This window comes from Sporosarcina sp. USHLN248 (assembly GCF_037144575.1).
Classification (GTDB): domain Bacteria; phylum Bacillota; class Bacilli; order Bacillales_A; family Planococcaceae; genus Sporosarcina; species Sporosarcina contaminans.
Map to the genome: position 1 here is coordinate 1 of NZ_JBBCZC010000008.1, position 57,671 is coordinate 57,671.

Genomic DNA, 57,671 nt, shown 5'->3' on the forward strand with positions numbered 1-57,671 from the left:
TACGAAAATTCACGGCCAACAGGAAAGGGGGACTTTAAAAAATGAAAAAAAGTGAAATTGAGCGAGCTCAATTTCACTTTTTTCTTATTTAAAGCTAGTTATGTCCCAGCCCGTTTCGAATCCAATATTAAGTTGTCAGCCTACATACTTCACAAAAAGTTGGCCATTGTGCATAGGACATTCCAAAAGTCCCCTTGCCTCTAAATCCGTTACAACTGCTTCCATATACCACTTGTTATTCCCGTCAAATGGCGTTAATCTTCTTAAAGTCTTTTCCGATAGCTCTTCAAATGAAATCATGCCAGCATCCTTCACTATAAAGAGCATGATTTTTTTGATTTTCTCATATCTGAACTTTACAATGACGGCGCCTTTCTTACCATTCGATTGTAATAGTTGGACGCTCTCGTTGTAATGCACCCGCTTCACTCCTATTTACATTATCTCCTCTGCCTATACCCTTTTCACTTTATTATATGCATTTTTTTATTGTTTATCGGAAAATACTTGTTTATTTAAAACGAATAAAATCCGTCATCAATAAAAGGTATAACAAAAAAGCAGAAGCGCAGTCCAATAATGGCAACGCTTCTGCTTTTTTATCCTTTTACGAAATGACGCCTAATTCTTTTCCTACTTTTTCATAGATACGCAATGCGTCATCTAACATTTCTTTTGTATGTGCTGCTGTCGGCATGTTACGTACACGTCCTGTACCTTTTGGAACGGTTGGGAAGACGATTGATTTTGCGTAGACGCCTTCCTCAATTAGACGCTTGGAGAATTGTTGTGTCAGTTTTTCTTCTCCGATAATGCACGGCGTGATTGGTGTTTCGGAAACGCCGATGTCAAAGCCTAATTTTTTCAATCCGGCTTTTAAGTAATTGCCGTTGTCCCAAAGTTTGTCATGCAGCTCGGTAGAAGCCATAATTTTGTCCAACGCGCCCATAATTGCTGCAACATCGCCTGCTGGTAAAGCAGTGGAGAATAAAAACGGACGGGAGCGGACTTTCAGCCAGTCAATCAATGCTTGTGTTCCCGCAACATAACCGCCTACTACGCCGATCGCTTTTGATAATGTACCGATTTGGAAGTCGATTTCTTTTTCAAGGCCGAAATGCTTTACAGTCCCTTTTCCTTTACCAGTTACACCAGAACCATGTGCGTCATCCACATATGTGATCAAATCAAATTCCTTTGCAATTTCAACAGCTTCAGGTAATTTTGCAATATCTCCATCCATTGAGAATACGCCGTCTGTAATATACATGATTTTGCCGTACTGGCCCGATTCTGTCGCCTCTTTCGCTTTCGCGCGCAAATCGTCCATATCCTGATGTTTCACACGTATAATTTTCGCACCAGAAAGTCTGCACCCGTCAATGATGGAAGCATGGTTCAATTCATCGGAGAGGATGGCATCCTGTTTATTCATAACAGCAGAAATGGCTGCCATATTGCAGTTGAACCCGGACTGATAGGCAATAGCAGCTTCCGTTCCTTTGAACTCCGCCAATTTTTCCTCTAATCGCAAATGAATATCAAGCGTGCCGTTGATTGTCCGCACAGCACCTGCACCAACGCCGTATTTTTCCGTCGCTTCGATTGCCAACTTTTTCAAATCCTCGTCCGTCGCAAGACCTAAATAGTTGTTCGAAGAGAGGTTGATCAAATCTTTTCCGCCAATTTTTATAATGGGGCCATTCGGGCCTTCAACTGGATCAATTTCATTGTAAAGACCCAAGTCCCTTAATTCCTGTAAATTTTCTTGTAGAAATGCATCTAACACTTTTGACACTGCGATCTTCCTTTCAAACGAGTGATGCCCCCATTTTATCATACAGGAAGCAAAAAATCGCATAAGGAAGCTGCGTTATAGTCCGATCATGCTCGTAAGCCTTTTCGCCTTTTCATCCAATTTTTCTCGAACAATCGCCTGATCCATCAATGTCCTAATTCTGCTTTCAGCCTGCGCAAATGCGTGCATATAGCCGGATGCGTCCAATATCTTCTCTCTATATCTAGCCGAAATTTCTTCAATTTTCTGGTCGGCATCTTTATCTTCTTCACATAAAGGAACAAGATCCAATAATTCATCTGCAGAGCCATCTGGATCATATTCATGGGGCTTTGTTGCATCAAAGAGGCAAACAGACAACTCAGGAAATAATATGAGATCGACACTATTTGGATCTAAGCCGCACCAGCCGTATAACACATCGACTCCCCGTTCTTCCGCTTCCTTCCCTAACGCTTTCAGCAAAGTCGATTTCCCAGAACCGGACAACCCTTTCATCAGTATACGCCGCTTCATCCGATTCGTAATCGAAGGGATAAAATCATGGGACCCGCCCGACGATAAAGAGCCGATAAGCCGATGCGAAACTGCCGATTCCTTATGCAGTTTCATCGTCCCAAATAATTCCTTTTTCAAGGAATCAATCAAATCTGCGTGACGATCCCACATCATACGGTTAATATTCACTTGTTCCCATTCATCATGGATTGTGATTGCCTCTGACAATGAGCGCAACGTTTTTTTCACAGATACCTCCGCTTGATAGAAACTATCGGCAATTTCTCTGTTTCGATCTTTCAATCTTTCCTCATCGTAAATATCGTAAAAACTGATGACCGAATGTCGGCCCCCTAACTCAAGCGGCTCCGCAGACACCGGGTACGATGCTTGCAAAATGAATAAACCGATGTCCTTAACATAAATTGCATCCGTCCTTTCCGGATTAGCTGGATTCATGAACCGGTCAACATCATGCCCCCTTTTCAAAAAATGCGCTGCCGCGTCATTAAGCATAATGGAAATCGCATGAGTCGGCGGGCATTTTAGAAAGATTGTCCTATCCGCAGATGCAATCAATGTGTCATACTTATGCGCAATTCCGTGACCAGTATAGGCAGTCCCCATATATTCCGTAATCGTTCCGTATATAATGATCATCCTTTCCGTTTTTCAAGTCTGCCTGCTACGACTACCATATGCCTAACCAATAAAAAAAAGCACGGCTTGTCTGCACATGCTTCGGAAAAATTTTGCTATAAAGCGCGTAAATTCCTACGCATCACGCTTAATTGATTTTACGTAACTTATAAAATCCGTGCTAACACACATAAGTCAGTTAATAAACGCACAAATGCTAACCCACTCCGCATAAATTCCTGACAACACGCAAAACGCTAATCCAACCCGCATAAACGCCCCGCAATACGCATAACCCCATACTAAAACGCATAACGCTCCCGCAATACGCATAAGCCTATCCAAAAGCGCATAACGCTCCCGCAATACGCATAACCCCTGTAAACCAACACATAAACAAGCTACAAATACCAGTCGCGACTCTTTGAATGCCCAACTTACAACTATAAGTAAAGTTTTTCGCCAATACTCCCCAACTTTTCACAAAGTCCGATTCAACAGAGTGGAATGCATTCTAACATTGTTCTTCGTTACGTTTTCACCGCTCCACTTGAACACCAGTAGGCAATAAGTACACACTTATTCATTTTCTCAGCAATACGTCCTCATCTTCTTCACCAACAATTTTCAACAACAGTCTGCGACATTGCGGCAAAGCATAATGAACAATTTGACCAATTAGCAAAGCGATTACAACCGTTCCAATGCCGACTGGACCTCCTAATAGCCAGCCCAAAACAGCAACGATCACTTCAATGCCCGTTCGGACGATTTTAACGCTAATGCCTAATTTCTCTACTAAAATAAGCATCAAACTATCGCGCGGTCCTGCCCCAACATTCGGGGAAACATAGATGCCAACACCGTAGGCCATTACGAGGACTCCAAAAACAAATATAATCGTTTGACCTACCAATGTGTGAATATCCGGCAATAGCCAATTGAATACATCTATAAAAATTCCAATGAGCAGCATGTTTAGCCAAGTTCCTAACTGCGGCCATTGTTTTAGAACTGCAGCTGTTGTCACGATAATAATAAAACCAGTAATAATCCCCCATGTCCCAATCGAGAGACCAAAGTTTTCATACAAGCCGACATGCAGCACATCCCACGGGCCAATTCCGAGACGCTGCCCTTTTATGGTCATCGTTATGCCCAACGACAAAACCATCATGCCGACAAGGAAAAACACCCATCTCCAAATAAATATCTTTCTCATTTGCATTGTACATTCTTCTTTCCATCTACTTGCCATTCAAAAGAATGGCTCATTTTCTTCTTGTCTATTGTAGCAGATGTCGAATCTGCATGACATCTACTATTCTTCTTTTACAAGATCATGGAAAGAAGCTTCTGCCGCTGTCAATAAATCATTTGGTTTCAATTTCATCTGTAAACCGACTTTGCCTGCGCTAACGATAATATAAGGCAGTTCCGCTGCAGATTCGTCAATAAAGGTAGGAAATTTCTTCTTCATACCAATGGCAGAACAGCCACCTTTCACGTACCCTGTCTCCTTCGTCAAATCCTTCAACGGCAGCATTTCCAACTTTTTCACACCCGCCGCTTTCGCCGCCTTTTTCAAATTCAGTTCCTCCGCTACCGGGATTATAAAAACGAAAAACTCCCGTTCCGCCATTGTCACAAGCGTCTTAAACACTGTCGAAGCTTCCTGACCGGTCTTTTCCGCAACCGAAACACCATCCAACAAGCCATCCTCTACATCATATTCCATCAATTCATAAGGGATATTTTCCTTCTCCAACATCCTAACCGCATTTGTTTTAGCCGCTTTCTTCTGCTTTCCCAAAACCTATCACCAACCTTTTTTTGTCAATGAACTTCATATTTCTACATAATTGTAATAACTCACCTATGATTGTATTACAAAGTTACCAATAGTATATCAACCATCGCAGCTTCATCACAGTAAATGCACAGTTGCTAAAAATCGCTACTTACCCACCACCTTTGCACGGTTTCCACTGTTCGACAAAAGTCCACCACCTCACCGATCCCTTGGCATTTACCATCGCTATCTGACATTAATCATCGGATATCTACATTTCAAACTATTTTAAGGAACTTCCCTCACTTTCGCTTCACTTAAAAGTAAAGGAGATTCCTAAAATCGATAGCCTATTGGCTGCAAACCTTCACCTTCCACACTTACAACGCCGATTCAATATTAAAAAGCCTTCAGAGAATCCTAACAGGTTGATGGGCGAATAGTAGAATTAACAACGTAAATATCAGGTTATTCAGCAAATAAAAACGCTCAAATCTGAGCGTTTCAGCTTGTTGACAAACGCTCGCATACTGCGTTGCTCGTCTCGCTCGTCCCCTCATGAACCTTAAGTTCTATTCGGGTCTTCGCTCGACTTCGCGCCTTGTCTGGCAGGCGTTTTCAAGCCAAGCTGGGCAAACACTTATCCCATAACTAAAAACCTTTAAAAGACTGTAGACAAAGTGAAAAAATACTTTGTCTACAGTCTGAAACGCTCAAATCTGAGCGTTTTTTTGGCGAACTATTTATTATCTTTGTTTAGCGATTTATTTCTCATGAACTTTTACATAAACACTTCCAAAAATGTCGTCCCCAATATATGCATCTAACTTCCACATTCCACTTTTAGGGAGCGTCATATTTGTTGGCATATGCTGATCTGCACCATTAATTGGGCTAAGATTGGTATTCCCTGACTTTGGAAAAACCGTTATTTCTTCGTCACTGTTTTCGTGGGTGCCTAAAACAATAAAATCACCAATTAACTCATCTTCATTTCCCCAAAAATGCCACATATACTTTTGTGTTTTATCTGGATAAAATCGAACTACTTCGCTATCATCGTAAATAAAACCCAAACGCCCCTCTTCCCCGATCATTGTATAACTTCCTGATTTAAAAAGAGGACTTTCATTCCAATTGTGTTGAATCACTTCTGCTTTTGTTGGCTCTTCATCATTACACCCCACAATAAATAGCGTTAAAAATAATGCGCAAATTAAAATTAATTTTTTGTTGAACATATACATCTCCCTCCATTTTCTTACAATCAAACTGCCCCTATAGTTGAATAAAAAAAGTCCATTTGTATAATTTGTTAATGTGTTTTTCGTGTCATGATAAGAAGTTTCGGCTTTGACAGCAAAAAATCCTTCTCCACTTAAAAAAATTTTGTACTAACCTACTTAGGTATAAAAGGTGCCGCCCCCAAATTTGAAGTAAAGCACACGTTCACTAACAAAACTTCCAATTTGAATCAATAATCAATTGAATTGGCTATATCTAACAAGGCTTCAGGAGTAACTTTATCTGATACCCGTTTATCAATACTTATCATGTATTGCCAATCGTCTATCTCGAAAACAAGCACATTAAATCCTAAAATCGTCATATAGTTGGCTACAACCCCATTTTTTAATTCATAGGTTTTTACCACGTACTTCTCTCTTATAGGAATATGATTCTTTATCGGTCGAACATAATTTTTTAATGATTTTCAGATAGTTGATCATTTATAAATTTCACTTCAAATGCGTCATTCATGTCGCCATCTAAATCACTAAAGCTACCAAAATGATGGGTAAAGCTTATTGGTGGTACTCTAAGCGGGAGCTTAAGTTTTTGTTTGAAATGTTGTTCAAAATCGTCCAATGCAGCTTCCACAGTTTTGTAACCTATTTCGGGATAAATCTCTTCATAAGGACTGGGTTTATCGTTTGCAGTTGCATCTATGGTCAAGAAAAACAACAAACAAAATGATATTAACAATAGCGAAATGAATTTGGTCATTTTTAATCACCTCAAATACTCTTTAGGTGTAGTTTTCCCAGCTTCATTAAAATTATCAAATTGATATTGCTTTGTTAAAATCGCCACAGTTAGTTTAAGTAGTATAAGCTACAAAACAAGCAATTTTCCTACATACTATTCCTCATCCGTCTTGCTAACGGAATGTACATTCAAAGTCTCACTTACTTGTGTTGCAAAATCGCTTCCCAAGGCCTGAACAGTAATATGGTCGTGGAATATCCTTTCACCAAATTCCCATTCAATGGACCAGCCATCATTCCCATCTATGTCGTAACCAATAAGCCTTCTTTCCCCCCATGTCCCTGTTCCTGTTGGGGTTATCCAAAATAATATTGTTTCAACATTCTCTACTTCTGCGGAGATCGTCATTGCATTCACACCTTCTGGTACAATATGCCAGCCATCCTTTACTTTTAGGTCTGAATCTATCTTTAGAATTTGAGCTTGATCTTCTTTATCGTTAGAATGATCAGTTATACCATCTAAACCTTCTACTGATTGATTTTCAGCGACATTATTACATGCCGATAAAATTAGTATCATCAATAAAAAAAATAAAACCTTTGCATTCTTTCCCATACATACCCTCCATTATTAGTTGCAACATGAAAAGAGCTCTAAAGTAATCTACACATTCCTACTCAGGCATTTATAGATACAAGAAAATTCAAACCTATATTTTCCATTCACCGTTTTCCATTATTAGAATTTCTTCCTTTTCTAATAATCCGTAGACACTCATGGAGCGATCACCAAACATAAGATCTTCATGAACAGCTGATCGATTCATACCTAACTCTGTTAGTTCTTCTTCATTCTTTAAAGGTCCATCCAAAATATTATCAATGTACGCTTGACCTAATGCAATATGACAAGCTGCATTTTCATCAAGTAGTGTACTTTTGACTTTATTAAATCACCCTTTTCAACTGCCACCCCAATATTCACTATTATTTTGGAATAGTTATTTAAATACATAAAATGCTCACCACTCCTTTAATTTAAAAGCAAAGACTCACCCCTAAAGATATTCCATTATATTCTGTGTATTTCAACGCGAATTGTGATTCCAATTCATCAATAGAAAGCATCTACATGTTGTTGGAAGAAAAACAGGGACATCAATTCTTATGTGAACTGATGTCCCTGCACTCTATGTTTTAATATTTTCTCCCCATTAACCGAGCTCACTATGAGAAGCCTACAGCTTTTTTACGCTGTTCTTGAGAAAATAGGCCATTCGATTGCATAGCCTTTCTTTTTCGCCTCTACTTGGATCGTGTAGGCGGAGATTGCTTTTGTAAATTGCTTTTTCTCTAAGGTTTCGATGCTTCCCACTTTAAAAGGAATATTGACTGATGCCATTTTGAATGGCAACCGCTGTTCAGCAGTAGCCGCATTCAGTTCCGCCTCCGCTTTCCTTTGGATGGAAAGCTGTGCTTCGGTTTCACGGATTTTTGCGGAAGCAGTCGCTGCCAACTGTTGGTCAGCAGTCGTTGGTGCAGGGACGGAAATGGCTTCCCTGCGAACGTCGCGCCAAAGATCAATTGTTTCTTCGAGCGACTTGCCAATCGGCATCGATATTTGTTTCATTTGCCCCGCATCTAATTTTTGAAACTCTTTCGTTTCAACAGGAGCTTCAGGTTCTTGATCTCCACGCAACAACGCCTCTAATTCAGAAAGTGTCTTTTGATTGCGACCATTATACGCCGCTTGGCGATCATATGCAGCTTCGGCATTTCTTCTTCGGATCGAATTATATCTTTGCAGCTGGTCTGCTGCGGATGCGAATGTCATCACGGCATTCATGTCCTGTACCTCCGATCAAATGGGTATCTTTTTTAAAGGTAGATGTATCAAAATTATACCCATTTTTTCCAAAGGCTTATATCGGACAAAAGACTCTAAAAACTTATTTTTCAAATAGTTGCTTTAGCGCATCCGCCAGCGCTGTATTTACTGGTTCTTCCTGTTTTTTTAAGTATTTTTGTACATCTCGCTTATCCGCTTTCTTGCCGCCTGAATTTGCACGCCGTTTTTCGAATGCGGACAATTTCTCCCGGTAGCCGCATTTGCAAACGAAAATACGTCCATCTCCCTCTCCACGTAGCTCCAACTTTTTCTTGCAGTTCGGACAGCGTGCATTCGTCAATGTCGATACATTGCGTCGGTGCCCACATTCCCGATCTTGGCAGACGAGCATTTTGCCACGTTTACCGTTTACTTCCAACAACGGTTTGCCACAATCAGGGCACATTTTTCCTGTAACGTTATCATGGCGGAACTTTTTGTCATCCGTCTTAATTTCCTTTACCGTTTTCTTCGAGAAATCAATCATTTCTTTCATGAACGATTCTTTTTTCATTTTTCCATTCGCGATTTTCGTTAAGCTTTGCTCCCATTCAGCCGTCAAAGCAGGAGACTTCAAATCATCCGGCACTAATTCAAGGAGCTGCCTTCCTTTCGAAGTCGTATAAATGTCATTCCCTTTCTTTTCAATGACGAAGGAGCTGAACAGTTTTTCAATAATATCCGCTCGGGTAGCGACTGTTCCTAATCCGCCCGTCTCGCCAAGTGTCTTGATCAGATCTTTCGATTCGCCAGCCATGAATTGTGCTGGATTTTCCATCGCCGCAAGCAAAGTCCCTTCATTAAACCGTGCAGGGGGCTTTGTCTGTCCTTCTGTCCTAATGATGGCGCGAATTTTTAAGCTCTCCCCTTTTTGGAATGCCGGAAGCCGATCCGTATCTTCTTCTATATCATCGGTGGAATAAACAGCCTTCCACCCTTCATCCGTTACCGTCCGGCCTTTTGCTGTGAACTTCTCGCCACCTGCTTCCAACTCAACCGTCACTTGGTCATAGCGGAACGGACCGAAAAACACAGCTAAGAACCGTTTCACAATAAGGTCGTACAATCGCTGTTCTTTATCGGAAAGACTTTGCATAATCGGCGTCTCTTCTGTCGGTATGATCGCATGGTGATCGGATACGCGCTTATCGTCAATGACGCCCTTTTGCGGTTTAAACGCATTTTTGCGCAACAACACTGAAGTCAATTTGCGGTATGGTCCAATATCAACAGCTTTAATGCGCTCCTTCATCGTTCCCGCCATGTCTGACGTCAAATGCTTGGAGTCTGTCCTTGGATAGGTAACTGCCTTATGCCGTTCATACAAATTTTGGAGTGTCGACAACGTCTCTTTCGCCGACCACGACCACCGTTTATGCGCTTCTTTTTGCAGTTCAGTCAAGTCGAATAAAGAAGGAGCCGGTTGGGATTTCGGCGTCGTTTTCACATCTTTTACCGTTCCGGAATGAATCCCGTCCAAAGCAGCCAATTTCCGATCAATTAATTCTTTGTCGAAAGATTGTGTTTGCCCATCTCCATTTTGCCAAGTGAATTTTACACTTTCCGTCAATGCTTGCATGCCGTAATACGTTTTCGGCTTAAACTCGCGAATTTGTCTTTCACGCTCTGCAATCATCGACAATGTCGGCGTCTGTACGCGTCCTGTCGATAATTGTGCGTTATATTTTACCGTTAAAGCTCTCGTCGCGTTTATGCCGACGACCCAATCAGCTTCCGCACGCGCAACAGCCGCTTCGTATAAATTTTCGTAGGCTCGACCGTCTTTTAAATGATTAAAGCCATCCTTGATTGCCTTATCCGTAACAGATGAAATCCAAAGCCGTTTTACCGGCTTGCGGTTTTTTGCCATTTCTAAAATCCAACGCGCGACCAATTCCCCTTCACGGCCTGCATCTGTCGCGATGATCACTTCATTGACGTCATTACGCCTTAATTGCGCCTTCACCGCGTTGTATTGCTTTGTCGTCTGGCGAATAGGCGTCAATTTGAAAGGGGCTGGAAGTATCGGCAAATGCTCTAACTTCCATTCCTTGTATTCATTGCTATATCCTTCAGGATCCGCATGCGTAACAAGATGCCCCAACGCCCATGTCACAATATATTTTGGTCCTTCTAAAAAGCCATTACCTTTTTTATTACAGCCTAACACCCTCGCAATATCCCGCCCTACCGAGGGCTTCTCGGCTAATACTACTGATTTGGACATAACAAAATCCCCTTTCTACATACACCAATTATACGGAAGAACCGTTCCGATGCCAATCGAATCACAAACGCTCCACATTGTTCACGTAATGGCTGTAACTTAAACGCACCAGTATTTCTCCACAACAAAAACTGGTGAAGAAACAATTTTCGTTTCAACACCAGCTTCAGCCTTACGATTTATTTGAAAGTTATTCGTACATTAATTTTCATCGATTGCGTCTCTTGACAAATCTTTGCTCATTTCTGCATATTTCACAAAGACACTTGCCATTTCTTTTAGACGTTTATGAATTTCATCGTCTGTAATCCGATTGTTTTCATCAAAATGACCTGAATGGGTATAGACATAGTTTGGCGTTACCAGGCATCGGAAATAGTCTAATATTGGCTTTAATTGATTTTCAACAACTAAGTGGTGCTGATATGTACCGCCATTTGCTACAATCGATACCGGTTTATAGCGCATCGTATGCGGATGAAGCATGTCAAACGCATTTTTGAGTACGCCTGGAATCGAACCTTGGAAAATCGGAGTGGCGATAATATAGCCGTCCGCCTCCTCAAACTTCCGAGATAGTTTTTGCATATCTTCATTATACTGCTCAATCGGACGTCCATCGACAAATTGATGGGTATAATCCGATAGACTTACAAGTTCCAACTCATAGCCGCACCCCGTATCTTTTATATACGTGCGGACTTGTTCAAGCACTGCGCCTGTTTTGCTGCCGATAATGGTCCCGTCCACAAACAAAACTTTCACTGAACATCCTCCTCAAAGCTGTTTTCCATTATCCATCGTACCAAAGAAATAGGCCGGTGACCTTAATTAAGCTCTACCGGCCTTACTTCACTTTTTAGATTGAGGAGCATCTCCGGGAATCGTTGGCCTATTGCCATTCGTATCCTCAGTGAATAGTTCTTCAATTTTTTCATAAGGCAAGCCGCTTCCACCATTTTCTACATCCAATCTTTCTTTTACCCGCTCAATCGTTTTTGCAGGAGAAGTCAACGCAATAATTGCATCGCCTGCAACTGCTTGCAATTCTCTTTTCGGAGTGAAAAATTCGATAGAACCATCTTCACGGAGAATGTAAAGCAAGATGGATTTATCGTCCCGCTCCCGCAAGTATTGAGTGTAACTATATTGCTTTGTTATGAGCGTCTTTCGAATGACATGACCAGCATGCATCCTCTCTTCTAAGCTATAAATGGAAATGGATGGCTGGAACAGCGTTTGCCCTCCCGAAATTGTAAAAGTCTCAATATCTTTTCCGACATGGAAAGCAGTTTGGAACAGATGATCTCTTCCAAGGTCCGGCACAAAGTCGGCACAGACATGCGCGTTATAAATATCGGATTTTGTCATTGACAGCATATAACGGTATGGCGTCAAATCGATGTGGTACTCAATCTGTTCCGACAAAATATCCCCAACATAACTGTTCAATCCTAACTTTCTCGCCTCCGAAAGAGCTGCCCATGATTCATCGATCAAAAGCACTTCATTTCCAGTCTCTTTAATGGATTGCGCTAAAGCTGCAGAGAAACGCGAACCTCCAATAATGGAGACTCCGGATTCGTCTGTCGTCGTTAAATTCAACTTCTTGGCAATAAACCCGATCGAGAAACCGTGAAGAACGACTGTTGATAGCACTAAGGCAAATGTAAGCGCCGTTAGCAACTCCGCGTCTTCATACCCGTTTTCCAAAAGGATCGTTGCAAAATAGCCAGAAACAGTAAGTGCAACAATGCCTCGTGGAGCAATCCAACCAATGAGCAGTTTTTCCCTGACGTTCAACTCCGTACCGATCGTCGATATCCAAACCGACAATGGACGGACGATGAAAAGCATTGCCAACACATATAGAATGATTGACGGATTCGTAATTTCCAATAAAATCTCCGGGTCCAAAGACGCGGTCAGCATGACAAAAATGCCAGAAATCAACAGGACTGATATGTTTTCTTTGAAATGTCGGACATCATTCAATGTCGTCAAACGCATATTGGCCATTTTCATCCCCATTGCGGTTACCGCTAACAGCCCCGTCTCATGCATAATTTCATCTGACAAGACGAAGATGAACAACACAATGACGAATAATATAGGTGCCTTTAAAAACTCGGGAATAGCTCCGCGCTCAAACGAGTTACCGATCAATAGCGCTGCAATCCATCCTAAAAAGACGGCAAAAGCCGAAGCCGCAAAGAATAATAGCAGCGATTTCAACGTCACTTCACTATTGATAAACTTTATGAATTCAAAAGCGAAGACGGCCAACAATGCGCCAAACGGGTCAACGACAATTCCTTCCCATTTAAGTATTGCTGCAGGTCTCGGCTTCAGCTTCGCTTGTCGTAGCAGAGGCAAAATGACGGTCGGTCCCGTCACGATGAAAAGTCCCCCGATAATAAACGCCACTTCCCATGAAAGCCCGGCCAAAAAGTGAGCTGCAAGTGAACCCGCAATCCAAGCGATGAATGCTCCGAACGTAACAATCCTTCCAACTGGTTTACTGAATCCTTTAATTTCCCTTACATCTAAATTCAAACTGCCTTCAAACAAAATAATTGCTACAGCGAAGGTGATAATCGGACTAAAGAGATCACCCATACTTTCTTTCGGATTGATCAAATCAAAAATGGGTCCAACCAATAGTCCCACAATCGACATGACGACGATCGCAGGCATGCGATATTTCCACGCGATCCATTGCGACAGCATCCCGATCAGGATGACAAGCATCAAGTCGAACAGCAAAGAATCAAACACAAAATCCCCCATCTCTCTTGAGAATAAAAGCTATTTTAACATATTTTCAATGACAAACCACCTATTTGTACATATCTCAATTTTACTGAACATAGGGTGAAAGGAGAGTGTTTCTTACAGGATGAGAAAGGGTGATTCCAATCGAAGTTTTAAAGAAGAAAACTGTAGCGTTTTACATTTCCCGAGCAGATGGCAAAGGCGATTATCCGGCAAGGCGAGCTGCCTATTTGGCAAAAGAAATAGCCGAAGAAGCAAATTGCTTGTTCATAGTCGGCGAACAGTCCCCTCCTGCCCCCGATGGCTTTAAATCGATAGAAATCGGAAAAAATTCTTCACTGCTGCAGGCACTTGCCGTACTGCGGCCAGATCTGTTAGTGCGAGATTCCGGTTCAACATTTTCTGAAGAAGTGGAAAAAATTATAGAAATCGTTCCATCTGTCCTTCATTTTGATGATTTTGGCGAAGGTGGACAACATGCAGACCTCGTCCTTCAAACATTGTATAGTGAAACAGCAGAAGAAGTAGCGGACCATTACGTTATTGACCGGAATTTATTTATTGCGGACGAGTCCTATCTTCCATTTGCAAAAATCGGATTGAAAAAGAAAGCGCCCGGACCTTTGCCACATTTGGTCATTTCGTTTGGCGAAGAAGATGAAGGAAATTTGTCTTATCGGGCATTGCGGCACGTATCTCAACTTCAAATTCCTCTGAAGGTGACCATTTTAATCGGAGAACGCTATCCGCATGACGTAAGTACACTTCGGATGATGGCATTAGGAAGAAGAAACACAGTCATTATGCAACCACCTTATCATGTACCGGAAGTATATGCTGACGCTGATGTCATACTTTGCAGTTCAGGATATATGCCATACGAAATCGCTCTATTAGGCATCCCGACGATCGTCCTGTCACAAAATGAATTTGAAGTTGGACTATCGTTTCCAAAAGAGCAACACGGCTTCATCCACTTAGGGTTAGGCAGAAAAGTAAAACAATCGAATTTATTGAATGCCATTATGGAGCCTCTCCTCCATGAATCCCTTCGCCAAAGAGCTGTAGATCGGCAACTCGCACTGAATTTAGGGAACGGCAAGGAATCAGTGTTGGAAGCGATCCGCTATTATTTAGAATATCCGAAACGTGGGACGAGCGGAAAGGAAATGTCCGATATGCTACAATAGGGGAAAAGCGACTGACTGGGGGCCTCTATTATGAATAAAAGACAGATTGAAAATGAAATCGCTGAATTGAAAATGGACTATATATCCTTACAAGGTGATATTGAAAAATTGGAATCGACAGGACATGAAGACTCCGTCCGTAAAGCAGAGGAACGTTTAGCTAAAATGGAAAGTAGGCTTGCAGAGCTGAATGAGCAATTGGCGACTTTATCAAATTAAAAGAGCGGGTGATGAAACAGTAAATGTTTCTCACCCGCTCAGTTTGTTTAACAAAGGCTATCTAAAGCTGCTCAAGAAGTTCGGTATACCTATCTAACAAAAAGCTCGATTTAAGCTCTTTACAGAAGTGAAGTCGTTTGTTTCGGAAGGCAGTAATCCTACATTCAAACACTCTCTTTGAGCTATATTGATGAATGTTTTCAGCAACGCTGAAGTAGCCATTTCGTTTCACCTCTCCCAATATTGAGCTATTGTACATCAGCAAGTATCTTGAATGCCTTTTCCATAGCAATTAATACGTCGTCAGTTTCAACAATTCTTGCAGTTTATAAATACCTCTTTGAAAAAACGTAAATGTGTTTTGATATTCCTCGAAATCTACAGTATACAAAGCATCCTCATTATTCCATAGCCGATCGAAATAGCTTCTGATTTGCCGAACAAGTTTGCTATCATTATCAGCGACGATCCGCAAATTCGCTTCCAAATTGTAGTTGTCTAATGTTCGGCCCGTCAAATTGGCGGAGCCGTTCGTTATATATGTTTTATCTTCTGTTTGAATCGCAACCAATTTCGTATGGTATTGGCCGATCACAGTATTATACCAGCGTATCTCAATCTTCCCGTTTGAATCCTTCATCATTTGTTGGACGACTGGCCGATTCGGCAACCCTGATTTTTCATTGCCGAAGGAGTTTTCGTTCGGGTCTAAAATCATTTCCACCTCTACACCCCGATTGGCCGCATCCGTAATCGCCTTCACAACTTCAGGCATCGCAATGAAAAACATGCCCATTTGAATTTTATCCCCTTCGACAGTTTTTTCGATATCAGCCATGAGCGTATCCAAAATTTTCTTTTCCGTAACATATTGCACTTCATATTCTCCCTGTTCACCATTAGTTGTCTCAATGCGAGGCAACGTTCCGCCGTTTGTATAATGAAGAACTGCCTCTTCTGCTTCCAAAATATCGTTCAGCACACTCCCTTTTACTTTCATGGCGACATTGCCGTGAAAACCGCTCGCATTATGCGGATTGCCTGATGTGACAATTGCCGCTTGATCGGTCACAATTGTCTTTCTATGATTTGCTTTCACATTAAGCAAAACCAAATAGGCGGACAATGTCATTTTCGGCGCTTCGCTTGCCATTGCGTTCGGAATCCACCCCTTCTTCCCTTCATTCGTCCCCCACTGAAAGATCGTTCTATACAAGCCAGAATAGAGCGGGGTAGAATCACGCAACTTTTCCAAATCGGTATAGACAACTTCAATTCCCGCTTCCTCCAACTGATCGAACCAAATAGAATTGTAGGAACCATATCCAATATTAAGTGGATCAGTAATGTAAACGATGCGCATTTTAGGTGAGTTCTGTTTCTTTTCAATTAACTTCGATGTCAACGTCTGAGCAATCTCCGGGAAATCGACTTGTTCATCTGAATAATGATCCATTAAGAAGAAATCCAACACGATAAAAGACTCGGCTTCGTCAATCATCTTATACACTTCGTCAAATATGGTTAGTTCGTGCTCCATCCCATCCCCTTCCTCATTTTGCGCGTACGTCAAATCAACAAGCATTTCTATACTATCTGTCTTATGTAATTCGTCTGCGTAATTGATGCCTGCAGGTAATGGTTTATTCGTATGCCAAACAATAACCCCAATATATAAGAAGAGAAATAAAAGAATGCTTACAACCAATAACTGTTTTACATGCATTCTTTCTTTAAATTTCCTCATACCCTCAACCCCATCCAACGAAACTATCTATGAATTTTCCCTTTCTGAACCGATCACAAACAAAAGAAAAATGGAAGTTAGGAAACTTCGTTCAATGAACAGCGTCCTAAAAAAGAGACTACCCAAAACGGGCAGCCTCAAAGTATAGGGGAAATAGTAATAAACTGTTGCACGCAGTTTCTTATACCAGCACATATTCCTGAACAGCAGTGTCGTCCATCATTAATTCTTTCAAATACTTTTTCGCACGGAATAAACGTGATTTCACTGTACCGATTGACACTTTCATTAGTTCTGCGATTTCAATTAAAGAGTATTGGTGAACATAAAAGTATTCAATCGTTTTACGGTAAATGCCGTCTAATTCATTGATTTTCTGCTGAACCATCGTTTGAACATCATTTTGTTCAATCATTTCAACAGGTGTCATTTGATCGCTCGGAATTAAGTCCAAAATAGGCACGTCCAATGTTTCCGGCTGGTGCATAACATGCTTGCTCCGTCTAACATCCTTGCGGTAGCGATCCCGGAACGTATTCATGCAAATCGTCGTTAACCAAGCTTTCATGCGGTCAACATTATCCATTTTGCCGCTATAGCGGACAACTTTCACCCAAACATCTTGCATGAGGTCTTCTGCCTCTTCCTTATTACGAGTCAATTTCAAACATAAATGATATATGTATCTGCCATACTCTTCATATAGCTCCGTTAAATCCATTTTCATCCGATAACGCCTCCGATTTGTAACTGTTGAATTCATTATCGGCTTTTTCCATATTACAAACTATCGCTTTCCCTTTCACTTTACTTACAAACTTGTAAGTCAACGTGAACATTATGTGAACAACGATAGAATCGAGTGAATCGTATCATCATTATGCGGTTGTTTTAGTCATAGATTTTGATTTTATTGGCGCAAATTCTCGTTTTACTGGCGGTTCTCTTCGGTTTTCTGGCGCATCTTTCTATACTATTGGCGCACGCTGCCGTTTTACGGACCGTGAAATGCAATCTTACTGGCAAGGTCTTGTGTTCACTTGCGCCTACACCATTTTACAAGCCCCGAAAAAAAGACCCGGATTATTCTTCCGGATCTTCATAACGTTTTGTAATTTTCATTTTCACGATTCTGCTGCGATCCATTTCCTGAATTTCGAAGAAAAGATTTTCATATGTAAACCGCTCCTTAGGTTCAGGCACATGGCCCAACTCTTGCATAACGAAGCCGCCGATCGTCTCATGGTCCATTGGTAACGGCACATTTAGCAGTTCAACCGCATCGACAATTTCAAGTCTGCCATGGCAAATTAAGCAATGGTCGTCATGTTCATAAATGAGCACTTCTTCATCGAAATCGGTTTCATCTTCAATATCCTGCCCGATCATCTCTTCGATAATATCTTCATGTGTTACGATGCCTAACGTTCCACCGTATTCATCCAACACGACAGCCATATGCTTTTTCTTTGCTAACATCAACTTGAATACTTTCTCAACACTTGATGTTTGAACGACAAACAACGGATCCTCGTCCATTAAATCGGATAATTTCTTTTCGGGATGCATCGACCATTCGATAAACATTTTTGAGTAAAAAACTCCTACAATTCTATCGATGCTCTCTTCGTAAACCGGGTACCTCGTGTAAAAATACTCTAAAATCGTATCCCGTACTTCCTCGTATGTAGAGTCAATCGGCAGTCCAACAACATCTGTACGGTGTGTTGCCATTACATCAGATACATCCTTCTCAGGAAAATCAAGTACACCTTTCAAACGAAGCGACTCTTCTTGCTCGAAAGTTCCTTCAGTTGAAGCGATGTCGACCATGGAACGAAGCTCTTCCTTCGTCAATGTTGCTTCCGTAACGGCTCCTTTAGAAATGATACGGATGAATATATTTGTGAAAAGAGAAAGAAGTGATGTTAAAGGCGTCATAGCCTTTACCAGTAACGAAATTGTTGGTGCTACGATATATGCGATACGATCGGCAAAAGTCGCAGCAAGTGTTTTTGGCAACACCTCTCCAAATACGATAATGACGACAGTCAGAATACCTGTCATTAGACCGACCTGCCATCCTTTATCAATGGCAATCATTGTAACAATCGTCGGCATCATAATATTGGCTACGTTATTGCCAATTAAAATGGCGGTAATCATTCGGTCGGGCTTGGAGATTAGCTTGTTCAACTTGATTGACTTTTGATCTCCTTGATCCGCCCGCAACTGAACTTTCATTCGATTAACCGCCGTCAATGCCGTTTCGCTCCCTGAAAGGAAGAACGACATGAATAAAAAGAACCCTAGTGCAATAAACAAAAGCGATTCCTCCCGGAGTTTCTGTTCTTCAACAGCAAATACGAGCCTCTTTCACTAACAGCTTCCCTGCAACTTTGAAATTTGTAAACGTTTTCGGAAGTTGTTAGTCTACAAGCTCATAACTTTTAGATATCATACCACATTCCTCCTCCATGCGTCTGTTATGATACTCGATTTATTTGACGGTCTGTTATACTATTTCTATAAGCGAAATTACTTCGAAATGAGGGAAGAACATGGACCATTTACAAGCATTGGATAAATACTTTACAGAAAACAGGGAAACACATTTGGAACAGCTGAAAGATTTTTTACGCATCCCAAGCATCAGTGCCTTATCCGACCATCAAGGAGATATGCAAAAAGCGGCGGAATGGCTGTTGGAGTCATTCAAGCAAGCAGGACTTGAAAATTTATCGATCGATAAAACTGACGGTCATCCGGTTGTATACGGCGATTGGCTTCACGCAGAAGGCAAACCGACAATCTTAGTTTACGGCCATTACGATGTACAGCCTGTCGATCCTTTGAATCTTTGGGAAAGCGGTCCATTTGAGCCCGAAGTGCGCGACGGAAAATTGTATGCACGGGGCGCAAGCGACGACAAAGGCCAAGTGTTCATGCACGTAAAAGCTGTTGAAGCTTTAATGAAAGAGAACGGCAGCTTGCCTGTAAATGTAAAATTCATCATTGAAGGCGAAGAAGAAGTCGGCAGCCCTAATCTTGAAAAGTATATTGAGGAGAATAAAGAAAAATTATCCGCAGACATTATCGTCATTTCTGATACGGGTATGTATGGCCCCGGAAAACCTGCTATATGCTATGGATTGCGCGGCTTAGCGGGTGTACAAATCGATGTACGCGGCGCAAAAGGAGATCTTCATTCCGGCATCTACGGAGGCGGCGTCCAAAACCCAATTCATGCAATTGCTGATATCCTCTCCTCCTTCCACGACAAGGAAGGGACGATCGCGGTAGAAGGCTTTTATGATGACGTTCGTCCACTTGCCGATGAAGAGCGTGAAGCTTATCGCGCACTGAATTTCGATGAGGAAGCTTTAAAAGAAGAGATCGGTGTCAATGAACTATTCGGAGAAAAAGGCTACTCTTATTTGGAACAAACTTGGACACGCCCTACTTTAGAAGTGAATGGGGTCTTCGGCGGATTTTCGGGAGAAGGCATTAAAACTGTCCTGCCAGCTGAAGCCGGAGCGAAAATTACTTGCCGACTCGTTCCAGACCAAGATCCGGAAGATATTGTCCGTAAACTGCGTGCACATATCGAAAAGCATAAGCCTACAGGCGTTACAGTGACAGTCAGCGAATTCGACAAAGGAAAACCGTTCATTACGCCATTCGACCACCCAGCTATCCAAGCAGCAGGCAAATCGTATGAAAAAGTGTACAATGTACCGACTGCTTTCACACGTATGGGCGGCTCCATTCCAATCGTTGCCGCATTCGATGAAATTCTAAACTTGCCAGTCGTACTAATGGGCTTTGGCCTTTCAAGCGAAAATTTCCACGCTCCAAACGAACATTTCCATTTGGAGAACTTCGACAAAGGCCTACGCGTCATCGGCGATTATTACTACGAGCTATCCGAATTCACGAAAGATGATTTAAATATATAATAAATGTCCGGGAAGTCAACCGACTTTCCGGACATTTTATCTCTTATCTACTCAAAACAAATATACTGATATAAGCGTATAAGTATATGCATCAATCAATCTTTAAACGCATTCTCTGCCCTCAAAGCGCATAAAATTGCCTTAACTTTAGTAAAGCCGATCAAAGCTGCTTATCTATTTTTCTCCGCTCATAATCCTCTACACTTCATTTCTCATACTACTTATACTCCAGATTCATCGACCTCACGTACTTGTCAAACGATGATCCAAACTATTCGTTTTATTAATGCGTTAATCTTCTGTTACTTTCTAACTGCCCACTTTGTGTTGCAATCACTCTATATTGCTTCGGCTAACTCCCTTACTTTGTACTATTCTTGGTTGTGTTCCAAATCCTGTATTGCTACCAATTTGAATTAGGTTGCAATTGTGTATCGCCTCAGCGTACGACCTTTCCCATAATACTTATTTCTCGTCTGGATTCTTAAGTTCTCCGTAATACGTTACGATTTCTTCGATCGGTGTTCGTGTCCGCCCTTTTGGAATGTCATCGAAATAGCCGAATTGCAGCATACTTATAATCCGTTCACCATTTTTCACGCCCAATTCATCCCTAAATTTAGGGTTGTCCAAGAACGGGGGAGTCTTCCAGCATGTCCCGATCCCTTTGTCCCAAGCTAACAGCATTGCATTTTGGATTAGCATACTTGCCCCTGCATAATCTTCCAGCCTTTCTTTCTGCCGTGGATCCTCCGGAACAATGACGAAAACGACTGCGCCCGGTGTCCTAAATTTTTTCATCTGCTTTTCCAGTTCCTCATCGGATAGTTCTTTCCATTTCGGAACGCCGTATTCTTTCAATACATCTTGAAATTCGACATACTCTTGATTTGCAGCGACAACGAAACGCCATGGATTTCTTACACCGTGGTTCGGAGCCCAAGTTGCATCTTTCAGGATTTCCATAATGTTTTCAACGTCAACCGGCTGTCCATTAAAATTTTTGATAGATCGCCTTCCTATAATTGCGTCCCGAACCGATAATGCTTGCTCATTCATTTCAATGATTCCCCTTTTTCTTTACTACCAACTATTATACAACAATTTTACACTTTGAGAGCTGTTGCACATACGCCTAAAATGATTCCAACGGTCATCGTAAAATATTCATATGAAGAAATTACTTTCCATAGTATAATATTATTAACGAAATAACATAAGCAGTTAGGAGATCATTTGCATGGATAAAAAGCCGATTGCCTGGATAGTGGATAGCACCGCATACATATCTGAAACATTGCAGCAACATCCCGATTTATTTTCCATTCCTTTAAATATACATTTCGGTGAAAAGCAATTTATTGATGGGATTGACTTAACACCGAACGAATTATATACCTACATTAAACAATCTCCCACCCTGCCGAAAACATCCCAGCCATCCCCTGGAGAGTTTGCAGAACAATTTAAAAAGATTGCAGAAAAATACGAAACAGGGATTGCAGTGCACGTATCAGGTAAATTGAGCGGCACGCTGTCATCTTCCATTGAAGGTGCTAAAATCGCAGGCTTCCCTATTACATTTATCGATTCGCACTCATTGTCCTACGGCATCACAGGTTTGGTTGAAAAAGGAATGGCCTTGCAAAATGCAGGCGCTTCTGTGAATGAAATTAAAAATCAGTTGGAATGTATGGCAGGAACGCTTCAAAATTACATCCTTATTGGCCAGTTGGAGCAATTGTACAAAGGCGGCAGAATGAGTGGCGTGCAGTTTTTCTTAGGTAGCTTGCTGAAAATGAAGCCGATCATTCAAATTACAAAGGATGGCACGTTACAGGCGATTGACAAAGTCCGATCAGAAAAGAAAGCGCTTCAATATTTGATCAATAAAGTTGTTGAGGGACATCAAGATGGAAATAAAAAAATTTACATTATGCATGGAAATGCACAAGATCAAGCAGAACATTTAAAAAAATGTCTAATCGAACAGCTTCCTAATTTAGAAGTGGAAATTGGTAATATTAGTTCTACGCTCGCCGTTCACGCAGGCGAGGATACGCTTGCTGTTCTATGGTTTTGACCAAGCAAAAAGACGGTTCTAAGTGACCGTCTCAGCTTGTTGACAAACGCTCGCATACTGCGTTTCTCGCCTCGCTCGTCCCCTCATGAACCTATAGTTCTATTCGGGTCTACGCTCGACTTCGCGCGGGCCTGCACGATGCAGGTCATGCAGTCAATCGAACGGCGAAGGGTTCGATTTGCCGTATTTACGCGCCCTTTGCGGAAATTAAGGCACTGCGGACGTCGCGCACTTAGACTGCCTTCCACGTGACAAGCGTTTTCAAGCCAAGCTGGGCAAACACCTTTTTCATGACTACAAACCTTTAAATGACTGTAGACAAAGTGAAAAGATACTTTGTCTACAGTCTGAGACGGTTCTAAGTGACCGTCTTTTTTCATCAAGTAAATTGGTCGTTAATTTTAAAGAAAATGTATTTCGCGTTTGGCGAGTAAGCATAGGAGTCTTTGTAATCCCAAGTGCGATGATAGGCATCGTACGTATGTGCATTGACCAGTGGCGTATCACCGACTTTATCGGTGACAATTGTAGTATGATCGAATCTCCCATCACCTTGAAAGTCATAACAGATAACATCGCCTAAGTCGAGTTCAGCAGCCGTTTTCACTTGCCTTGCAGTCAATCCTTTCTTTGAGCCCGATAAAAACCAGCGCATCGAATGGGCTACTGACCAGCTAAAGCTCCATGTCCCCCCTTGTAGCCACCAGCCCCTCTCCCGATTCGGATAGCCGTACATCGGAGCCCCACCTGCCAATAAGCATTGTGAAATGAAATTCGTGCAATCGACATCGAATGAAGGAAATTCCGGGTTCCTTCCATTCCACCACTCATCCGCATACCGGACAGCGGCTTCCCGGTTATACATCAAGACAACGCCCCCTTGCGCCATCTTATGAAAGATAAAAGATTGTCATGCGTCAAAATGCGATTTTCACTTCGAATCAAAACGTCCGTTCAAATCTTCGTACAATCGCATTAAAACTGTAGCAAATTGTTGACGGGTCAAAGTTTCTCTAGGAAATTCCCCATTCAAAAAGCCTTTCTCTTTCGCCCATTCCCATGCAGCCTTATGCGTATCGCTCGGAATATGCTCATTTGGTGTGGCCACACTATCTTCCCCCTTTTCAATGCCTTTTATTTCAAGCAGCCGTTTTGAAATCCGGTTCTTCACTTCTGTCGCACGACCTTCATCGAATATTCGGTACGGACAATTTTTTCCGGACCAATCCCGATGCCATTTTACCCGCTCAACTCCCCAGCCGTACTGGTTTAGTACGTGAGCAATATATTCAATGGCATTGGCCTCCGCCTCAGCATATTTTTTCCCACCAGATTTTGAGTAGCATATCTCGATTCCGATCGACTTCCGGTTTCCCGGGCCTTGTCCATCTCCGGCATGCCAACCATTCCGGGTGAATGGAATTGCTTGCACTGCATATTGATCGTCGATCGCTACATGAAAGGAAGTTGGCGCTGTATTGCGCTGCATATAAGAAATTTCGTTTTTAGCAGAGGCGTCATTCGCAGTATTATGGATCGTTACATATTCAGGCACCATTGGGTACGGTGACTTCAAGCGATATAATGATTCAGGGATTAATTGATTGACGATTGTATAGGGCATCGTTTCACCTTTTTCAATTAAGATTGATTCCATCCCCGTTGTTATTCCTTATTTTATTCATCAAAGTCCCCTTCAAAACGGCGCATGTCCATTATGCTTTTGAATTAACTCCGAAGAACCGCTTAGCTAGAGAGCATCTCCCGTTTCACCCGTATTCAGCTTGGAAGGCCGACATATACACGCATAAAGTGTTACTACAAGCATATTTACACCTGCCGCATGCATGAATTTGTCAAATACGCTCAACTCATTTCAAACGCATAAAGCCCCGCAAATGTGCATTTTCTTCTGTTGTATTCACCAATCATAAGCCATTAGCAAAACACAGAAAACGAGGAAATCTACGTCCAATTTATATTACTTTCATTAATATGGCGCCTATCGTTTCGGGTACTCTAAAGTTCAGTCATTATTTTGTTCAACAAACTTTTCATCCTCAGTCGATGTTTGAATCTCCATCAGCTCGGAAATGGTAACAAACCTATATCCTTCCTGCTGTAGCTTAGGCAAAATCGTTTCCAGCGATTTAACTGTTTGCTGGCGGTTTCCTCCTCCGTCATGGAACAGGATTACATTCCCTTCCTTTGCTCCATCCAATACAAAATTTACGATTTTTTTAACACCTATGTTTTTCCAATCCAATGTATCCAAATGCCATGACCACATGACAATTTTATACCCTTCCTTCGCAACCGCGTCTACCAATTCATCCGTATAGACTCCTTCAACAGGTCGAAATAAAGTCGTGTGATACCCAGTAATGGAAAATATCGTTTCATGAGTCCTTTTAATTTCATCCACTAAGTTAGGCACTTTCATACGACTTGAGTGGGTATACGTATGATTCGCTAATTCATGTCCTTCTTCAAACATGCGCAAAACAATGTCAGGATTCTTCTCTGCATTCGTGCCAACGATGAAAAATGTTGCCTTTGCATCATGCTCTTTCAGAAGATCCAATATTGCTGGCGTATATTTCCGATGAGGCCCATCATCAAACGTTAGGGCAATCACTTTTTCCTCGGTTTTGATTTCCCATATGATTTGTCCAGCCTCTTCATAATATTGCCTCCCTCTGTCGGCGAAAGCCTGATCATATCCGCAATACAGAAGCAATAGCAATACGAGAGGTAAAATGATTTTTTTCAAGTCGCCACTCCCAAGCAATAAATGTTTTGCTCTTAGTATTCAATTTTGATGTGAATACATGCATGGAACTTTGAAATATAGGATGTATAAAACTAAATTGTCCTCTGTGAACAACAATGTTGTTATCTCAGCAATTTATGCGTTTTTTGAATGAGTTATGCATCGCTGACGGTCGCTATGCGCTGAATTGATATGAAAATGCGTTACTGTATGATTTTATGCCCTTTAAAAGTAAGTTTTCATGCGTGGGTGGGTGCGAAAGATCATAAATGTTTTATTTTAAAGTTCTTTATGGTATACCCTAATCCTATAACCAACTATCATGATTCTGCTTCGGTTATAATGATTGATGAATGGCTTATCTATAGCCGAGATGAGAGGAGGAGTTTATATGAGTAATGTTTTTGTGAAGAGTGAATTTGCACCTTTGAAAAGAGTGGTTTTAGCTCAATCTGAATTTGCATTTCCATCCAAGGAAGGTGTAAGTGATGAAGAATTCTTAACAGATGAAAGTAAAGATCTATATAGAGGTAAGGATGTATCAGGCAAAAACTATAAAGAAGTTTTTCCAGAAAGACAGAAAGAATGGGAAGATGAAAGAGAAAATTAAAAAAAAGTATTAACAAAATATAATGTAGAAGTAATCACGCCTCGGCTGCTAACGGATTATGAAAAGGAGATAGGAAAAGAAGATGGCTATAGTAATTTCTTTGTAAGAGATCCCTTTTTCACAATTGGACATTTTTTAATAGAAGGTACTCTTATATTTCCACACAGAAGAAATGAAATTCTACCCGTTCGAAATATATTGACAACGGCATCAAACGAAGATAGCTGCTTATACTTATCTATCCCTAAACCAGATATATCGGAAGGACAAGACTCCGAAGAAGGTCCATTTTTAGAGGGCGGAGATGTCTTAGTCTTGGACAAAACGATCTTTGTAGGCAGATCTGGTCTTGCTTCCAATAAAAACGGGATTATTTGGTTGAAAAATTTAGTAAGTAATTTTGGATATGAAGTAGTCGAAGTACCCCTTCATGAAACGATCCTTCATCTTGACTGTGCAATAAGCTTAGTGAGAGATGGGCTAATGATCGTTTGTGAAGAAGCATTATTAAATGGCATTCCTGAACAGCTTAAGGATTGGGATAAAATAAATGTCACATTGGAAGATGCCTCAAAACTTGCAACAAATGGTTTGCCAATAAATGAAAATGTCTACATTACTGACCCTGAATTTAAATGTATCGGAGATGAATTGGAAAAAAGGGGAATGAAAATTGAGTATATAAGTTTTAAAATATCAAGAAGTTTCGGTGGGTCTTTTAGATGTAGCACTCAACCTCTTTTGAGAAATGATGGCTAAATAAGAAGAGCTGGCCCCGTTCATCGACCATGGAGGCAAAATGTGTGCGCTTGGCGATGTCCATTCCTATTACCAGCTTTTTACACGATGGTTATAGGCGATACTTTGGAAAGAAGCCCGCAATTGGTTACGACGATTCAAGAAAGCCGAAGTACCTTAAAAACAAACTCCCAACCGTCTCCCTTGCCGACTTGTAAGTCATTTGTCTTTATTGTGGGGAACGCGGGTAAATAATTATACCTATGATACTATGTCAAGAAATTGGACACATTAAATTGAGAGTCATAGCTATTTGTATAATCAAGCTAACGCGCTTTGCTTGTTGGCCATGTCATAAGCGAACAGAGTTTCACTCTATTCACTTACGACATGGTCAAGGGGCTTCCCCTCTACATCTACTGATAGACATTGATAATAGGCCTTTTCTTTATCAATTGGTGACAAATAGTCATTTGTTGAATGAATCCGATTTTTATTATAAAAACATTCAATGTACTCAACGATGCTATCTTTCGCCTGTTGTCTAGTCTTGTAGGTCTCGAGATAGATCAATTCACGTTTAATGATGCTATGGAACGATTCGATGCAGGCATTGTCATAACAGTTGCCTTTCCGACTCATGCTCGTAGTTATACGATATCCTCGTAGGATATTTTGATAATCATGGGATGCATATTGGCTTCCTCGATCCGAGTGGTGAATAAGGTCTTCAGATGGTGCTTGCCGACCGATTGCCCGTTTAAGGGCAGTGATGACGAGTTCTTTTGTCATTCGATCACTCATGTACCAACCTATAACCCGTCGAGAGTACAGATCCATGATGGTCGCCAAGTAAAGCCAGCCCTCTTTTGTCCAAATATACGTGATATCACCTACCCAGACCTTACCTGGTTCGTCCACCTTAAATTGCTGATTCAAAAGGTTTGGATAGACAGGTAATGAATGTTTTGAGTTTGTCGTTGCTTTATATTTTTTTACTGTTTTGGAGCGAATTCCTTCCTCTTTCATGATGCGGCTGACTGTTTTTTGGGAAACCTTACCGCCTTCTTGATTCAGCTTTTTTGTAATTTTAGGGCTGCCATAGATCTTCCTCGATTCAAGATGTGCCCGCTTCACATGCCGTACAAGGCCTTCATAACGATCTTTCTGTTGGCTTTTCTCACGATTGCGCCAGTTATAGTAACCGCTTTTAGATACACCAAGGACTTTACACATCTTCGCAACACGAAATTCGTGCCGGTGCTTTTCTATGAAGTCATAAATTACTTCTGGTTTTTGGCGAAGATGCCCATAGCCTTTTTTAAGATGGCGTTCTCTTCCTCTAAATCACGCAGTTTTTTCTGAAGGTCCAGCATAGCCGCCTTCTCAGGTGTACTATGTCCACTGCCGATAAAACTACCGCCATCATTGTCTTCCTTATATTTCTTGATCCAGTTGTGTAGCGTCTGTTCTGCGATTCCCAAGTCCCTTGCCACTTGGGCCGCCGTTTTTCCTGTTTCCACAACTAACTTAGCTGCATCCATTTTAAATTCTTTATCATATTGTCTTTTCATCTTTTTCACTCCGCTCAATTGGATAAGTTTATTATAACTCTCCCAATTCAATGAGTCCTAAATTTAGACTATCATCATATCTCATTTCCGCCGTACCTAATAACCGAGTAGTATGCAGTATCCTGAATATGACCACTCAAAATTTTAAATGGTTCCGTTATTAATACTCTATGCTTATCAAGCCTTCCAATTTTATCGGCTTTGTCAAAATTAAATATAGTTTTAGAAGCAGACAAGAAAGTTTTATTCGATTCAAATTTCCTGTCGTTTTCTTTTTCAATCTGGCTCGATAAGGTCCACTTAACACCAATCAAGGTTAGGGCGCCCCCTATCACGGCTCCAATAAAACCAATAACTCCAGCAATAATTGTGTTGCTTCCACCGAAAAGCAGTTTTATTACTCCTGATGCAAGCAAAACATTCATTAGCAATAATGATAATAATATTATATATGGTGTGGCTTGATGTAAATTTCTTTGAAACTTCATCAACACCGCCCCTTTCCCTCTATTTTTATGGAATTAATTTAATTGCGGTAGAAATATCCTTACTGAATTTGTAATTTCTCCATAGCTCTCAAATTCGGCGAATAGGCGACAAGATGATTTTTTTTACAAAATAGTTTATAGGTGAGTGGGCATATGCAATGTTCGAAGTAATTTAGCTGTGGGCAAACCCAGGAATGAAAATGAAGGATAGATATGTCTTAAGGGGCCATAGCAGCTGTTACGAAAGCTGACCCACAAAGCGCGGTCAAATGATTAGTAATATCGATTAAGCTTTCTAACAAGAAATTATTTGTCATATCAACCACCACCCTGTTTTTAGCTTTTAATAATATCTGAAACATCAGAAGCAATACAAGTAACACTGCTAATGGTCTTTGACCGTATGGTCCCTTAAAACATATCTAAAAATATCTTACCACTAATCTGGTTTAGAGGACCAGGTTCTCATTGATTCATAAAAGCTTCGAAGATTCCTTTCCTTTGAGCCTTCGGCCGGCCTAGCAGTATTCTGAATCGTGTCGGGGTGCCTGGCACTTTTCCACTAAAATAACCACCCATTCGACGAAATAATCGTTGGCATGGGTGGTTGGTTGTTTTTCATTCTCACTTGACTACTTTAAACATTTCAAACTGGAGAAGGAGCTGTCTGAGTATGTATTTTGATACTGCTACTTGGCGGGCTATTTTTAATTATTAATCATGCTAAACCAATCAAAATTCAATCCCATATATCTTTCGATTTCATCAATCGGAATTGTTTTCAACACTTTTTTTAGTTCTTCAAATTCACTATTAATCTCATTGATGAACTTGTTGAACTCCTTATTCTTCATGAATAATGAAATGATGAAAATTAATGTGTAAATCCCTTGCCTAGCATTCATTCTTTTGTTTTTCTGTGCATGATTCAATCTTCTGCGGTTAGCGGGATCAACCGTATGTGGTAACTTTTTTCCGAAATCCATATAAACATCATCAATTGGGACCTTAATTCTTGTTGAATAAAATCGCTCATTATGGGCACATATATTTCTGTATATACTTAGTGTTTGTAATATCCTCGAAGTGTTAATTATTGACAAATCATCAGAAATAGAAGGTTTAGAATTCAAGTTTAAGGTGTTGATTAATTCTAATTGTACAGACTTTTTTTGAAGCGTAAAAAGATGACTGACATTGCCAAAGGTTAGTACATTCATTAGAATCCACATCGGCATGTATCCATGTTGTTCTAGGTAGGATTTTACTGAGTCATTCTTATTTTTTCTCTGTTGTCCTAGTGTCCTATAGACAGTAGTTATATAATTATCGTAAACAGATTGTCTATCAAGCGTAGTGCATCTCTGACTTGGACGAATAGATGAAGTAGTAGTATTTACAATCCCGAACTCATTGTTAGTATGTACAGAGTATATGGGTGAGAGTTCATAATATTTCCTTCTTAAGTATTCGCTGTCCCTATGCAGATTAGATCTTTCGGTCTCAGAAGCGTCGTCATTTTTGTATAAATGATAAGAATAAAATGACTGGACGATTTGGTTCTTTATTACCTCTTCTATTTTCAGGATTTCCCTTAAAAATAATAGTCGTAAATTCGTATCAAAGCTTAATAACGCTTCCAATTCGCTTAGCTGCGTTCCAGTCTTATAGCGCTCCACAGTGCTCGTGCCAGCGAATAAAAAAGGATCTTTATAGGCATTGATTAGATTATAGTAGTTGTGTTTTGTCAGTATGTTTTTTTGGTCACTTGCATTAGGTATATCCATGTTTCGGCTCCGAAGAATGTTAATTCGCTCACTATGTACAGAAAAAAACTTTTCCACTCATACTCCCCCAAATATGCAGAAAGGCCGAGGGTATACTCACCCGCGGCCTTTAATCGATCTTTTATGATACAACTATATCACAGAGTAATGATCGATACAAGATAAGTCTATGATATAAAATGAAAAATATACCTTTAGCCCATATTAGTCCTTTTTGTACTGAAAGGACTGACACATCCTTGAAATCCTTTATTTTCCACAACTTGATGTACCTCAGTACCTTTTTACGTGAGTTGCATTTGATCTCGGCAATGCCTCTAAGGCTGATTCCCTCATCTTTCAATTCCAGTACTATTTGTGTTAATAAATTAGAAAGAAATCTACGGATAAAAATTGGAGTCCTTGCAGATGTCGGATCAAGCCTTATCGGTGCAACACCGGGTACTTATACCCTTTTTCAAGATTTATCAAACTTTTTATTGTGGAGCTCCTTGAGCATTCAAATTATTCAGGTCTAACAAAACAAAAAACCTCACCTAACCGGTAAGGGATTGTTGTATAGGTAGTATATAATGGTAAAATAAAACTATGTCGATTAAAAATAAAACAAAGGAGTGGAAAAATGAACAAGATTAAGACAGCAGTAATATTGGTTTTATTCTTTACTATTTTGGGGAGTCCTCTGTCGGCTTTTGCTGATCGCTTATTTATTGATGTAGATGAAAACAATCCTTATTATCCAGAAATTAAATATCTCTACGACTTAGGGATAGTAGATACGCAGTTCTCTGGATATTACGGGATTAACAATGAAGCTGAACGAAAAGACGTAATTGTGATGCTCGGTAAAGCGTTGGGTTTGGATGGCACCCAGCGGAACACATCCTTTAAGGACGTTCCTTCGAGTTATTATGCAAGTGGATATATTCAATCGGCTGTAGATGCAGGTATTGTCAGTGGATACTCTGATGGTACCTTTAGGCCCACTGCAAAGTTAAATAGAGGGCACCTATCAGCTTTCATCGAAAGGGCTTTCCATGCATCTCTACCAGATGGTAGTCATATAGAATTTAAAGACGTCGGACCAACTCATACTGCTTATAAGGCCGTTGGAAAAATGGCTGCAGCGAATATTACGGTTGGCTATCCTGACGGTACTTTCAAGCCAGAAATCAACTTGTCAAAAAAACATTTGACCACTTTCATGTATCGCACAATGCAGTATATAGAGAGTGGAAAAACAGGCAACGAGAGCCCAGGCAAAACAGAAGCAAACAAAGTTTATTCCAAAGCTGAATTGGCGAGATATTTGAATGAAAAGTATTCAATTGTACAAACAAAATTAATGGACGTTAAATTTAATATCACGATAACCGAAAACGACAGTAAACTATCCCCTTACGATTACTACGTTGAGCTAGGATTTAATAGTGTTGAGTTTGAAAATAGGATGAACGCACATTTAAGTTCAATTAAAAACGCAGGAACTGCCGAAGAAGATGTTGCACTCTCGAGGAAGCAATTAAAAGACTTCTTAGAGAAAATGGCATTAGATATCATAGAAAAAGCACCACAGAAAAAGATTTTAGGACAAAATTATAACAGTGGCTATCGATATGATGCCTTGAAGCTTGGTAGAAATTATCAAGCAAACTACAGCTGGACAAATTATGAAGCTATACAAATGAAAACCCAATGGCCAGGTGACCAACCAGAAGACTATTGGCTAGTAATGTCTGCATTAAGAGACCCGTCAGACCCAAAAGTTATACAATACGACAACGATGAAAGGTCAAGAAGATCTTATATTGCAGAGTACGCTACTTTAAAGCACGAAGACTTTCAAATCACAGGATTTGGTTGGCGTTCATATCTAGATAAAGCTTACTACGATCCAAAATACTATTATTAAAAATGATTTGCTTATGTAAAAAGAGGGATTCACCCTCTTTTTACATTATGAGGAAAATCATCTCTCACCGAAAGATCTCAAGTTAAGAGCTTCAATTTAATACTTAAATATTAGAAGCGAATTCTTCAAAATCTTTCGGGGTGGTATTTTGTCCGTAAATCGAATGAAACTTTTTATGCAATTTATGGGATATAGGAGCACCCAGTCCATTTTCACTATGTAATAAATCAAAACTTTCCACAAGGGCTTCTAACTCTGCGTCAGAATACTCTCCAACGGATGAAAGTTCTTTTAGATCACATGAAGAAAGCGCTTCGTAAAAAATTTCAATGAATGATTTATTCAAATGATGAACTTCTAGACTCTTCCTTGTTCCCGATAACGCACATCTGTAATTATATTTGGCTAGGGATTGTTTTTTCCAAGGAACAAGTCGGTTGCGCAAGTACAATTTGACCTCTGTGCCACCAGTCCATTTATGATGCTCACTTCCCGATGGCCTTTGACAACCACATGATCGAGTATGTCCGCTGGATAGGTCACCATAGGATACCAGAACTTTTTTAGAGCATATACAAATGCATTCCCACATAACGTGGCCATTTTGACGTATATAGGAGTCTTTTTGTGCAGTTAAAAATCCAAACTTTTTCCCTTCAATATTGAACTTCCTTGGAAAATTACATCCACAATGAGTTTTCCTACCTCTTCTCAAATCCGTGCCTATAATTGTTAATTCTACTTCAGGATTACAAGCGCAATAACAGCGCCAATAATATTCTCCATTATCTGTAACGTCGAGAGGATTAATTGCTGTAATTAGTCCGAAACTCTGGTTACTTATATCTTGAAACTTACCTGTATGCCACTCCTTTATAGTGTAATCGTGTTTCCTTAAAATTCTAGAAACACTGTTATGTGAAACACTGTACAACTTAGCTATCCCTCTTAAACTTAGCCCTTCCTGGTTCAATTTAGACCATTCTTCAGCGTACTTATCATAAGTATTCATAAATACATCTTTTACAATTCAACATAAAAAAATACGATGCTTGAGATATTACTTTGTAACCAAGCGGATCTCCGGTGCAAATCAGAAAAAACTATGGGATTTGGAGTAAAAGTAAATGTTTAATAGAAAATGTTGACTCATATTGAAAATGGTGCTAAGATGTGATTATATTTAATACTCAATTAAAGGGAATACCCCTCTGAGACCATGACTTGCCACACTTGTGCAATTGTCGTGTTTTCAGAGGGGTATTTTTTATTTCCCAAATCTTATTAGGAGGTGACAATATGGAAAAGAATATTCTCACTGTAAAAGAACTAAGATCTGATTTTTTCCGAAACGAAGTATCTCTAGGCACCATATATTCGATGGTGCGTGAGGAACAAATCCCTAGTGTACATGTACGTGGGAAAGTATTGTTTCATCGTGAAACTATTGAGAGATGGTTTATTAATGGGGGTACTAAATCACTCAACAAATAAAAAATACCCTCATTTCTTGAAGCAACAAGAAATGAGGGATGTCAGAAATGAGGTTTTTAAATGATTAATAATTCTAATGTACCTGACCTATCAAGGGAAGTCAATGTCACAAAGAGGACAGATAATATGCTGAAAGCTGCAATTGGATACGCAGAACATATGAATTGGTCTGTATTTCCGGTGCATTGGCTAAAAAACGGAAGATGCTCTTGCAACGATCCAAAATGTCCACATGTAGCAAAACACCCAATAACATGGAATGGGTTGAAAGATGCCACTAGAGATATTGCAGTTATTAATGAGTGGTGGCAGTTGTATCCCGATGCAAATATTGGAGTCTTAACGGGAAAAGAATCGGGAATATTTGTTTTGGACGTAGATACCGACAAAAAAGAGAAGATTGACGGATATGTCACACTTGAGGAATTAACAAAGATTCACGGGCCCTTACCAAACACTCCGATGGCAATCACCGGGTCTTTAGGCACTCACTATGTATTTCAGTATCATGAAGGCATTAGGAACAGAATTGATTTTTTACCTTCACTAGATATTCGTGGACAAGGAGGATACTTCATTGCCCCGCCTTCCTTGCATTATAGTGGACGAAGATACACTTGGGAATTATCAGGACATCCTTTGCAAGTTAACATCTCAGCGGCACCCCAGTGGCTTATTCAATTGATCACTACAAGTGTCGGAGAAATCATAAAGCAACCAACAGGACACTGGCAAAGGTTGGTCAAGGGCCTAAAAGAGGGTGAAGGCCGGAATTGTGAATATCGGTGTTAAAATCCTCAATAATAACGGTTTAAAATTCCCCAGTTTTTACGGATAATCTATTTTGAGAGAGATAGATTGGAAGTGTGGGAATGACGTTATTGTTGGAGGACTTTTTTATGATAAGAGAATTGAAACAGAAAGGCTGGACAATCAGTGCGATTGCAAGGGAAACAGGATTTGATCGAAAAACCATCAGGAAACATTTAAAGGCAGAAGCTACACCGCATTCAGAAAAACGAGCTAAAAGAGGAAGTAAGTTGGATCCATTCAAGCCGTATCTGCTGGAACGAATAAAAGAAGGTACGACAAATTGTGCAGTTCTAATAGAAGAAATCCGAGCGAAAGGCTACGAAGGAAAAAGCACCATTCTTCGAGAATTTGTCCAACCCTATCGGGAGACGCCGAAGAAACAAGCAACTGTCCGATTTGAAACGATTCCCGGACGACAGGCGCAAGTAGATTGGGCAGAGAATGTCGGTGAGTTTTTTGTAGATGGATTGAAGCGTCCGTTGTACGCCTTTATTATGATCCTAAGTTATTCCCGTAAACGATACATTGAGTTTACAACGGATATGACGCAGGAAACTCTAATGAAATGTCATATGAATGCCTTTAGCTATTTCAATGGCATTCCCCAGCAACTTCTTTACGACAATATGCGAACTGTCGTCACGAAACACAGTGTCAGCCAGATTCGTTTTAACAAAAAGTTCGAGGATTTTCTATCCTATTATGGAGTTATTCCGAAAGCCTGCAAGCCTTATCGGGCGCAGACAAAAGGAAAAGTAGAGAGGGCTGTAGCTTATTTAAAATCAAATTTCCTTAAGCATCGCCTACCTGAAAACCTGGAAGATTTGAATTCAGAAGTGCGTAAATGGTTGGATGAGGTGGTTCACAAAAAACGCAATCAAACGACGCAACAACGCCCATGTGATCGGTTCGAGGAAGAGCGTGCGCTTTTGATTCCATGGAATACAAAACCGCTGTATCAAGTAAGACAATGGGAACTCCGGGAAGTGAGTAAGGATTGTTTTATTTCTTATCAGCAGAATAAGTATTCAGTGCCGTATCGATATGCGGGACAGCAAGTGAAGGTACATGAAACGAATGAAGGAATGCTTGAACTATACGATGAGTATGAACGGATAGCCGTACATCCGCTACTAGATGGCAGACATCAAATGACTATGAATTCCGAGCATTATCAAGGGTTACCGGGAACAAAAAAAGAGCAGGATAAGAATCTACATGGTTTGGCGACCCCAGATTCTCCTACTCCAATACCGACCGTTGAAAGTCGATCGTTAGCTATATACGCTGCGCTCGAGGAAGGAGAATAAGATTATGCATTCATCAATACTCGAAGAACGCTTAAAAGCGCTCGGATGGCAGCAGACAGCCCAGCAACTAGATGAACTAGTCGAGAGTGCCTCTGCCAATACATTATCATATTTTGACTTTCTTGACACCCTAGTAAAACAGGAATGGGAACATCGAGAATCAGAGGCTTTGGCAAAACGAATTCGCAAGGCGAAATTTCCATATACAAAAACGATCCATGAATTCGACTTTAGCTTTCAGCCTAGTATTAGTGAGCAACGCGTCAAAGAGACTTGTACTTGCCGTTTTATCGCCAATGGAGAAAATCGCATCATCCTCGGCCCACCGGGGGTGGGCAAGACGCATCTCGCCATCGGGTTTGGATTAGAAGCGTTAGCCAAAGGCTACAACGTCATGTTTATTACAGCTGATGAGTTAGGAGAGCAATGTCAAAAAGCATCACAAAAAGGCACTCTATCTTATTTAATGAAGCGCTTATGTAAGCCTGATCTCATTATTTTGGATGAAATTGGATATTTCGACTTTGACAAAGTCACAGCCAATCTGTTTTTTCAAATCGTTTCAAAGCGGTATGAAAAAGGGGCTATGATCATTACTTCAAATAAATCCTATTTAGAATGGGGAAAAACATTTGGAGATGATGTATTAGCAACAGCGATTTTAGATCGTCTCCTTCATCACTCCGTGACCTTTAGCATTAAAGGCGATTCATATCGTATGGAAGAGAAAAGGAAGGCTGGGGTGTTCCCTCTGCCTTCAGCTGCTGAATCGTTAAAGTGAGGAATTTTAGTCCGGTGTTTTTGGGGAATTTTAACCCGGTATTGACAGGAATCCAGCAGCAGCTTCGCTTGCTGACCATTTACTTAGAAAATATGTAGATCCTGGTTTAGTCCATGAACTATTAAAATTATGGAATTTGCAAAATTCACCTCCGCTGAGTGATTATGAGTTAAATAAAATTGTGCATAGCATTACTAAAAAAGAATTTTCCAGGAGAAATCAGGTAATTACTTCCCAGGGAGGCGCTGGGATTGAAAGATAAGGATTTCCTAAAGGAAGTTGGTAGATTTAAGATACCAAACCCCTTTTTTATAAAAGAAAATATGTTGTACAAATGGATTAAAGATAATGCTGAGGAAAAAGGGGACAACTACCAATTCGTTAGTAGACATATCCCCTACTTAACTAGGCGTTTTGAAGATGTTGAAAAGAATAATATTCACTATGAGATGAAGTGGATTAATGAAGGCAAAGTTTATGTGGACATTATTCTAGCTATTGCGTTAGCAACAAGAAGAGAAGTAATTTCATTAGCAAATAAGGGATTGAGCAGTAATGACCTTAATGCTCGATTCCTTATTGAGTATTTTGATTTATATCTTAGAACGAACAAATTGGAACAATTAAGTGTAGCCAGTCACTTAGGTTACATCCAAAATAGTTTCATCCATCCTTTAATAGATACGGAATATCATATTGTCCCAAAAGATGAGGGTGAAAGGAAAAAGTTACAAGCAATACAGTGTCAAGGAACTGTTGAAGATTGGATTAAAAACTTACTAGAGCCTTTATACGATAATCCAAAAGCAATGTTCCCTGTTATTTCATCATTCGCTTCTATACTTTTAATGAGATATAATTTACCGTCAATAGTCGTTGATATATCCGGCATTTCTACTAGCGGAAAATCAACTGTATTAAGGATTTGCGCGAGTGTTTGGGGATATTTCGATGACTATATTAATTCAATGTTAACGACGAATATAGCCGTTGAACGAATGGCTGGATTCTTAAACGCATTTCCTTTTATACTTGATGACTCTAACACCGCTCAAGATCCTAAAGGGCTTGAAAATATTATATATTTATTTGGTAATGGAACAGGGAAAATGCGTGGAAGTAAGGTGGGAAGTCAGGAAACTAGTTCTTGGAGAGCGACAATGATAACTACTGGCGAAAATAATATATTGGAATATACCAAGAACCAAGGAAGTGTGGCTCGCGTTATCCCAATTACTAACCTAAAATTCGAGAATAAAAATACCGAATATTTCACTAAATTAAACGATAACGTGAAATTATACTATGGGAGTATTGGAGTCGAATTTATTAAGCGCTGGAGAAAATCATTTGATCGTTTCAACGGACGTTTCGAAAAGTTGGCGAGAAAATATCAAGCAGCACCGAAAATAAACAATATAATGATTCGAATTGCATTGCATTTCGCCTTTGTTGTGTTCGTTGCTGAAGTTTTGAACGAACTATTTAAAGAAGAAGATATGAATATTCCTGTTGATAGTTTCGAAAAATTATTTTTAGACATTTGCGCGGATAACCACCATGTAGATAGAGCAAAAAACATGCTAATTGAAATACTAGAAGAATTGCAAGCAAATCTAAATCATGTCTTCAAAGATTTCCAACCAAACTACGGGATTCATGCGATTGTTAACGCGAATGGTTTATTTCTAACTGTCAATTATTTGAAAAGGAAACTCCAAGAGAATGAAAGACAGATAAGAAATGCATGGAAAGCCCAAAATTATACAGTGCAACAAAACAACAATGGAAAGTCTGTCGATTATTTAGCGATAACTCATAAGGGACAATCATTTCGAGTTGTTCAGGTTAACCATACTTTTTTAACTGATCAGGGATTTAACTTTATTAAATGATGATTACATTCAATGGATTTTACCACTTCTATTATCTTTCTTAGCACCCGATTACATCCAAAATAACCAGGCAAACGCAACGACATGAGCATTCCATTCTACAAGGACTAGGAGGGCTGATGACTATTCACTTTACACTTTACACTGGGAATCGGGCATGATAGATTAGGCTGACTAAACTAACACGAGTTGTTAGTTTTCCTGGTTTGGTAGTATTCCCACAAAGGCTAAGTGTCAAGTTGCTGCGCTATCCAAGATGCTAAAAACTTCTCCCCTCGTTTGCAGGGTTGCGGTGCGGCAAAAGCAATTTTATTGGGGGTAAGGCAGATATAGCGAGTAGTAAAAATGTTGAAAATCAAGAAGTGAAGATAAATATAAACTTCTGCATCACCTTTTGTACTTATGTAATTATGTCATTTATACTCGAAAAACCTATTAAATTAAGGGTTTGATAATGACAACAAAATCACATATAAACTAAGGGCTTACAATTGAAATGACAATTTGTAAGCCCTCCTTTTCGCTATATAATAGGATTACTTGCTTAGAATTACAAAATTACAAAATTACAATTAAACAAAAACATCGGAGCCAGTAAGAGCACTAAGGGAAAAATTCCAACCTATTCCTATCACGATAGACAACGGAACCATAAATAAATAAATATTTAAAGTATTTCGTTCAGTGCTGTTTATTAAGAAACGGACTTATTTAAAGCTAATGACTTCTCTAAAGCAGTCTCTATACTTTGCTTTGATTTTAACAAGTCTAAGTATTTATCTTCGATAGAATCAAACTTTGCCACTACAGATCTCATTTCATTATTGAACTTGAATTTTGGTATTTTTAAACTCCGCATGAGATTTGTTAATGGAAATACTGATAAGTTAGATTGTGTAGATGCATGAATAAAGATTGGTTGTAAATACAATTTTAAAAACTTAAGATAAATACATTCTTCTTCGTATGTGAAGATATTTAATTCTTCCAATTTATCTCTTTTTAAATAAAAGAGAAATGCATTTGTGTTAGTAGCATATCTACCAGCGGGAATGAATGTTAATGTTCCCGCACGGCCTCTACTGATAACATGAAGCGCAGGAATATCTTCTAACACATGAAGATTTTTTGTATTACTTGATACTTTGCCATAATACACATTATTAATCGAGCCACTTAACACGGTAATAACATCATCATTCTTTGGGTATGCATTGTAAATCCCTTCTTCACTTAAAGAGTCGTTTCTACTTTTATAAGTAAGTATCGTATTAATTTGTCTATCTTCGTCAGTATCACAGAAATCCACTAAGGAAATTTCTTTATTTAGTAACTTCTCAATCTCCGCAATCGCCATTTCTAATTTTTCAATATAAGCAATTGCTCTTCCGTAAATACTGGAAACTCTATTTATATCTTCTATGGAAGGTATCTCCATCTCAAAATTGTTAAAGAAAGCAGTCTTACTCCAGGTAGAGTTGTCACTACTAGAGGCATAGTCATAAACGTCATGCTGATGGGCGAAAATAAAATACTTTAAAAAACTGATTTGCAATTCTACAGTAGACAAATTCATTTTTCTAATAAAACTGTCTTTTAAATATAATATATATGCATCATCGTTTATAGTGTAATTGTCAGGCAAAAGAAGGTTTAACTTTCCAGCTTTACCTTTCCTGATTACAAGAATACCCGGTCTATTGCGAAAAGTTGTTATCAACTTTCCATTATCCCTTTTGTAAACAACTGTTTCACCTAAAGTTGATAATTTATTCGTTGCACCTGATAACACCTTATATTTCATACCCGAATTTTGTATTAAACTATATATTTTTTCCTCTGTCAAACCAGAGTTTCCACTAACAGATTCAAAGATTAACTTAGCTTGCATAAACATCACCCTATTAATTTTCATTCTCTTATTTAGTTAAGGTATTGAGTGATCCAATATTTTTTTCAAAGGCATTTAATTTGTCGACAAAATCATCTAAAGTTATATAGTCTGGTTCCGCTTTTCTCAAGTGAAATTCAGGTAGTAAGTTAAAGTAGTTTTCAGAATTAATATCAGACATTTGAATATAACCTGCTTTTCTTTTTTTAACTTTTTCCCCTCGCTCGTTTATCCATTCCGTTCCATCACTTGTTTTATCATCATATACTTTCCACCTGGTTTCTACTAAGCCTAATTTTTCTTCTCCAGTTTTAGTATTAACCCAAGAACTAATTTCATCATGCATCCAGCTTCCGTCTTCATTTTTTAACTTAGTAGGAAACCTTTTATCAGAGTTAGCGAAACCGTCGTTGTCGATTATATACATATAAATGGGGCTAGTTTGGATTGTAGTTTGTTGATCCGCTTTACGCTTAAAAAATATTGCACATGTCTTTTGTTTTGTATAAGGGGCAAATGCAAATTTAGGTAGTGAAATTATACCTTCAATGGTAGACTTCTCTAATATTTCTTTTCTAAATTCTACGAGTGACGGATTCTCGAAAATTCCATCGGGTACAACAACACAAGCTTTGCCATTAGTTTTTAACATTTTAAAAATCCGAGCTAAAAATGCAACTTCATACCGGCTGCTATTTATAACTGTTGTTTCAGCTTTTGTTATACCATTACCATATGGAGGATTAGTAATAATATATTTCATCTTTGGCCATTTTTTTCTTTCAAGTATATCCTCTACACGCTCGTCCAACTTTTTAATATCTAAAGTATTTTCATGTATTAGATTAGTATGGCCATCTCCTACTAAAAACATATTTAATTTTGCTCTGGCTACATTTTCTTCTCTCACGTCTACTCCATAAATACATCTAGTTCTCAAAAAGTCCCAAGCTGATAAACTTAATGTATTGGATTTTCTATAATTATTTTTAAGAACTTTAAAAGTTTCAGTTAAAAATCCTCCCGTTCCACAGGCTGGATCGAAAAGGGCAAATTCTTCGTCTTTGGAATAGCTAGTTTCCTCAGTTAATAATAATTTGGAAAACAAATTTGTGTAATGTCTACGTGTGAAGTATTCACCGAAATCCGATTTTTCTTTATTCGAAGCAAACATTTCGTAAACAGCTCCAAACAAATCAAAACCGCCCCCATGGAGTCTCCCCATACTTTCTATTACATCAAAGATTTTTTTAGTTACTTCAACATCGAACGTGGTGATTTTTTTCTCTACTACCTCCATCAGATCTTTAAATTCAGTACTATTTTTTATATGGTCGATATAACTAATTAACGACTGTTTGAAAATGTTTAATTTTTGAATCGAAACTATGTCTGACCAATATGTAATTGAATTATTACGCTTTTTATCTTGTTCAACTTTCTCCTCGTAGTATTTGGCTGCAATAAATCCAATAGTAAAATCCATTTTTTCTGTAATGTTCTTGAAGTTAACTTGTCTATAGATATTAGCTAATATCCATAGTCTTGAATTAAATACAGTTTCTGAAATTGCAGATTGAGTATCAAGATCCGTGGAAATATTCGAAAGGGAGTTATCTTTCTGTAGTCTCCTTAAAATCATGAATGAAATATCCAGGTTTTGGAAAGTTCTAATTGGATTTCCATTTAATTTGAGTTCTTCACCGGTAAAAGCATTATAGTAATAAGATACCTGTAAATTGGTTACAACAAAGTATGGCATATTTAGTTTTTTCGACTTTTCCATTCCTTGATTATAAGCATCTATCCAATCAGAACTATTAACAATACAATTATCTTTCGCTTCGGCATACACAATTAAATTTTCTATATACTCTTTTTCATTATGATTAACCATGTCATAAGGAACACTCGATATTAAGATATCAGGTCTTTTTAAATCGGTATAATCAGTAAAAGTCTTATCGTTAACAATTTGATGAAGTGGTATTTTCAACTGACCTACCAACATTTCGTTAATAAATCTACCCACAGTAAGTGCCTCTTGCTTTTTCATTCATTATCCCTCTTTCCGTTTTATGATAATCAATTTTTATAACGCATGAATTTATCTACTGTGGTATCCGCCACAGTAAGATAATGTTTGTCCAATGTTTCAAGCGATTGATGTCCGGTCTGCTTAGCAATCGTAGATAAATCAGCCCCAGACGAGTGCATGAATGCGACTAATGTTTTCCGGAAATTATAAGGTGCGTATCCCGTCCATTTTTTCAACTGTTTCCTATAGGCTGTTTCCGATATTTTCACACCATCAAACTGACCATTCTTCCTCCGGCTACCTACAAAGTAATCATGGGACTGCAAACCGTATTCGTTGATGTATGCCTGGATTCCCTCAACTGTATTTGGTTGTAAACGCTTGTTGTGCCACTTATCTTGTTTCCTCAGATAAACACTTACGTATCGGCCATCCAAATTAAAATCCTGGACTTGCAGATTCACCATTTCATTTGGTCGGTTCGCCGTATCAAGATTCACCAAGCAGATCGCCTTTGCCCTTGTATCAAGCCGCTCTACGACTTGAAGCAATTCTTCTATATCGACAGGCGTCTTCCCTGACTCTCGCACTAGACGTTCTCGCCCTTCCTCCCGATATAGTTTCCTGGTGTTGGCGATTCGGGATTGGACGGCTTCATCGAACTGGACGTCATGATCAATATTGAAGTATTTACGCAAGGCGACAACCCGCTTTTCCCAAGTATTCTTCTTCACACCTTCCTCGGTGACAGAAACAAACAAGTAGTCAAGAAAGGATTTCACGGTTTCTTCCTGCTCCGTCGCTTCGCAATATTTCTGGTACATACGAATGTCGCTTTGGTATCCTTCAGGAATGTAGTTTTCAATTTCTGTAATTTTTAATTCCTGCTCGGCATGGCGCCTTCGATTTTGAAAATCCTTTGCATAAACAACATTATCATTATGCTTCATTGAACCCCCCCTTTTGCAATATTTGTTGTCTCTCTTACTCTCTATATTCTATCATATTGGTTACGATAAGGGAGTAATATCGTAACCTATTTTTCGATAGAAATATAGGTTAATGCTTCATATAAAAGTGGTCATGGCCTCTTACTTTTTCGCAATAAACGAGAGATTACTTTCCCCTGGTAACGGATTAACTTTTTGCTGTGATTATCATTACGATGCTGAATCATATCAAAAAAGGATATGTAGATTCCCTTCGCTTAATCATTGATGAGGCATTTCGAAGGGGTATTGTCGGGGTGATCAGTAAGAAGATAATTTTCATCAAAAGACCAAGCTTTCCGCCACATTCCAACGTGTAATATACGTAGAAATTCCAGTTACTGAGTAACTAAGAGTATAACCAGAGTTTCCCTAGGGGTAACTTTATACCGACATTGAGGAAAGGACAAATCTTTAGGAAAACTACAATGTTTGTAAATTAAAATATAAACACGGGTATATAGCATGCCTAAGTTAAAAGAGGGTTAACGTTAGTTGATCAGTTGTCCATATTACATTGTTGCAATAATAGATACGGAACAAACTTAGGAGCTTCCTGATTAGCCAGTGAGTATTGCATGTAATTGTAATACAAAATGAATTTCATGTTACTGATTCACTTTGATTCATCAATAAACCTAAATCCGGTAGTAGAAAGCTTTCATTAAACATGTTACGGCAAATTCAATCGACTTAAGCCAAGGTTATACACGCTATATAAATAAGCAGCATGCTGCTCTACATAGGGATCCTTTCGTAAAATTACCTTCTCGTTCCATTCGCGACCTTTCAACTATTTGATATTTCTAATAACTATCGTTCAAGGAATTCTACTTAGATCAGATTGGTACACTGGAATTTCTAATCCCGATACTTGTGTAATTGTTTTTTTAACTAATTCTAAAAACCAACCGGGAGATTTTGGGGATACATAGACAGATTCAATAAGTTGGGAAATATCAAAATCTACATTAGATCCACTTCCGAATGGTCCATTTTCTATCCCTTTCATATGTTCCTCTTTTGGAATACTTTCTGGTATTAGGAATAAACGAAATTCATTTTCATGGGAAAAAGATAATCTTTTTAGGATAAAATATTCGGTTAAGTTGTCCCCCCAGTATTCATGAGTTTCAAAATCAACATATTCTACAAGCCCTCCAGTAACACCTCTTTTATCAATAATCGAATCCTTTAACCTTTTAAAATTCGTTTGGATTGCAATTCCTTCATTACTTTGAAGATATAACTTCCACATTGCAGCCGATTCATAATCATTTTGATGCCAACAATTTATATAATATAACTTTCTTAACCCCTGAAGATATTCAACACTGTCGTAATAACCCACAGATGCATATGGATTTCCAACTGTCTCTGCAAACTTTAAAGTACCCTTTGTAGGATGGCCCTCAAAAGCGTCTTCAAATTTATCTATTCTGCAAAAAAACATTGAATTACTTATTAGTAGATCTACGAATTTAGTAAAATCCATATACCTCCATAATTTTTCATTATCTTGTGGCACTTTCCATTTTGTATGTGGTTTGTACATTTCCCTATCTCCTACTCTCCAAAATATAAAACTAACCTTTATTTTAAGAATGATACCTGACACCAGATCCACTCTTATTCTTTCCAAGTAAACTATCTCCAATCGATAGAAACCATCCCCGTCAACCCTTCATTAATTTAGTATTTGCTTCGCTTTTGCCAAATTAATTGAATACTGTTTACTTCGGCTAATCTTATCTGCCATTAACTCTTCATCAAGACCTACTTCTAAAAACAATAGAAGGGTAGCAATGGCTCGGAGTCTTTGGATAGCATAGTATTTTTGCATCGGTTCATGTAGAATGTGTTTCTTCTTATCGGAATCATAATGTGTTAGATAATTACGAGTATCAACTAACTGACGAATAAAAGTATTATTTTCTTCCTCTGTCCCAATGAGTAGACTCCTAGACGTTTCTTGGAAGTTAGAAATTATCTCTTTAACCCTCATCGCAAGCGAAAATTCGTTACCGTAATTAACCTTATCCCCAATTAACTTGGCAAATGATTCAGGAAACCTTTCTCCTAAGATTACCTTCAGCTCTCTTGTAAGCTCTCGATACTCAGTCTTATCATAAACTTTCCCGTCATATAATTTTCTGTGGTATATTTCCAACACCTGTATGGTGTTTAAAAATGTTGTTTCAATATAAAGATCTTTATAAAATTCACCAAAATGTAGATCGTAAACCACCCCAAGAACCTCTTGCTTTTCAAACCAAGAATTAAATATTAAATTTAAATCTTTACTGATATCGTTGAAGTTTACTACTACATCATGCCAATGGAAATTCCCTTTCAACTTTGACGTTTTTTGTCTGAAAAAGTACATATATTTTTTTCTTGGCTTTATATCAATATGCTCCACGGTTTCTTCTTCGCCATAGAAGATAATGCTTTCGAAGTATGTTGCGTGCCCTATAAATAAGCTTAAAAGATCTTTTAACAAATACATGTTTGTTTGGAACCATGATAAATCCTTATTTTCATTAGGAACTATTTTAAGCCCACTTTTCTTGGTCCATAGAACCTGTTCAGAGGGATTAGTTTTAAAGTTCATGAAATATGTTTCTTCGATTTTTGCATTAATTATATCGATATAATAAGAAAAAGTATCCACATGATTAAATGTAACTTGTTTGCTTCTTAATGTGGAGGTTTCCTTATCAAAAGTACTTGTATCCAAAAATACATGTCTTCCTAGCCACTCTGTAAGATATGTGGGCTGGAAAGACAAAGAATGAAATTGTATCTCATCAAGACTATTAAAAAGCCCTCCTACAATAAATGACTGAATTGAAAATGTTTGCGTTTGAAACCCCGGTGCATTAGTTCTGGAGTCTTTTACAAAAACGTTCAATAAAGTGAATTGTTCCCCTTTATCAGAGAAGCCATGTACAATATCATACTCATTCTTTCCTTCTGCGAAAAAGTCGTCACTTAATGAACCTATTAACTCTAAATGTATCTCCCTTTCAGAAAAAAATAGGATCCCTGCTTGTTTATTATCTGACTTTCCAGGAATCCACCAAAAACCTTTGACTTTAAATTCATCAAACATTGTATGTTTCATTGCACTTACTCCCGCCATTTTCTACCTCTCCCCTTTCATTTAGTCGTTTTTACCATTTAGTTTAAAAAGGTTTTATAAAATAGGGGGCCAGTTGTTATTCTAAAATTGCCCCCTCTTTATAACATAACCTATCATCCCAAAAAGATTTAGCATTCAATATCAGCTTTTACTTTACTGTCCAGCGTGGAAGTTGAAAGAGAGTTTACCGTACTATGTTTTGAAGCATAACGTGCTTTCGCCGCTGCTAATATTTCTAGTGCTCGCCGTCTGTTTCTTCGAATCTCGAAAGGTGTTCTAGCATTGATGATATTCGTTTCGCATTCCTCAATTTCCATCAATTCTTCATCTGTTAGAATATCAATTACGCGAACTTTTCCAACCACCAACTTGTCTACCTCCCTGTAATCTCGACCTTTTTCCATTAGAAATAAGAAAAATACTCTTGGATCCAAGTTGCAAGTTTTATTAACGTAGCCCTTGTTTATGCTCACGAATAACGCGTTCAATGAATCGGTCTATTCGCCATTTGTGAAAGAATACCCCTATTAGTGTTGACGATTTCAGCATCCTCCCCCTCCAGTTTTCCAGAAGAATTTTATCAGACTCGTTTAACAAATCTTTAACCTTCATCCTTGGTACACCTTCCATCCTATATAAAATGAGAATGCCATTATGGACAATGAACTTTAACATTATGTGTTCATCAGCCCTAAATATCCAACATGACCAAATTAACATCCAGCTTTTTAGCTTTGCACCGTAGATTCGATAAAGGGATGGGATGTCATGGGAATGGATTCGAATTCAATACTACGCAGTTTGACATTTTCCTACACTAATGAAACGAATGGTAGGGATATTGTTAGGGTTATTAGAAAGATTGTGCGAGAGGTTAAATACCAAGCAACCCGGGGCTTGCCAATGTGTCATCTGTGTGGAAAACCCAGTTACCTAGTTATCAATATAGTAACCAGCATTTCCACACAGATGACTGTAATTGTGTAGGCTAGCCCAAATTAAAAATACTCACTCCACATTCTTAATTCACTCAATGTAACGCTTCGGAAAAGGGACTGACCTTTGACGTAAACCGAATATCTTTTCATGCCTCCCTAAATGCCTACATTCGACAAAAAGTAATAAAGCCCTTCCTTTTTTTTAAATATTTCCAACAAAAAGACCGATTTGATGAGTGGTCAGTCGATGCAGTGAACCGATATTATATGTTCGATTAAGAGTCTGAGATCCCCATAAGGGTCCGCCAGCAGTACGGCATTGTTATGTAGGTCAATTGTTTCGATAATGCCTTGGTTTTCAACTATGCGGTTATCTCGCCAAGTCTTTATTAATGTTTCGCATTTTCGTTTATATGCTATTTCGATTTCTTCTTGAATTACCGCCAAGTCCCACTCCGTCAGTTCCGAACGTTCTGTATATTCATCCTCGGCGTACCAGTCCCTTAATTCGGCCAAATGCTCCGGTAACATCATTGCTGTCCATTTGATTCGGCCACGGTCTTTAATATCCCCATCTACCTGCATTAAACCATCATCCTCCCTATAATGATCTCTGGAATAAGTACCAAAACGTTGTCGGTGATGAAAGTTCGTTTGTGAATTTCATGTAGCAGTAAGCTTGAAATCACACCTCACCTACCGCATCGTCTTCGGTCGTCGCTTAGTGATTCAACTCCCGACATACATCATTTCCAAGAAACCATCAAACCTCACCGACTCCTCCAACGCAATTCGAACACCCATTCCCCTCCCTTTATTATGTAGAACCAGCGTTCGTAAGTAAAGACAAAAAGCACTTTCTACGGGTTAATGTGCTTGTCTCTTATCTTTTGTAAATCTTGCTGCATTGACTCAACGATGCGAAGGCTTTCAAGATCGGTAAGCGAACTTTTAAATCGATCTAGAATTATTTCCATCATTGCGCAATCCATCTCAAAATACTTTTCATTCATGAACACAACCCTCCCCTATCCCTTATTCAATAAAAAGAACGCCCGGTATGGACGTTCTTAAATAGGTTTTTCCCATTATCAGCACTTTTAGTAACCCATTTTGATTCTCCAATAAATCATTGTACATCGAAAGGCCATTATGTCTGGTCTCTAATAGATGGCTTTAGTAAGTGACCCGTAAATTTAATAAAGGATTAAACGAATGAAAATCTAAGTTTTTAAAAAGTAATGACAATGAACTATCGAGTTGCGCATTCACTTTGTATGCGGCGAATGAATCTATGATGACCGGCTTTGATTGCGGATAGAACAACACGCACCTATGGTCGGCATACTGCATGTCTTGCCATTTTGGATGTGGGCTTCGTAATCTATAAGTTGGCAGTTGGTTCTTTTGGAACTGTATATACTTACTGTAGATAGAACTTTCAAACTCCTGCGCAACATCACAAAATAAGATCCGGTATTTGGACGGTGAATATTGAATGCAAACAACTATTGGATCCTTTTGTTCTTCAGAACCCAAAAAATAGGCCTCCTGATTCCCTGTTAAATAGCTACTTAGGTGTTTCGTCATCTGATGTTTATAGGACGAACGTTGCAATTCCAATTGAAGAGTTGATGATACCTGATCCATTGTTGTCATAATCAGATTCACTTGTTCACTGTAAGGAGATAAAACCTTGTAAAAGGCGCTAAGGATATTATGCCAGCGTCTACGTATACCCTGTCCCCTTCTACGGGATTCTACGACGAATAGAATGCCTACAAGTGATTCTTTATTCGGATTGTTAGCATGCACATCTAAATAACGCTTGTATGTTAGAAACTTCTGCAAAAGCTGTTCATGAGATTCTGTGGCACGATCATTTTCCACAGTGAAAAGCTTCCCACCTATACTAATTTCAGCGTCTGGCCGATATTGCTGAATTCCTTCAGCAGTGCTGTATTTTTTTGCTGCATATAAATTATGACGATGAGGTATTACTTCAAATAAATCATCACTAGCACCATACAATTCAATAAAGAAGTCAATTAGCATTAAATGATGTGCAACCTGTTTCAAAGGTGGCAGATAGAGATCATAGGACAAATCAGCGAAATCGTACTCCCCATAATCCGCCGGCATCCAACCATGACCGGATTGTCCTTGTTGAATGTTAAGCAAGTCCTTTGCGCAGTCGTAACCAGACGGGGTTAGATAATACAACGATCCTTTTGAAACATTTTGCTGCAGGCGCAGGGATTTGACCAATCCCTGCTTCTTCAATTTGGCCAAATCGTTATAGATAGATTTCTCTTGTGAAAGATTAATCTGATGAGTCCCAAAGTATATATAAGCCATTTGACGGGCGGTCATCCCCCGATATGATATTAAAAGTTTCAATATGCGTTCTGTTTTAGGTGAAAGTGAGTATCCAAATACATATGCCATAGCTTGGCACCTCCTGAATTTTATAGAGAAATGAAAAATAAAAAAAGCTTGGCGAATGGAACGCTAAGCTTGGTAACTCTATCAATTATTCATTTGGACGCACTAGTAGCGGGGTGGTCTTTATCCTCCGACAAGAGGCCCGAATACCGGATTAATTGTTTAAAACACTCACAAGTTTGATTGATTAAGTGGTTACTCTACTACTTACCATGTTAACAGATTTATAATAGTTAATCAATTTTCAAGCGATAGTAACAATGATAAATCATTATTAGCTATCGTTGCTATATCGTCTCGTCAATATGGATTTTTCATCCATTCTATTACACTTACAGGATATTGTTTGGTTTGCCATATTCTAACTGGTTAAGTACGATTGTGACAATAACTAACTCAGGAACCTATCCAATTAATAAAATAGCATGAGTAGTATTGAAAAAAACATTAGATATTTTGAAGTGGAGTGATTCAGTTGGCCAACATTCAACAACGTGGCGACAATTCCTATTTCTTCACAGTTAGTCTTGGGCGAGGAGCAGATGGAAAATACAAACGCCGGACAAAAACCATTACCGTAACTGACAAGATGACACCGAAACAATTGAAAGAATACCTTGACCATGAATATTTGAAGTTCAAACATGAAGCACTATCTGGCGCGTATATTGTACCAAATAAGATAAGCGTATCCGTATTATCCGAAGAGTGGAAAGAAAAATACGCCTTTAATGAATTGTCTAAAACGACTATTACGAACCATCTTTCCATACTGGATACTCACGTACTACCCGTTATTGGTCATCGGTCAATACAAGACGTAAACCCTTCACTATTGGAAGACCTTCTCCATAACCTGAAAAGAAAAGATGGATCTAAAAAACCTCTCGCCGTAACTTCCCGGCAGAGCGTATACAACACTTTGAAAAGCATCTTTAAATATGCAAAGACGAAACGACTGATAAAAGAAGATCCGATGGAAGGCGTCAGCAAGCCCAAGATTAAATACGAGGAAGCCAAGCAAATGAACGTTTATGACTTTGAGGAAGTCTCCTTATTGCTCAAACTGCTAGAAGAGGAACGAAGTCATTGGAGAATGTTCATGACGTTACTAATCGTCGCTGGATTGCGTAGGGGCGAAGGCTTAGGTTTAGAGTGGAAACATATCGATCTAGAGAATGGAATCATAGATATATCACAAACAATCGTTAACACTCAGGATGGTCCACTTATCAAAGGGCCTAAATCCAAGTCATCAATTAGACTTGTCACACTTGCACCGTCCGTTGTGGAGGATTTGAGAAGCTTTAAAGTTGAATGGGATAAGAATAAATTGTTGATGGGCGATAAATGGACGGAACAGGAACGGTCATGGGTTTTCTGCAATGAAAATGGTAAGCACTTCTTCCCTACCACTCCATCAACCTGGTGGAAACGTTTCACGGAAAGAACTGGTTTTAGATATATCCGGCTTCATGATCTCCGACACACGTCCGCTAGCTTATTGATTGCCCAAAACGTACACGCGAAAGTTATTTCGGAACGTTTCGGTCACAGCTCAATCAGAATTACCATGGATACTTACGGGCACGTATTACGAACAGCTGATAAAATGGCCGGAGATACTTTTGAGATTTTGTTTACAGATAAAAAAATACAAAATAAAACGATGAAGCGGTAAATGTGTATCCATCCGCTTCATCGTTTTGCACTATATCTTTTCTTAACTGATCATATCTTTCACGCCTTGATTTCATTTATCTTAAACAGTTACACCAGTTTTACAATAACGCTCGTTTTACACCAATAATCGGAAAGCGGAAAAGCCACTTCTTTCAGAGAAATGATTTCCAGCGCTTTATGTCGATTGACAAAAATATGAGCATCTTTCGGATTATTGCAGTATGTGAAATGGTTGTCAGCCGTTTTCCCGCTATTAGCCTTGTAATGGAACATGAGAGCTTTTGCTGGCGACAGTTTATAACCAGATCGTAGTGTCGGAAAAAAGCACATTTTCCAATGTAGGCAATATAAAAAAGCACTGTCGAAAAGACTAGTGCTCCGTCAAAATTTAGGATTTGGTCCATGATATTCGCAATAGCGATTACAATCAGTACGAGCAACTTTCTAGCGTAGCCAAATACACTCTTACAGTCTCACACGTTTTGATTCTTTGTCGCTTTGAACAGTCCCGTGATGGTGTCCAGTAATATAAGTAACAATAACAGATGCAAAAACTTTACTCCCTTGAATAAACACATGTGTACTATCTCTAAACCTTAAGAATTAACGCTTCCCATATTGTTCACTCCTTACTTTTGGTAAATAAAAAGAATGACTGAGTGGACGTCTTATAATTAGTCTTCCTTTTTCATTTGATCTATTATTTGTTGTAACCCCCTTAAATGACCTTTGCCTAAAGTAGAGTAATAATCTACATGCTTTTGAGCAGCATTTATCGCATTTTTATAGTATTCTTCACCATAATCTCGTCTAATACTTTCAATCAGGAATCTGTTTGTAGCATTATTAAATGCCCTCTTATACTCTTCTCCATCCATCATGGCAAGAAATATTGTAATAAAACACTGTGCAGATCCTTCTGACATACCTGTAATCCTGTTAATCTCAAGCTTCCCTTCACTTCTGCTCATTCGACCTGAATATACTCTTTTTGCTACCTGATAAGCCTCTTTACTCATTTCAATTGTTATCGTCATCCTTATAACCCTCCAAGTTTTCTGATTACTTAAAGGGTATCACATAAAGTTGCAGTCGTGTCTTAGCAAATTATTTGTCAAGCATGGTTGCAACACCTACCTAATCATCCAATCAATTTAAAAAGAACGCCCGTGTGGACGTTCTTCGAAGCTCTTAGCCCCAGACAGCCGTTCGAGGCTTATTTAATATTTCTGCAATCCCTTTCAAAAGCTCGGCTTGTTCTTCTCCTCTAAAAGCGAATTCACGTCGACCAAGGCCTTCCGGATTTGCCTTCTCAGATACAGCACCAACAATAACCGTGTCTGTAGGAACATCGTTATGGATGTTTAATTCCAATAAATAATCGCCGCTAGCAATCGCGCTTAGAACTGCTTTTGCGTCCATTTCATCACCCCTTTTTCTTACTATTCGACAAAAGGTGTGACAATCCTTCCTATTGCATAAAAAATACGCCTGAGTTGGGCGTTAACAGTTAACCAATAGCTTCGATTGTACGTCTAGCGATTTCAATTTCAACTTCGCTTCGTATTGGGCAATCTACCCCACCAATCACTTTTGTTGTTCCGGCACTTCTTCCGCTTCATTCTTTCAGCCATAACCAACACTGTATGGGATTCCACAAGTTTCTCTTTAGATTTACCCTCAACCCATTATGCCTTGTCTATAACTTATCATACCTTTTATCATGCTTTGATTTCATTTATCGTATAATTTTACATCAATTTTACATCAACGCTCGATCTACACATCGTTTTACATCAATAATTTGAAAGCAAAAATTAAAAAGAACCCTTATCCATCAAGGGTTCAAGGGGTGTTACTTATGATGGAGCATACCGGGTTCGAACCGGTGACCTTCACACTGCCAGCGTTAATCTCTTTGGTGTCACATAAATTCACAGATTCCCAAAGTCCTTTAATGACGGCATTTGTTGGGCATATCGGTGTCATTAACTGTCATTTCAGGTACCTAAATTTAATTAAAGGTCTGCTATTGGGCACACACTTGGCACATCGGGCACACGCTGTAAAAAAGTAGAGGAGGCATAAGCCCCCTCTACTTTTTACATGCTATGTACTTTTACGATATTACCTACCGGAATGTGATCTGAACCGTATGGTCCATCAATTGAAATTAATCCGTGAATCGGATCAAGTTTAGTTATTTTTCCGATGTACGGCGATGTCTTTCCGTCCTTCCAAGTCGTTACTATTGTATCGATTTTTTGTACAAATGCCCTTTCTAACTCTCCCTGCAGGCCCTGTAATTCCCACTCAGTTAGTTCTGGGCGTTCTACGTAGTCGTTTTCTTCGTTCATTTTTCTTAACGCTTGAATATGTTCTGGCAGCATCATTGCTGTCCATTTAATACGGCCACGGTCTTTGATATCATTTTGAACTTTACTCACATAATCTCTCCTTTAAGTACGTACTGTATCAGGACCGAACACATCATTAAGTCCTTTAATATAATATAAAGAACAAATGTTCTTGTTTCAAGCCGTTTGAAAGGGTAAAATATCTATAAGCACATAAAAACTTTGTCAAAATTTTAACGAACGTGGTTTGTATAGTGTTTTGTATACACTTTTGTATATCATTTTTTCTTTACATGAGGTATATTTATTATAGGACAATTCATGACTGAATTATCTGAATTAGGGAGGAATTCAAATGGTTGGTATTAGAGATTTAGCTAATCATATCATTAAAGTCGCCTCGGATGAAAAAACAGATATAACAAATTTACAACTTCAAAAAATCATGTTTTTTATCTTTGGAAAAAACTTAGATGATGTACATAAAGGAAAAGTAACCACTAAAATAGTTTATGATCTTCCTTTTAGCCGCTGGACATATGGACCTGTCGTTGAGGATATTTATTACTCTTACAACGTATTCGGTCCTAATCCGATACAAGATGTTCATGCTACTGACAATAAAAAGCTGGATACTTATAATGAATATATCTTAAAGTTTTTGAAAGTAGATCCATTCGAATTAGTGGAAATTACTCACCGTCTCCCTTCTTGGAATGATTACAGAGATGATATTTTAGCTAGAAGGTACGTCCCGCCTTACAAAGAAGAAGAAATAGCGAAGGAATTTGTGCAAAAAGATGACTAAGCTCGATATTACACCTGTAACAAATTCATTGGAAGAACTAATTAACGCGCTAAATGTTGCCTCTTTAAGTAATTCAGAGAGCAAAGTCCCTGAAAAGATAGATCCTTTTTCTAATGCGTTAAATCTATCTCCAAAGACCGAAAACGAAGATCATCCTACTGATAAAGTAGATGCTTTTATAAGGGAATTAAGGAATGTCAAATTTCCAGGTGAAGCAATACAATACTCAGCTATAACTAGATTTGTTTTCGATGAAGGAATAGGTAGTTTTGAGGGGTTAGTTCTGATTATTGATGAAATCAGGGAGTTAGTAGAAGAATATCACGGAGAGGAACTCGAGCAAAACGTACTACTTTCTCGATATTTCTATAAGTTAATAGACCACCTAATGTTAGCTGCTTATCAAATTGAAGAGATGAGAAATCGCGCTAGAAGTGAGTTTGAAATTACTGAAAGAGCGTTGGATAGAAATAACTATACAATTAACAGTATTGAAGAAAAAATCACTTCCCTTAAAGATCAAACAGATAGCTTACTAGATAAAGTTTATTCAAATTTCATTACAGTATTAGGAATATTTACAGCAATTGTTTTTAGCATGTTTGGAGGCTTAAAACTCTTAGAGTTCTCAATATCAGCTTTAAATACAATAGCTACATGGAAAGCAACTATCTTTTTCTCAATGTTTGCTGTTGCAACACTATCAATGTTGTTTATTTTAATGCGATGGATTTCTATAATTGTCGATAGCATGACCAAAAGGAAAAGAGACTATAAAGTTGTCAGCATTCTATCGTCTCACTTCGGCTTCACCGTAGCTATAATATTCTTTATGTATTTAATGTTTATTTCAGTTTTATTCAGCAACAAAATAGTTTTAACCAATTTCCAAGAATGGGTAGCTGGGTATAGCAATTATTTAATTGTTGGCTTCATCTTACTTTTGCCAGCCCTAATTTTCCTTTTGTTTTTGATTATTTATCTATTCAAAAACAAATCGATAGTTATCAAACTTTAACAGCACCCCGTCCAGGCGGACAGGGTGCTGTTTATTTTTCAAACAAGCTCAATATGTATATCCACTTCGTTTTCTTTATTACACTCTTTGCAATAAACAAACCCCTCACCCGCCTGCCGAACTGAATCCGTTCCGATTCATATCCCATCCATTGAAGAAGTCATTCTTTTTGATTGAAATAAAAAAGCACCCTCATCCACAATGGACAGGGCGCTTTTTACAGTTATCATTACGTAGTGATGAACTTCTGACGGTTATATTTGCATCATATCATTTCACTTTGTTATCCTCAACTTTTATCATACTATTTCTTACCGATGTTCCAGCTCCAAGAGCCAATAGGTCATCATTCGTGATGGTTTTATTGTCCAGTTTTTCTTGCCAAATCTTGCTGTAGCCTGCGGCAATAGCCTGGTCCACAATCATTTGCCGTCTCGCCTTGGAACCAAGCGTCATTTCAATTTCTTCTTTTAAAGACGGACTGGAAAAGACCATTTCTCCATTAGCCTCCTTTGCTATAGAAGCACCGCTCAAACGAGCTCGCACAGTATCCATATCAATTCCCGGACAACTTGTATTTTGTTTAGGAAACTCATTATGCCCTTTAACAGCGCTCGCTGGTAGTCCTAATCGTTGCATCCAATACCGTGCCCGCTCGTCAAACGTCTTTTCTTGCTCAGGAGTAAAGGATCCATTGCCAACAAGGCAGATGTTATAGATGTAAGAGTTTTGACCACCTACACCATTTGTGATTTCTTCCGGATCATAGCAAAGTTCAACCGTTCCATCCCGCAGAATGATTTCATGGTAGCCGCCAGTTCCCCATCCATTTGTTTTATTCCAGTGTGGCCAAAAGGAGGCCCAGCTTCCGGACGTCGTGGCCGAATGATGCCGGGCAATATTTTTAATTGCCGATAGCTTCCGTGTGCCGTTCGTTCTTGGCGTGATTGGGCGAAGATCTTTGATTGTTGCCATGTCACTTCGACTCCTTTTTTGGTCGCTCATATAGGAGAGCTTGTTCGCTATCTGACAAGCCGGATACGGTAGGATCATTCAGTGCATTGTACAAACTAATAAGAATCATCCCAAATACATAAGGATTACTTACTCCATTCCAAATCAAAGTTAAAACAGAACCCCATGTAGTAAGGTCCTGTGCGGTCAATCCGTAATATGCTAACAATGGTGCTCCAATAGCCAATACAATTTGTGCAATGAATAATGGGTTTTTAAAACGTACTTTCCAGTTGATTTTCAATTTAATGACCTCCGATATTATTGTGTGTTTTGCCAAAGTAACGCGATCATAGCTATTACGACTGTTCCAATAATCGTTGTTGCTGACCAAAAGATTATTTTGTCGATCTTGTCCAAACGA

At 39.0% G+C, this 57,671-nt stretch carries 55 protein-coding genes and 2 pseudogenes (1 of these 57 running past the window's edge); 16 read left to right on the forward strand and 41 right to left on the reverse strand.

Annotated elements, in window-relative coordinates:
- Positions 1–135: 135 nt before the first annotated feature.
- The 14 genes and pseudogenes from WFH04_RS04550 to WFH04_RS04615 form a co-directional block, all read right to left on the reverse strand.
- The gene (locus tag WFH04_RS04550; RefSeq protein ID WP_336822881.1) at positions 136–420 is read right to left on the reverse strand and encodes a DUF6958 family protein; all 285 of its coding nucleotides are present in this window, start codon (positions 418–420) and stop codon (positions 136–138) included.
- 187 nt (positions 421–607) lie between these two features.
- The gene (locus tag WFH04_RS04555; protein WP_336822882.1) at positions 608–1,798 is read right to left on the reverse strand and encodes a glycine C-acetyltransferase; all 1,191 of its coding nucleotides are present in this window, start codon (positions 1,796–1,798) and stop codon (positions 608–610) included.
- A 75-nt stretch (positions 1,799–1,873) separates the two neighbouring features.
- Complete coding sequence (locus WFH04_RS04560) at positions 1,874–2,956, reverse strand: hypothetical protein (RefSeq protein WP_336822883.1); 1,083 nt, start codon at positions 2,954–2,956, stop codon at positions 1,874–1,876.
- A 562-nt stretch (positions 2,957–3,518) separates the two neighbouring features.
- Positions 3,519–4,157: a YczE/YyaS/YitT family protein gene (locus tag WFH04_RS04565; RefSeq protein WP_336822996.1), complete on the reverse strand. Its 639-nt coding sequence runs from the start codon at positions 4,155–4,157 to the stop codon at positions 3,519–3,521.
- 99 nt (positions 4,158–4,256) lie between these two features.
- Entirely contained in the window at positions 4,257–4,748 is a 492-nt protein-coding gene (gene ybaK, locus WFH04_RS04570; protein WP_336822884.1) for a Cys-tRNA(Pro) deacylase, read from the reverse strand.
- Between the two features lie 743 nt (positions 4,749–5,491).
- Positions 5,492–5,968 (reverse strand): hypothetical protein, encoded by a 477-nt coding sequence (locus WFH04_RS04575; RefSeq protein ID WP_336822885.1) that lies wholly within the window; start codon positions 5,966–5,968, stop codon positions 5,492–5,494.
- A gap of 233 nt (positions 5,969–6,201) precedes the next feature.
- Positions 6,202–6,381: a hypothetical protein gene (locus WFH04_RS04580; protein ID WP_336822886.1), complete on the reverse strand. Its 180-nt coding sequence runs from the start codon at positions 6,379–6,381 to the stop codon at positions 6,202–6,204.
- A 50-nt stretch (positions 6,382–6,431) separates the two neighbouring features.
- The gene (locus WFH04_RS04585) at positions 6,432–6,734 is read right to left on the reverse strand and encodes a hypothetical protein (protein WP_336822887.1); all 303 of its coding nucleotides are present in this window, start codon (positions 6,732–6,734) and stop codon (positions 6,432–6,434) included.
- A 135-nt stretch (positions 6,735–6,869) separates the two neighbouring features.
- Complete coding sequence (locus WFH04_RS04590) at positions 6,870–7,334, reverse strand: hypothetical protein (RefSeq protein WP_336822888.1); 465 nt, start codon at positions 7,332–7,334, stop codon at positions 6,870–6,872.
- 94 nt (positions 7,335–7,428) lie between these two features.
- A pseudogene (locus WFH04_RS04595) lies at positions 7,429–7,650 on the reverse strand (aminopeptidase); the annotation flags it as partial.
- A gap of 317 nt (positions 7,651–7,967) precedes the next feature.
- Positions 7,968–8,564: a hypothetical protein gene (locus WFH04_RS04600; RefSeq protein WP_336822889.1), complete on the reverse strand. Its 597-nt coding sequence runs from the start codon at positions 8,562–8,564 to the stop codon at positions 7,968–7,970.
- Positions 8,565–8,667: 103 nt separating this feature from the next.
- Positions 8,668–10,833 (reverse strand): DNA topoisomerase III, encoded by a 2,166-nt coding sequence (locus WFH04_RS04605; RefSeq protein WP_336822890.1) that lies wholly within the window; start codon positions 10,831–10,833, stop codon positions 8,668–8,670.
- Between the two features lie 201 nt (positions 10,834–11,034).
- Positions 11,035–11,598, reverse strand: coding sequence for an NADPH-dependent FMN reductase (locus WFH04_RS04610; protein ID WP_336822891.1), 564 nt, complete (start codon positions 11,596–11,598; stop codon positions 11,035–11,037).
- Between the two features lie 87 nt (positions 11,599–11,685).
- On the reverse strand, positions 11,686–13,611 hold the full coding sequence (locus WFH04_RS04615) for a cation:proton antiporter (protein ID WP_336822892.1): 1,926 nt from the start codon (positions 13,609–13,611) through the stop codon (positions 11,686–11,688).
- A gap of 131 nt (positions 13,612–13,742) precedes the next feature.
- Between WFH04_RS04615 and WFH04_RS04620 the strand changes: the two genes are divergently transcribed.
- Positions 13,743–14,798: a CMP-N-acetylneuraminic acid synthetase gene (locus WFH04_RS04620; RefSeq protein WP_336822893.1), complete on the forward strand. Its 1,056-nt coding sequence runs from the start codon at positions 13,743–13,745 to the stop codon at positions 14,796–14,798.
- Positions 14,799–14,828: 30 nt separating this feature from the next.
- A complete protein-coding gene (locus WFH04_RS04625) occupies positions 14,829–15,017 on the forward strand; it encodes an SE1832 family protein (protein ID WP_336822894.1) in 189 nt (62 codons plus the stop codon).
- Positions 15,018–15,309: 292 nt separating this feature from the next.
- On the opposite strand, the gene WFH04_RS04630 is transcribed toward WFH04_RS04625, so the two are convergent.
- The 3 genes from WFH04_RS04630 to WFH04_RS04640 form a co-directional block, all read right to left on the reverse strand.
- Positions 15,310–16,764, reverse strand: a complete 1,455-nt coding sequence (locus tag WFH04_RS04630) for a phospholipase D family protein (protein WP_336822895.1) — start codon at positions 16,762–16,764, stop codon at positions 15,310–15,312.
- Between the two features lie 181 nt (positions 16,765–16,945).
- On the reverse strand, positions 16,946–17,491 hold the full coding sequence (locus WFH04_RS04635) for an RNA polymerase sigma factor (RefSeq protein ID WP_336822896.1): 546 nt from the start codon (positions 17,489–17,491) through the stop codon (positions 16,946–16,948).
- A gap of 356 nt (positions 17,492–17,847) precedes the next feature.
- Complete coding sequence (locus WFH04_RS04640; RefSeq protein WP_336822897.1) at positions 17,848–19,089, reverse strand: hemolysin family protein; 1,242 nt, start codon at positions 19,087–19,089, stop codon at positions 17,848–17,850.
- 236 nt (positions 19,090–19,325) lie between these two features.
- On the opposite strand from WFH04_RS04640, the gene WFH04_RS04645 reads away from it, so the two are divergent.
- Positions 19,326–20,723: a dipeptidase gene (locus WFH04_RS04645; protein WP_336822898.1), complete on the forward strand. Its 1,398-nt coding sequence runs from the start codon at positions 19,326–19,328 to the stop codon at positions 20,721–20,723.
- A 465-nt stretch (positions 20,724–21,188) separates the two neighbouring features.
- Here WFH04_RS04645 and WFH04_RS04650 read toward each other — a convergent pair whose 3' ends face one another.
- A complete protein-coding gene (locus tag WFH04_RS04650; RefSeq protein ID WP_336822899.1) occupies positions 21,189–21,782 on the reverse strand; it encodes a nitroreductase family protein in 594 nt (197 codons plus the stop codon).
- A gap of 181 nt (positions 21,783–21,963) precedes the next feature.
- On the opposite strand from WFH04_RS04650, the gene WFH04_RS04655 reads away from it, so the two are divergent.
- A complete protein-coding gene (locus WFH04_RS04655) occupies positions 21,964–22,806 on the forward strand; it encodes a DegV family protein (protein ID WP_336822900.1) in 843 nt (280 codons plus the stop codon).
- A 379-nt stretch (positions 22,807–23,185) separates the two neighbouring features.
- Here WFH04_RS04655 and WFH04_RS04660 read toward each other — a convergent pair whose 3' ends face one another.
- The 3 genes from WFH04_RS04660 to WFH04_RS04670 form a co-directional block, all read right to left on the reverse strand.
- Positions 23,186–23,671, reverse strand: coding sequence for an amidase domain-containing protein (locus WFH04_RS04660; protein WP_336822997.1), 486 nt, complete (start codon positions 23,669–23,671; stop codon positions 23,186–23,188).
- Between the two features lie 66 nt (positions 23,672–23,737).
- A complete protein-coding gene (locus WFH04_RS04665; RefSeq protein WP_336822901.1) occupies positions 23,738–24,463 on the reverse strand; it encodes a peptidoglycan recognition protein family protein in 726 nt (241 codons plus the stop codon).
- A 369-nt stretch (positions 24,464–24,832) separates the two neighbouring features.
- Positions 24,833–25,579 (reverse strand): polysaccharide deacetylase family protein, encoded by a 747-nt coding sequence (locus tag WFH04_RS04670; protein WP_336822902.1) that lies wholly within the window; start codon positions 25,577–25,579, stop codon positions 24,833–24,835.
- Between the two features lie 391 nt (positions 25,580–25,970).
- Between WFH04_RS04670 and WFH04_RS04675 the strand changes: the two genes are divergently transcribed.
- Both WFH04_RS04675 and WFH04_RS04680 read left to right on the forward strand, forming a co-directional pair.
- Positions 25,971–26,189 (forward strand): hypothetical protein, encoded by a 219-nt coding sequence (locus WFH04_RS04675; RefSeq protein ID WP_336822903.1) that lies wholly within the window; start codon positions 25,971–25,973, stop codon positions 26,187–26,189.
- 69 nt (positions 26,190–26,258) lie between these two features.
- Entirely contained in the window at positions 26,259–26,948 is a 690-nt protein-coding gene (locus tag WFH04_RS04680; RefSeq protein WP_336822998.1) for a dimethylarginine dimethylaminohydrolase family protein, read from the forward strand.
- A gap of 354 nt (positions 26,949–27,302) precedes the next feature.
- On the opposite strand, the gene WFH04_RS04685 is transcribed toward WFH04_RS04680, so the two are convergent.
- The 3 genes from WFH04_RS04685 to WFH04_RS04695 all read right to left on the reverse strand — a co-directional run bounded on the left by WFH04_RS04685 (position 27,303) and on the right by WFH04_RS04695 (position 30,833).
- A protein-coding gene (locus WFH04_RS04685; protein WP_336822904.1) for an IS3 family transposase occupies positions 27,303–28,501 on the reverse strand; the annotation gives its coding sequence in 2 pieces (ribosomal slippage) (positions 27,303–28,240 and positions 28,240–28,501; 1,200 coding nt in all).
- A gap of 74 nt (positions 28,502–28,575) precedes the next feature.
- Positions 28,576–28,989 (reverse strand): hypothetical protein, encoded by a 414-nt coding sequence (locus WFH04_RS04690; protein WP_336822905.1) that lies wholly within the window; start codon positions 28,987–28,989, stop codon positions 28,576–28,578.
- A 707-nt stretch (positions 28,990–29,696) separates the two neighbouring features.
- Positions 29,697–30,833: an Abi family protein gene (locus tag WFH04_RS04695; RefSeq protein ID WP_336822906.1), complete on the reverse strand. Its 1,137-nt coding sequence runs from the start codon at positions 30,831–30,833 to the stop codon at positions 29,697–29,699.
- 565 nt (positions 30,834–31,398) lie between these two features.
- Between WFH04_RS04695 and WFH04_RS04700 the strand changes: the two genes are divergently transcribed.
- Positions 31,399–32,688 (forward strand): S-layer homology domain-containing protein, encoded by a 1,290-nt coding sequence (locus tag WFH04_RS04700; protein ID WP_336822907.1) that lies wholly within the window; start codon positions 31,399–31,401, stop codon positions 32,686–32,688.
- Positions 32,689–32,791: 103 nt separating this feature from the next.
- Here WFH04_RS04700 and WFH04_RS04705 read toward each other — a convergent pair whose 3' ends face one another.
- Complete coding sequence (locus WFH04_RS04705) at positions 32,792–33,700, reverse strand: hypothetical protein (RefSeq protein WP_336822908.1); 909 nt, start codon at positions 33,698–33,700, stop codon at positions 32,792–32,794.
- Positions 33,701–33,987: 287 nt separating this feature from the next.
- On the opposite strand from WFH04_RS04705, the gene WFH04_RS04710 reads away from it, so the two are divergent.
- The 6 genes from WFH04_RS04710 (at position 33,988) to WFH04_RS04730 (ending at position 38,981) form a co-directional block, all read left to right on the forward strand.
- The gene (locus WFH04_RS04710) at positions 33,988–34,182 is read left to right on the forward strand and encodes a helix-turn-helix domain-containing protein (protein ID WP_336822909.1); all 195 of its coding nucleotides are present in this window, start codon (positions 33,988–33,990) and stop codon (positions 34,180–34,182) included.
- Between the two features lie 126 nt (positions 34,183–34,308).
- A complete protein-coding gene (locus WFH04_RS04715; RefSeq protein WP_336822910.1) occupies positions 34,309–34,974 on the forward strand; it encodes a bifunctional DNA primase/polymerase in 666 nt (221 codons plus the stop codon).
- 80 nt (positions 34,975–35,054) lie between these two features.
- Positions 35,055–36,305, forward strand: coding sequence for an IS21 family transposase (gene istA, locus WFH04_RS04720; RefSeq protein ID WP_408020168.1), 1,251 nt, complete (start codon positions 35,055–35,057; stop codon positions 36,303–36,305).
- Between the two features lie 4 nt (positions 36,306–36,309).
- On the forward strand, positions 36,310–37,086 hold the full coding sequence (gene istB, locus WFH04_RS04725) for an IS21-like element helper ATPase IstB (protein ID WP_336822911.1): 777 nt from the start codon (positions 36,310–36,312) through the stop codon (positions 37,084–37,086).
- Between the two features lie 40 nt (positions 37,087–37,126).
- On the forward strand, positions 37,127–37,348 hold the full coding sequence (locus tag WFH04_RS18325; protein WP_408020170.1) for a primase alpha helix C-terminal domain-containing protein: 222 nt from the start codon (positions 37,127–37,129) through the stop codon (positions 37,346–37,348).
- On the forward strand, positions 37,338–38,981 hold the full coding sequence (locus WFH04_RS04730; RefSeq protein WP_336822912.1) for a DUF927 domain-containing protein: 1,644 nt from the start codon (positions 37,338–37,340) through the stop codon (positions 38,979–38,981). The genes WFH04_RS18325 and WFH04_RS04730 overlap by 11 nt, the downstream gene beginning before the upstream one ends.
- 694 nt (positions 38,982–39,675) lie before the next feature.
- Here the strand turns inward: WFH04_RS04730 and WFH04_RS04735 are convergent.
- From WFH04_RS04735 to WFH04_RS04775, 9 genes are all read right to left on the reverse strand, one after another.
- Positions 39,676–40,872, reverse strand: coding sequence for a hypothetical protein (locus tag WFH04_RS04735; RefSeq protein WP_336822913.1), 1,197 nt, complete (start codon positions 40,870–40,872; stop codon positions 39,676–39,678).
- Between the two features lie 28 nt (positions 40,873–40,900).
- The gene (locus tag WFH04_RS04740) at positions 40,901–42,928 is read right to left on the reverse strand and encodes an HsdM family class I SAM-dependent methyltransferase (protein ID WP_336822914.1); all 2,028 of its coding nucleotides are present in this window, start codon (positions 42,926–42,928) and stop codon (positions 40,901–40,903) included.
- Between the two features lie 29 nt (positions 42,929–42,957).
- Complete coding sequence (locus tag WFH04_RS04745; protein WP_336822915.1) at positions 42,958–43,860, reverse strand: tyrosine-type recombinase/integrase; 903 nt, start codon at positions 43,858–43,860, stop codon at positions 42,958–42,960.
- Positions 43,861–44,719: 859 nt separating this feature from the next.
- Positions 44,720–45,541 carry a DUF2971 domain-containing protein gene (locus WFH04_RS04750; RefSeq protein ID WP_336822916.1) on the reverse strand — a complete coding sequence of 274 codons (822 nt, stop codon included), beginning with the start codon at positions 45,539–45,541 and terminating at the stop codon, positions 44,720–44,722.
- 45 nt (positions 45,542–45,586) lie between these two features.
- Entirely contained in the window at positions 45,587–47,044 is a 1,458-nt protein-coding gene (locus WFH04_RS04755; RefSeq protein WP_336822917.1) for an ApeA N-terminal domain 1-containing protein, read from the reverse strand.
- Positions 47,045–47,172: 128 nt separating this feature from the next.
- Positions 47,173–47,412, reverse strand: a complete 240-nt coding sequence (locus WFH04_RS04760; protein ID WP_336822918.1) for a hypothetical protein — start codon at positions 47,410–47,412, stop codon at positions 47,173–47,175.
- Between the two features lie 810 nt (positions 47,413–48,222).
- On the reverse strand, positions 48,223–48,567 hold the full coding sequence (locus WFH04_RS04765) for a YolD-like family protein (RefSeq protein WP_336822919.1): 345 nt from the start codon (positions 48,565–48,567) through the stop codon (positions 48,223–48,225).
- 275 nt (positions 48,568–48,842) lie between these two features.
- The gene (locus WFH04_RS04770; protein WP_336822920.1) at positions 48,843–48,995 is read right to left on the reverse strand and encodes a hypothetical protein; all 153 of its coding nucleotides are present in this window, start codon (positions 48,993–48,995) and stop codon (positions 48,843–48,845) included.
- Positions 48,996–49,158: 163 nt separating this feature from the next.
- Positions 49,159–50,430, reverse strand: a complete 1,272-nt coding sequence (locus WFH04_RS04775; protein WP_336822921.1) for a replication-relaxation family protein — start codon at positions 50,428–50,430, stop codon at positions 49,159–49,161.
- Positions 50,431–50,902: 472 nt separating this feature from the next.
- Here WFH04_RS04775 and WFH04_RS04780 point away from each other — a divergent pair, with 472 nt between their 5' ends.
- Positions 50,903–52,108 (forward strand): tyrosine-type recombinase/integrase, encoded by a 1,206-nt coding sequence (locus WFH04_RS04780; protein WP_336822922.1) that lies wholly within the window; start codon positions 50,903–50,905, stop codon positions 52,106–52,108.
- A 154-nt stretch (positions 52,109–52,262) separates the two neighbouring features.
- Here the strand turns inward: WFH04_RS04780 and WFH04_RS04785 are convergent.
- The 4 genes and pseudogenes from WFH04_RS04785 to WFH04_RS04800 all read right to left on the reverse strand — a co-directional run.
- Positions 52,263–52,562, reverse strand: a pseudogene (locus tag WFH04_RS04785) (hypothetical protein); the annotation flags it as partial.
- A 222-nt stretch (positions 52,563–52,784) separates the two neighbouring features.
- Entirely contained in the window at positions 52,785–53,147 is a 363-nt protein-coding gene (locus WFH04_RS04790) for a hypothetical protein (RefSeq protein ID WP_336822923.1), read from the reverse strand.
- A 154-nt stretch (positions 53,148–53,301) separates the two neighbouring features.
- Positions 53,302–53,532, reverse strand: coding sequence for a hypothetical protein (locus WFH04_RS04795; RefSeq protein WP_336822924.1), 231 nt, complete (start codon positions 53,530–53,532; stop codon positions 53,302–53,304).
- Between the two features lie 680 nt (positions 53,533–54,212).
- Positions 54,213–54,557 (reverse strand): YolD-like family protein, encoded by a 345-nt coding sequence (locus tag WFH04_RS04800; RefSeq protein WP_336822925.1) that lies wholly within the window; start codon positions 54,555–54,557, stop codon positions 54,213–54,215.
- 265 nt (positions 54,558–54,822) lie between these two features.
- Between WFH04_RS04800 and WFH04_RS04805 the strand changes: the two genes are divergently transcribed.
- Positions 54,823–55,275 carry a type II toxin-antitoxin system antitoxin SocA domain-containing protein gene (locus tag WFH04_RS04805; RefSeq protein WP_336822926.1) on the forward strand — a complete coding sequence of 151 codons (453 nt, stop codon included), beginning with the start codon at positions 54,823–54,825 and terminating at the stop codon, positions 55,273–55,275.
- On the forward strand, positions 55,268–56,293 hold the full coding sequence (locus WFH04_RS04810) for a hypothetical protein (protein ID WP_336822927.1): 1,026 nt from the start codon (positions 55,268–55,270) through the stop codon (positions 56,291–56,293). Before WFH04_RS04805 ends, WFH04_RS04810 begins: the two co-directional genes overlap by 8 nt.
- Before the next feature lie 270 nt (positions 56,294–56,563).
- Here WFH04_RS04810 and WFH04_RS04815 read toward each other — a convergent pair whose 3' ends face one another.
- The 3 genes in view from WFH04_RS04815 to WFH04_RS04825 are tightly spaced (at most 17 nt apart) and all read right to left on the reverse strand, a layout consistent with a single transcriptional unit that may run on beyond the window.
- Entirely contained in the window at positions 56,564–57,268 is a 705-nt protein-coding gene (locus tag WFH04_RS04815; RefSeq protein ID WP_336822928.1) for a peptidoglycan recognition protein family protein, read from the reverse strand.
- Between the two features lies 1 nt (position 57,269).
- Entirely contained in the window at positions 57,270–57,551 is a 282-nt protein-coding gene (locus WFH04_RS04820; RefSeq protein ID WP_336822929.1) for a phage holin, read from the reverse strand.
- Positions 57,552–57,568: 17 nt separating this feature from the next.
- Positions 57,569–57,671, reverse strand: partial view of a hemolysin XhlA family protein gene (locus WFH04_RS04825; protein ID WP_336822930.1) — the final stretch only. It continues 134 nt past the right edge of the window; the window shows 103 of its 237 coding nt (coding positions 135–237); the start codon falls outside the window, past its right edge; the stop codon is at positions 57,569–57,571.

Coding starts and splice junctions, on each gene's coding strand:
- WFH04_RS04585 (WP_336822887.1), bottom strand. CDS start 6,734: ATGACCAAATTCATTTCGCTATTGTTAATATCATTTTGTTTGTTGTTT.
- WFH04_RS04625 (WP_336822894.1), top strand. CDS start 14,829: ATGAATAAAAGACAGATTGAAAATGAAATCGCTGAATTGAAAATGGAC.
- WFH04_RS04650 (WP_336822899.1), bottom strand. CDS start 21,782: ATGAATGAGCAAGCATTATCGGTTCGGGACGCAATTATAGGAAGGCGA.
- WFH04_RS04665 (WP_336822901.1), bottom strand. CDS start 24,463: ATGGAATCAATCTTAATTGAAAAAGGTGAAACGATGCCCTATACAATC.
- istB (WP_336822911.1), top strand. CDS start 36,310: ATGCATTCATCAATACTCGAAGAACGCTTAAAAGCGCTCGGATGGCAG.
- WFH04_RS04565 (WP_336822996.1), bottom strand. CDS start 4,157: ATGAGAAAGATATTTATTTGGAGATGGGTGTTTTTCCTTGTCGGCATG.
- WFH04_RS04790 (WP_336822923.1), bottom strand. CDS start 53,147: ATGACGATAACAATTGAAATGAGTAAAGAGGCTTATCAGGTAGCAAAA.
- WFH04_RS04700 (WP_336822907.1), top strand. CDS start 31,399: ATGAACAAGATTAAGACAGCAGTAATATTGGTTTTATTCTTTACTATT.
- WFH04_RS04745 (WP_336822915.1), bottom strand. CDS start 43,860: ATGAAGCATAATGATAATGTTGTTTATGCAAAGGATTTTCAAAATCGA.
- WFH04_RS04590 (WP_336822888.1), bottom strand. CDS start 7,334: ATGGGAAAGAATGCAAAGGTTTTATTTTTTTTATTGATGATACTAATT.
- WFH04_RS04735 (WP_336822913.1), bottom strand. CDS start 40,872: ATGCAAGCTAAGTTAATCTTTGAATCTGTTAGTGGAAACTCTGGTTTG.
- WFH04_RS04775 (WP_336822921.1), bottom strand. CDS start 50,430: ATGGCATATGTATTTGGATACTCACTTTCACCTAAAACAGAACGCATA.
- WFH04_RS04645 (WP_336822898.1), top strand. CDS start 19,326: ATGGACCATTTACAAGCATTGGATAAATACTTTACAGAAAACAGGGAA.
- WFH04_RS04690 (WP_336822905.1), bottom strand. CDS start 28,989: ATGAAGTTTCAAAGAAATTTACATCAAGCCACACCATATATAATATTA.
- WFH04_RS04575 (WP_336822885.1), bottom strand. CDS start 5,968: ATGTTCAACAAAAAATTAATTTTAATTTGCGCATTATTTTTAACGCTA.
- WFH04_RS04660 (WP_336822997.1), bottom strand. CDS start 23,671: ATGTATAACCGGGAAGCCGCTGTCCGGTATGCGGATGAGTGGTGGAAT.
- WFH04_RS04655 (WP_336822900.1), top strand. CDS start 21,964: ATGGATAAAAAGCCGATTGCCTGGATAGTGGATAGCACCGCATACATA.
- WFH04_RS04635 (WP_336822896.1), bottom strand. CDS start 17,491: ATGAAAATGGATTTAACGGAGCTATATGAAGAGTATGGCAGATACATA.
- WFH04_RS04765 (WP_336822919.1), bottom strand. CDS start 48,567: ATGCAGGTAGATGGGGATATTAAAGACCGTGGCCGAATCAAATGGACA.
- WFH04_RS04740 (WP_336822914.1), bottom strand. CDS start 42,928: ATGAAAAAGCAAGAGGCACTTACTGTGGGTAGATTTATTAACGAAATG.
- WFH04_RS04560 (WP_336822883.1), bottom strand. CDS start 2,956: ATGATCATTATATACGGAACGATTACGGAATATATGGGGACTGCCTAT.
- WFH04_RS04675 (WP_336822903.1), top strand. CDS start 25,971: ATGAGTAATGTTTTTGTGAAGAGTGAATTTGCACCTTTGAAAAGAGTG.
- WFH04_RS04600 (WP_336822889.1), bottom strand. CDS start 8,564: ATGAATGCCGTGATGACATTCGCATCCGCAGCAGACCAGCTGCAAAGA.
- WFH04_RS04755 (WP_336822917.1), bottom strand. CDS start 47,044: ATGGCGGGAGTAAGTGCAATGAAACATACAATGTTTGATGAATTTAAA.
- WFH04_RS04805 (WP_336822926.1), top strand. CDS start 54,823: ATGGTTGGTATTAGAGATTTAGCTAATCATATCATTAAAGTCGCCTCG.
- WFH04_RS04770 (WP_336822920.1), bottom strand. CDS start 48,995: ATGAATGAAAAGTATTTTGAGATGGATTGCGCAATGATGGAAATAATT.
- WFH04_RS04710 (WP_336822909.1), top strand. CDS start 33,988: ATGGAAAAGAATATTCTCACTGTAAAAGAACTAAGATCTGATTTTTTC.
- WFH04_RS04810 (WP_336822927.1), top strand. CDS start 55,268: ATGACTAAGCTCGATATTACACCTGTAACAAATTCATTGGAAGAACTA.
- WFH04_RS04795 (WP_336822924.1), bottom strand. CDS start 53,532: ATGGACGCAAAAGCAGTTCTAAGCGCGATTGCTAGCGGCGATTATTTA.
- WFH04_RS04815 (WP_336822928.1), bottom strand. CDS start 57,268: ATGGCAACAATCAAAGATCTTCGCCCAATCACGCCAAGAACGAACGGC.
- WFH04_RS04630 (WP_336822895.1), bottom strand. CDS start 16,764: ATGAGGAAATTTAAAGAAAGAATGCATGTAAAACAGTTATTGGTTGTA.
- WFH04_RS04705 (WP_336822908.1), bottom strand. CDS start 33,700: ATGAATACTTATGATAAGTACGCTGAAGAATGGTCTAAATTGAACCAG.
- WFH04_RS04715 (WP_336822910.1), top strand. CDS start 34,309: ATGCTGAAAGCTGCAATTGGATACGCAGAACATATGAATTGGTCTGTA.
- istA (WP_408020168.1), top strand. CDS start 35,055: ATGACGTTATTGTTGGAGGACTTTTTTATGATAAGAGAATTGAAACAG.
- WFH04_RS04605 (WP_336822890.1), bottom strand. CDS start 10,833: ATGTCCAAATCAGTAGTATTAGCCGAGAAGCCCTCGGTAGGGCGGGAT.